Source organism: Nocardioides dongkuii, from assembly GCF_014127485.1.
In the GTDB taxonomy this organism is placed as follows: domain Bacteria; phylum Actinomycetota; class Actinomycetes; order Propionibacteriales; family Nocardioidaceae; genus Nocardioides; species Nocardioides dongkuii.
Genome location: NZ_CP059903.1, coordinates 1,462,127 through 1,518,176, shown reverse-complemented (window position 1 = coordinate 1,518,176; position 56,050 = coordinate 1,462,127). Strand labels below are relative to the sequence as shown.

Here is a 56,050-nt window from a genome sequence, read left to right as displayed (position 1 = left end):
GCTCGACGACCCGGGCGACGTCGACGTAGAGGACCGCCGCGGCGTCCTTCTCGGGCACCACGTCCCGGTAGGACGCCTCGTCGCCGAGGTCGCCGTCCTCGAGCACCCGGTCGCGGTACTCCTCGTGGGGACCGATGGCGACCGCGTCGCCCTCGCTGGTGCTGTCGAGGACGGGCTGGTCGGACCCGACGCCCGCGCGGATCTGGTCGAGCACCTCCTCGATGGCCCCGGTGTCACCGAGGACCTTCAGCGCCACCGGGACGTCGGTGCCGTCCTCGGAGTCCGCGAACGTGTCGGCGTCGAAGTCGCCGCCGATGGACAGGACCGCCGAGTCGCCCGCGAGGGTCTCGGCGTCCTCCGGCAGCGACATCCCGGTCTCCTCCTCGAGCTCCTCGAGCAGGGTCTCGGCGTCCTCGCCGACCGAGGAGGAGGCCGTGGCCATCAGCTCGTCGAACCAGCCCTCGGCGAAGCCGATCCCGACCGCGGCCGCGGTGTCGGCCGGCAGGGTCGCCAGCGCGTCGGCGCCGCCGTCGCCGGCGTAGAAGCTCTCACCGGAGAGGCCGGGGTCGCCCGCGACCTCCACCTCGACCGAGCCGCCGTCGAAGCGGATGGTGACCGCGGCGCCCTCGAAGTTCTCGAGCGCCTCGCTCATCTCGTCGGGCACCTCGGGCTCGAGCTCCTGCTCGAACGGGTCGTCCTCCTCGAAGATGACGTCGCCCCCCGCGCTGGCCGAGGGCTCGACGGGCACGGCGGGCATGGCGGGCATGGAGGACGACTCGGAGTAGGCGTAGGAGTGGCCGGGGAAGAACATGCCGCCGAGGCTGTCGCCGAGGAACGCGCCGGCCTCCGGGGCGGCGTACAGCGTCACGACGCCGGGGTCGCCGGCGGCGTCCACCCACTCGCGGAACGTCTCGTCGTCGGCCAGCGAGCCGTCCTCGGTCTCGGCGACGACGTCGTCGACGGCGCTCTGGGTCTCGGCGAGCACCAGCCAGTCCCCGACGATCTCGAGGCCGGGCATCTCGGACTCCTCGGTCTCGCCGCAGGCGAAGATCTCCTCGATGCCGTCCTCGGCCGCGTCCGCGTCGGTCACCTGGACCACGAACACGGGCTCCGGCATCTCCTCGCCCAGGTCGACGGCGGCCACCGCGGCCCGGTCGCCGAGCCACGAGCCGATGACCTCGTCGTAGTCGATCTCGCAGGGGGCGCTCTCGAGGGCCTCCCCGATCACCCGCTCCTTGATGTCGATCTCGGAGACGTCGCCGGAGAGGTCGAGCTCCTGGTCGATCGCCGGGAACTTGCGCAGCGTGCGCAGCGCGTCGAGCTTCTGCTCGCCGCTCGGGTCCAGGTCGATGCTGGCGTAGCCGATCGTGCCGGCGGGGAGCGCCTCGGCCGGCTGCGGCCCGGTCGAGAGGTACCACCAGGCACCGAACGCCGCGCCGCCGACCGCGCCGAGACCCACGACGGCACCGCCGGCGAGCCACCACTTCCGTCGGCCGCCGCCGGCCGTCGCCCGGTCGTGCGGCGGGATCGGACCGCCGGCCCCGCGCTCGAGCACCTCGGCGCCCGGGGGCTGGCTCGACGGGGGCGGGCTGGAGGGAGGAGGACCCGGAGGGAGGCTGGACACGCGCGGAGCCTATCGCTCGCGGCGCCCGGCGGTCCCGAGAAAGACGACGATCAGTGCGAGCAGCGCCCCGAACGGCAGCGCGGTGAACGGGCTGGCACCGCTGACGTGCAGGTGCCCCTCGAGCTCGGTGCCGTCGCTGGCGGAGCGGGCCAGCTCGCTCGGGTCGGGCGGCCCCAGGGCGGTGCCGACGACGAACATCAGCAGCGCGGCGAGGCAGGAGCCCACGACGACGGCCGCGACGGTGACGAGCTCGTGGCGGGCGAGCAGCAGCGCGCTGACCGCTCCTCCGACCAGGCCGGTCACCAGCGCGACCAGCACGTAGAGCGCGGTGCCGGAGAAGTCGGCGCGCTGGCCCTCGTCGTACGGCGAGGGGAACCACTCCCCCTGCGAGACGACGCCGGTCGGGGCGTCCCAGACGGCGTACCAGACCAACCCGGCCAGGACGCCCAGGACGGCGAAGAGCACGACGATCGCGACGACCTGGCCGGCCGCGGACCTGGCCAGGTCCCTCAGCTGGTCAGGCAACCCGGCCCCAGCAGCTGCTTGAGGTCGGCGAAGAGCGCCGGGCTGGGCGTGACCCGCAGCCGGTCGTCGAGTCGCATCACCTTGGTGGCCTCGCGGGTGAGCAGCCGCAGCCGCACCTCGGTCATGCCGGGGTGGGTCCCGAGGACGTCCTTGAGCTGCTCGACCACCGGACCAGTACACCGGGTGGACGGCAGCGAGATCACCACGGGTCCGCTCGGGCCGTCGGAGATGTCGGGGACCGACACCTCCTGGCCGTGGATCTCGGGCTGGTCCTTGCTCTTGGACAGCCGGCCCTTGACGGTGATGATCGCGTCCTCGACCAGGTAGGTGCTGGCCAGCTGGTAGGCGCTGGGGAACAGCAGCACGTCGATCGCGCCGTCGAGGTCCTCGAGGGTGATCATCGCCCACGCGTCGCCGCGCTTGGTGATCTTGCGCTGCACGGAGGTGACCAGCCCGCTGATGGTGATCGGCGAGCCGTCGGTGCGCTCCTCGTCGAGCATCAGCTGGCCCACGGTGCAGTCGGAGGTGGTGCTCAGCACGTGCTCGAGGCCGAGCAGCGGGTGGTCGGAGACGTAGAGGCCGAGCATGTCGCGCTCGTGGCCGAGCAGCGTCATCTTGTCCCACTCGTCGAGGTCGGGGACGGTCACGGAGATGCCGAAGCCGCCGCCGGCCGACTCGTCGAGGCCCCCGAAGAGGGAGTCCTGGCCGATCGCCTCGTTGCGCTTGATGTCGACATACTGGTCGACCGCGGTCTCGTGGATCGCCACCAGCGCGCGGCGGCAGTGCTTCATCTCGTCGAACGCGCCGGCCTTGACCAGCGACTCGACCACGCGCTTGTTGCAGACCAGCGCCGGGACCTTCTCCATGAAGTCGTTGAAGTCGGCGTAGCGGCCCTTCTCCTCACGCGCGGAGACGATGCCGTCGACCACGTTGACGCCGACGTTGCGCACGGCGGTGAGGCCGAAGCGGACGTCGGTGCCGACCGGGGTGAAGTCGGCCGCCGACTCGTTGACGTCGGGCGGGAGCACCTGGATCTTCATCCGGCGGCACTCGTTGAGGTAGATCGCGGACTTGTCCTTGTCGTCCTTGGTCGAGGTGAGCAGCGCCGCCATGTACTCGGCCGGGTAGTTGGCCTTGAGGTACGCCGTCCAGTAGGACACCAGGCCGTACGCCGCGGAGTGCGCCTTGTTGAAGGCGTAGTCGGAGAACGGCAGCAGGACCTCCCAGAGGGTCTTGACCGCGGCCATGGAGTAGCCGCGCTCCTGCATGCCGGCGGAGAACCCGGCGAACTGCTTGTCCAGCTCCTCCTTCTTCTTCTTGCCCATCGCGCGGCGCAGGATGTCGGCCTGGCCCAGGCTGTAGCCCGCGAGCTTCTGCGCGATGGCCATCACCTGCTCCTGGTAGACGATCAGGCCGTAGGTCTCGCCCAGGATCTCCGAGAGCGGCTCGGCCAGCTCGGGGTGGATCGGCTCCACCGGCTCGCGGCCGGTCTTGCGGCGGGCGTACTTGTTGTGGGAGTCCGCGCCCATCGGACCGGGGCGGTAGAGCGCGCCGACCGCGGAGATGTCCTCGAAGGTGTCGGGGCGCATGCTGCGCAGCAGCGCCCGCATCGGGCCGCCGTCGAGCTGGAAGACGCCGAGGGTGTCGCCGCGCTGGAGCAGCCGGTAGGTCGCCTCGTCGGTGAGCGGCAGCTCCTCGAGGACGACCGTCTCCCCGCGGTTGGCCACGATGTTCTTCACCGCGTCGTCGAGCACGGTGAGGTTGCGCAGGCCGAGGAAGTCCATCTTGATCAGGCCGAGGCCCTCACAGGTGGGGTAGTCGAACTGCGTGATCATCGCGCCGTCGGCGGGCCGCTTGAGCAGCGGGATGATGTCCTCGAGCGGCTCGCTGGACATGATCACGCCGGCCGCGTGCACGCCCCACTGCCGCTTGAGGCCCTCGATGCCGATGGCGGTGTCGACGACCTTCTGCACGTCGTTGTCGCCGTCGTAGAGGGCCCGGAACTCCCCGCCCTCGCCGAAGCGCTTGTGCCCGGGGTCGAAGATGTCCTTGAGCGGGACGTCCTTGCCCATCACCGAGGCCGGCATCGCCTTGGTGATCCGGTCACCCATCGCGAAGGGGTAGCCAAGGATCCGGCTGGAGTCCTTGACCGCCTGCTTGGCCTTGATGGTGCCGTACGTGACGATGTAGGAGACCCGGTCGTCGCCGTACTTGTCGGTGACGTACTTGATGACCTCGCCGCGCCGGCGCTCGTCGAAGTCGATGTCGAAGTCGGGCATCGAGACGCGGTCGGGGTTGAGGAAGCGCTCGAAGATCAGGCCGTGCTCGAGCGGGTCGAGGTCGGTGATCCGCATCGCGTAGGCGACCATCGAGCCCGCGCCGGAGCCACGGCCCGGGCCCACCCGGATGCCGTTGTCCTTGGCCCAGTTGATGAAGTCGGCGACGACGAGGAAGTACCCCGGGAAGCCCATCTGGGTGATCACGCCGATCTCGAACTCGGCCTGCTTGCGCACCTTGTCGGGGATGCCGGCGGGGTAGCGGAAGCGCAGCCCCTTCTCGACCTCCTTGACCAGCCAGGAGTCCTCGTTCTCCCCGGGCGGGCAGGGGAAGCGCGGCATGTAGGTGCCGTTGCCCTCGGTGAACTCGACGTTGCAGCGCTCGGCGACCAGCAGCGTGTTGTCGCAGGCCTCGCGCAGGTCGTACTTGTCGACCCAGAGCGCCCGCATCTCCTGCGGGGACTTGATGTAGTAGCCGTCGCCGCTGAACGCGAACCGCTGGCCCGGGCCGTCGCCGGCCGGGATGTCCATCGTGGAGCCGGAGTTGATGCAGAGCAGGTGCTCCTGGGACTTGGCGTCCTCGCGGTTGACGTAGTGGGAGTCGTTGGTCGCCAGGAGCGGGATCTTCAGGTCCTTGGCGAGCCGCAGCAGCCCGTCGCGGACGCGGTTCTCGATGTCGAGGCCGTGGTCCATCAGCTCGAGGAAGTAGTTCTCCCGGCCGAGGATGTCCTGGAAGTCGCCGGCGGCCTTGCGCGCCGCGTCGTACTGCCCGTAGCGGAGGTGGACCTGCACCTCGCCCGAGGGGCAGCCGGTGGTGCCGATGATGCCCTTGCCGTGCTGGGCGAGCAGCTCGCGGTCCATGCGGGGGTGCTTGAAGAACCCGTCGCGCCAGGCGCCGGTCGAGAGCCGGAACAGGTTGTGCATGCCCTCCGTGGTCTCCGAGAGCAGCGTCATGTGGGTGTAGGCGCCGCGGGCGGAGACGTCGTCGGGGCCGCCGTCGTAGAAGTTGACGCCGCGCTTCTCGAACCGGGAGATGTTCGGCGCGAAGTAGGCCTCGATACCGATGATCGGCTTGACCCCGGCGGCCTTGGACTTCTTGTAGAACTCATAGGCGCCGAACACGTTGCCGTGGTCGGTCATCGCGATCGCGGGCATGCCGAGCTCGGCCGCGCGCTCGGCCATCGCGCCGAGGCGCGCCGCACCGTCGAGCATGGAGTACTCGGTGTGCACGTGGAGGTGGACGAACGAGTCCTGTGAGCCGGTCGACATCGTCGCGGAGCGCTCCTCGGCGTGCTGGAGGTGGGCAGGCAGCATCAGCCACCGACAGGGCCGGCGTCGATCTGGGGGAAGGACGCCAGCCTACGTGACGGCTGACCCCGATCATGGCACCGCGCACCGACAGTCCGCGGCACCGTGAGGCTCCCCACGGGGGACCCGAGGGATCACCCCTCGCGGGCCGCGTCCAGGCTCTCCTCGACGACCACGCGCACGATCCGGGCCAGCCGGTCGGCGCCCAGCGCGGGCGCGCGCAGCGCCATCGCCTCCGCGATCTCCCGCTCGCGCGCGGGGTCCCGGGTCGGCCCGCCCTTGACCGGCTGGATGGCCCGGGTCAGGGCCGCGCGGCGGGCCAGCAAGTCCCCGAGCGCCGCGTCGACCTCGTCGACGAGGCCGCGGAGGAACCGCAGCGGGTCGCGCCCGGGCCAGGCCATCCGGACGTCGGGCGCGTGCTCCTCGTTGGCGGAGCCGTCGGTGTGCTCGAGCTCCACCAGCCCGTGCCGCGCGTAGAACCGGCGCGCGCCGCGGTTGGACTCGAAGACCCAGAGGCAGAAGCCATCGGGACGCAGCCCCTTGGCCAGGTCCAGGAGCGCGGCGCCGACTCCCCCGCCGTACGCGCCGGGGCGGACGTAGAGGTCGTCGAGCCAGTCGTCGGTCAGGACGAGGTAGCCGACCAGCTCCCCGTCGCGCTCGGCGACCCACCCCTCCCCGTTCTCCGCCAGCCGCCGGCCCATCCAGGCGCGGGTCTCCTCGGCGGTGTGCACCGTCGGCGGCAGGCTGCCGAGGTTCGCGGCGCGCGCCGCGAGGTGCAGCTCGGCCATCGCCGCGGCGTCCTCGGGACCGGCGGGACGCAGCAGCAGGTCGGGAGCCTCGCTCGGCTCAGCGTTCGGCCCAGCGTTCGGCCCAGCGTTGGGCTCAGCGTTCGGCTCAGTGGGCATCTCGGATGACCTCGAGCGCGTGCGCGAGGTCGTCGGGGTAGGACGACTCGTACTCGACGTGCTCGCCGGTGTCGGGGTGCTCGAAGCCGAGCCGCACCGCGTGCAGCCACTGCCGCTCGAGCCCCACCCGCTTGGCGAGGGTCGGGTCGGCGCCGTACGTCAGGTCGCCGACGCAGGGGTGCTTGAGCGCGGCCATGTGCACGCGGATCTGGTGGGTGCGCCCGGTCTCCAGGTGCACCTCGAGCAGGCTCGCGAACCGGTGCGCCTCGAGCGTCTCGTAGTGGGTGACGCTGGGCCGCCCGTCGGCCATCACCGCGAACTTGTAGTCGGCCTTGGGGTGGCGGCCGATCGGCGCGTCGACCGTGCCCTCGAGCGGGTCGGGGTGGCCCTGCACGAGCGCGTGGTAGGTCTTCTCCACGGTGCGCTGGCGGAAGGCGTTCTTGAGCAGCGAGTAGGCGCGCTCGGACTTGGTGATCACCATGACGCCGGAGGTGCCGACGTCGAGCCGCTGCACGATGCCCTGGCGCTCGGAGGCGCCGCTGGTGGCGATCCGGAAGCCGGCGCCGGCGAGGTGGCCGACGACCGTCGGGCCGTTCCACCCGGGCGAGGGGTGGACCGCGACGCCGACCGGCTTGTCGATCACCACGATCGCGTCGTCGTCGTGGAGGATCCGGATGCCCTCGACCACCTCGGGGACGACCTCGAGGGGGTCGGCGGTGACGGGGATCGTGACCTCGAGGATCGATCCCGGCAGCACCCGGTCGCTCTTGCCCACGTCGCGGCCGTCGACCTGCACGTGGCCGGTCGCGATCAGGTCGGCGGCGCGGGTGCGGGAGAGCCCGAACATCTGGGCGATGGCGGCGTCGACACGCTCGCCCGCCAGACCGTCGGGGACGGACAGGATGCGGTGGTCGGTCTGGGTCACTGGTCCTCGCTCGTGCGGGTGCCGTCGAGACGGATGCCGCGGAAGGCCTGGACCAGGATCAGCCCGGCGGCGATGTTGATGCAGATGTCGGCGATGTTGAAGACCGGCCAGTTGGGCAGCATCAGGAAGTCGATGACGTGCCCGCGCAGCGGTCCGGGGTCGCGCAGCAGGCGGTCGGTGAGGTTGCCGGCGACGCCGGCGAGCAGCGACCCGAGCGCCACGGCCCAGACGGTGCTGCCGACCCGCCGGACCAGCCAGAGCACGACCACGACGGCGGCGATCGACACGCAGCTCAGCACGACGGTGTACTCCGTGCCGGTGCTGAAGGCCGCACCCGGGTTGCGCGTCAGGTGCAGCACGAGCAGGTCGCCGACCAGCGGCACGTCCTCGGCGCGACCGGAGAGGTGCTCCACGGCCAGGACCTTGGTGACCACGTCGACGGCGTAGGCCGTGATCGCGATCGCGGCGAGCAGCCAGCGCAGACGGACCCGTCCCGCGGCCCGTGGGGCCTGTGCGTCCCCCCGGTCGCCTCGGTCCTCGGCGTCGCTCAGCGACGTTCCTCGCGCTGCTTGCATGGCATGCAGAGTGTCGCACGCGGAAACGCCATCAACCGCATCTTACCGATGGGCTGCTCGCAGGACTCGCACACGCCGTACGTGCCGTCGTCGATGCGCGCCAGGGCCCGGTCGATCTGGGCGAGCTTGTCGCGCTCGATGTTGAGCACCGTCAGCTCGTGGTCGCGCTCGAAGCTCGTCGCGCCCATGTCGGCCTGGTCCTGGCCGGCGCCGTCCCCGGAGTCGCGCATCAGCCCGGAGAGCTCGGTCTCCTGCTCCGCCACGATCCCCGCGCTGTGCCCGCGCTGCTCGTGCAGCTCGCCGAGCACCTCCGCGAGCTCGGCCTTGGCCCAGGCCTCCTCGCCCGCCTTGACCACCAGCGGGCCGGTCTTCTGGGCGGCGGTCTTCTTGACGGCCTTCCTGGCGGTCTTCGCGGCGGTCCTCGGCGTGGGGGCCTTCGCGGCGGCCTTCTTGGCCGGCGCGGCCTTCTTGGCCGGCGCGGCCTTCTTCGCGGGCGCGGCCTTCTTCGCCGGCGCGGCCTGGGCGGCGGCCTTCTTCTCCGGCGTCTTCGTGGCCGGCGTCTTCTTGGCCGGCGTCTTCGTGGCCGGCGTCTTCTTCGCGACCGCCTTCTTGGCCGGCGCCTTCGCCGCGGGCTTCTTCGTGGCGGGCTTCTTCGTGGCGGGCGTCGTCGCGGGCTGCTCGTCCTCGGCCGCGGCACCCGACCGGCGGGAGACGACCTTGCGGGCGACGCTCACCGCCTGACCGGCCAGCGACTTCCTCGTGCTGCGAGCCATGGCTGGCCTCCATCCGGGGCGGGACACGTGGCAGGGCCACAGGTGTGCGAGGACAGTAGCGGGTGGCTCGGACGGCTCCAAGCAGCCACACCGGGGGCGCAGCGGCCCGACAGGCAAGAACGGCCGGCCCCGAGGGGCCGGCCGTCCGTGCTGGTGCGCCCGGAGGCGCGGTGGATCAGTTCTCTTCGTCGCCGAGGATCGAGCGGAGCCGCTTGGGCGCCGGGGTCTCCTCGGTGGGCGCAGAGGTCTCGGCGGAGCCGTTGAGCGCCTCGAGCTGCTGGCTGAAGTAGCTCTTCAGGCGGGAGCGGTACTCGCGCTCGAACGAGCGGAGCGTCTCCACCTCGCTGCTGAGCCGGTCGCGCTCGCGCTCGAGCTCGCCGAACATCTGCTGGCGGCGCTCGGCGGTCTCGGAGTCCAGCATCTGCGCGCGGGTGCGGGCGTCGGCCTCGAGGCGCTCGGCCTTGGTCTTGGCCTCGGCCTCGAGCCGCTCGGCGCGGGTGCGGGCGGAGCCGACGATCTCGTCGGCCTCGTTCTTGGCCTCGTCGACGAGCTCGTCGGCGTTGCGCGTGGCGATCTCGAGCAGCCGGGCCGCAGCGTTGGACGCCTGGGGCACGGTCTCGACGCGGATCGTCTCGGCGGGGGTCACCACCGGGGCGGGCTCGGCGACGCGGGCCGGCTCCGGCTCGGGCTCCGGCTCGGGCTTCCGCTCCACCACCGGCGCCGGCGTCGGCTCGGGGGCCGGCATCGGCGTCCCGGACTGGGCGGAGGCCAGCTTGGCGCGCAGGTCCTCGTTCTCCCTGGTCAGGCGCGCGAGCTCGGCCTCGACCTCGTCGAGGAACTGGTCCACCTCGCCCATGTCGTAACCCTCACGAAGCCGGACGGGAGTAAACCGCTTGTTACTCACGTCCTCAGGCGTCAGTGGCATGCCCTCACCCATTCATTCGTCGAGAAAACGGAACTGTCCATCGAACAATAGCGCCTGTCGTGGGACAGGTGTGACCGGCCGACGACCCTCACGCGGCGAGGCCGCGCAGCACCTGGAGCAGCACGTAGGTGCAGATCATCACGATCAGGAAGCTGAGGTCCAGCGCGAAGCTGCCCAGCCGCAGCGGCGGGATCACCCGGCGCAGCGCCTTGATCGGCGGGTCGGTCGCGGAGTAGACCGCCTCCAGCACCACGAGCAGCGGGCCGCGCGGACGCCAGGACCGCGCGAAGACCTGGACCCAGTCGATGATGAACCGGATCCAGAGCATCGCGAAGAAGACGAGTACGACGACATAGAGGACGGTAGCGACGGCCTGCACCTGCGACTGCGCTCCTGATCGACTCTGAGGGTGGTGGTGTGGTCCGGACGAAAGGCCCGGGTCAGCTCTGGTTGAAGAAACCGCCCTCGGCGATCCGCTGCTTGTCCTCAGCGGTGACCGAGACGTTCGCCGGCGAGAGCAGGAAGACCTTGTTGGTCACCCGTTCGATGGTGCCACGGGTCGCAAACACCAGGCCAGCGGCGAAGTCCACGAGCCGCTTGGCGTCGGAGTCGTCCATCTCGGTGAGGTTCATGATCACCGGGATGCCCTCGCGGAAGTGCTCGCCGACGGTGCGCGCCTCGTTGTAGGTGCTGGGGTGCAAGGTGATGATCCGGGAGAGCTCGGCGACCGAGCCCACGGCGGCGACCGGCGCGGCGGTGGCGCCGGTGCTGGGACGGCGGCGCTCGGCGAGGTCGGCGACCGGCGCCGGACGGGCCTCGCGCGGCTTCGGCTGCCGGACCGGGCGGGTGGCCACGGCCTGGGTCTCCTGGGTGTAGTCGTCGTCGCCGTCGTACTCGCGGTCGTACTCGTCGTACCGGCCGGTGTCCTCGACAAGGCCGAGGTACTCGCCGATCCTGCGCATCGCGCCGCTCATGACTGTCGCCCTTCGAGAATCGGCGTCCCGGTGACGGGACGCGCTCCTGGTGTTCGGGACACTACTGGACCGCAGGCCTCGAACCGAGGACCGCGGAGCCGACGCGCACGTGTGTCGCGCCGGCCTGGACTGCCTGCTCGAGGTCGCCGCTCATGCCTGCGGAGAGCCAGGTCGCAGCGGGGTGCTCGAGGAGCAGGTCGTGGTGGATCGCGGCGAGCCGCGCGAACGCCGGCGCGGGGTCCTCGCCGAGCGGCGCGACGGCCATCAGGCCCCGCAGCCGGAGCCCCTCGGCGTCCGCGACGGCGGCCGCCAGACCGGGCAGCGCGGCGGGCTCCGCACCCGCCCGCCCCTCGCGGCCGGGCGGGTCCAGGCTGACCTGGAGCAGCACGTCGACCTCGCGGCCGCGCTGCTGGGCGCCGCGGGTGAGCGGCGCGACCAGCTTGGTGCGGTCGACCGACTCCACCACGTCGGCGTACGCCGTGACGGCGGCGGCCTTGTTGCTCTGCAGGCCGCCGATGAAGTGCCAGGTGAGGGACAGCTCGGCGCACTCCTGCGCCTTGGCCTCCGCCTCCTGGTGCCGGTTCTCGCCGACGTGCGCGACGCCGAGGTCGGCGAGCAGCCGCACGTCGGAGGCGGGGAAGAACTTGGTGACCACGACCAGCGTGACCCCCTCGGGGTCGCGGTCGACCGCGGCGCACGCCGTGGCGATCCGCGAGCGCACGGCGGCCAGACCGGCGGCGAGCTCCTCGCGCCGGGTCATGCCGCCGTCCTCCACACGACGCCGGCGAGCCGGCCGGCCGCGGCGCCGTCGCGGCGGTGGGAGTGCAGCGCGTCGTCCTCGAGCGTGCAGCGGCCGAGGTCGACGACCTCGACGACGCCGGAGCCGTCGAGCTGGGCGCGGACGCCGGCACCCAGGTCCAGCGCGGGGGTCCCCCGCCGCGTCGTCGACGCGGTGGCCGGCACCACGGCCGCCACCTCGTCCCGCATCCCGGCGGGCACCTCGTAGCAGCGGCCGCACACGTGCGGGCCGATCCAGGCGCGCACCCGGCCCGCGCCCAGCGAGCGCATCCGCGCCAGAGCGGCCGGCACCACCCCGCGGCGTACGCCCTCGCGCCCGGCGTGCACCGCCGCGACGACGCCCTCCTCGGCGACCAGCAGCAGCGGGACGCAGTCGGCGGACCGGGCGAGCAGCGCGACGCCGGCCCGGTCGCTGACCAGCGCGTCGGCGTCGGGCGCCCCGGAAGCCCGGGGGTCGCCGGCGACCACGTGCACGTCGGCGCCGTGCACCTGGTGCATGAGGTACGGCGTCGCGCCGGTCGCCGTGGCGACCTCCTCGAGCGCCGCGGCCCGGACGTCCGCCGGGGCCCGGTCGCCCAGGTCCAGGCGCCGGTCGGTGAAGGCGACCGACACCGTGCCGGTGGTCACCGGCACGGTGTCGCGGAAGGTGAAGGTCACTTGAGGAAGTCGGGGATGTCCAGGTCGTCGTCGTCGAACTGGACCTGGCGGGGGGCCGGCTTCGCGACGACGGGGGCGGGACGCGCGGCCTCGACCGGCGCACTGGCGGGGACCCGCTCGCGCTCGGCCTCGGGACGACGGGGCGCCACGGCCTGGGCCGCGACCCGGGTCTCCTCCTGGGACTGCTGCGGGCGCGACTCACGCCGCAGCACGGTGCCCTCCTCGCGGCGCTTCGGCGTGCCGCCGTCGAAGCCCGCGGCGATGACGGTCACGCGGACCTCGTCGCCCAGGGCGTCGTCGATCGTGGCGCCGAAGATGATGTTGGCCTCGGGGTGCACGGCCTGGGCGACCAGCGCCGCGGCCTCGTTGATCTCGAACAGGCCGAGGTCGGAGCCGCCGGCGATCGAGAGCAGGACGCCGTGGGCGCCGTCGATGCTGGCCTCGAGCAGCGGGCTGGAGACCGCCATCTCGGCGGCGGCGACCGAGCGGTCCTCGCCCCGGGCGGAGCCGATGCCCATCAGCGCCGAGCCGGCGTTGGCCATCACCGACTTCACGTCGGCGAAGTCGAGGTTGATCAGGCCCGGCGTGGTGATCAGGTCGGTGATGCCGGAGACACCCTGGAGCAGCACCTGGTCGGCCTGCTTGAAGGCGTCGAGCACCGAGACGTTGCGGTCGCTGATCGAGAGCAGCCGGTCGTTGGGGATGACGATGAGGGTGTCGACCTCCTCGCGGAGCTGGGCGATGCCCTCCTCGGCGGAGTTGGCGCGACGGCGGCCCTCGAAGGAGAAGGGGCGGGTGACCACGCCGATGGTCAGCGCGCCGAGCGAGCGGGCGATGCGGGCCACGACGGGCGCGCCGCCGGTGCCGGTGCCGCCACCCTCGCCAGCGGTCACGAACACCATGTCCGCGCCCTTGATGACCTCCTCGATCTCGTCCGAGTGGTCCTCGGCGGCCTGGGTGCCGACGTCGGGGTTCGCGCCGGCGCCGAGGCCGCGGGTGAGCTCGCGGCCGATGTCGAGCTTGACGTCGGCGTCGCTCATCAGCAGTGCCTGGGCGTCGGTGTTGATCGCGATGAACTCGACCCCCTTGAGGCCGACCTCGATCATCCGGTTGACGGCGTTGACGCCACCGCCGCCGATGCCCACGACCTTGATGATGGCCAGGTAGTTCTGTGCTGCTGCCACGGTGGCTGCCTCCGTCTGGTGCGTGCGGTCGAGTGCGAAGCGGTCTGGGGCGAGCCTGAACAACCCTGACCCTCAGCCTGAGGGTTAACGTTATGTCAACCTCGTCGTGGCCACGACAGTAGGCAGCGCGCCGCCCCGGACGGCGCAGACACGCCGGGACGCGCGCGGGGATTCAGTCGCGGCTGGTGACCGGGCGGCCCGGCACGCTCACGTCGTACACGCCGGCGTCCTGGCGCAGCAGGCCCTCGAGCACCGCCGCCTTCTGGTCGGACTCCGCCGCGCTCCCCCACACGACGACCCGGTCGTCGCGCAGCACCAGGCGGATCGCGTCGATCGTCTCCACCTCGAGCCGGCGGACCCGCGCGGCGAGGTCGGCGGGCAGCGCGGCGATCACCTTCGCGCCCTCCTCGAGCGACTCCCCCGAGGCGCCCGAGCCAGCCTCGATGAGCGGCAGGTCCCCGGGGACCCGGTCGTACTCGCGGAACAGCACGCCCGTGGCGTCCATCCCGCGCACGCTGCCGGCGATCTCGACGACGGCGACGGGGACCCGCTCCTCGACCCGCACGAGCACGCGGTCGGGCCAGCGACGGGACACGTCGGCGGACCGGACGGCGGCCAGCGCCTCGACCCGGGCCTCGATGGCGCCCAGGTCGGTGGTCGCCAGCGGCTCGCCCTCCTCGACCCCGGCGGCGTCGCGGACCTCGGCCTCGGAGATCGTCTCCACGCCGGCGACGTCGACGCCCTGGACGGAGAGCCAGGAGGAGAACCAGAGCGCCCAGACCACGCCGACGGCGAGCGCGACGACCAGCGCGGCGGCCGCGACGTACCGCCAGACCAGCCAGCGCCGGCGCCACTGCCGGCGCGCGAACCTCCGCCGGGTGCGCTCGACGGAGGGGTCCACGGGTGCGGCGTCAGGCACCGGCGCCGCCGAGCAGGTCGAGCACGGCGGGTCCCACCCGGGTGACGTCGCCCGCCCCGAGGGTGAGCACCAGGTCGCCCGGCCGGGCGCGGGCCGCGAGCTCGCGGGCCGCGGCGTCGAGGCCCTCGACGAGGACCACCCGCTCCGCGGGCAGGGGTACGGCGTCCGCCACCAGCGCGCTGGTGACCTCGGGGTCGGCGGCCTCCCGGGCGAGGTAGACGTCGAGCACGACGACCTCGTCGGCGGCGCCGAGCGCGGCCCCCATCGCGGGGCCGAAGACGCGGGTGCGCGAGACCAGGTGCGGCTGGAAGGCGACGACCAGCCGGCCCTCCCCCGCCAGCGCCCGGCCGGCCTGGAGGTCGCCGGCGATCTCGACGGGGTGGTGGGCGTAGCTGTCGTAGACCCGGACGCCGCCCGCCTCGCCCTTGCGCTCCATCCGGCGCCGGGTGCCGGTGAAGGACCCGATGCCGGCGGCGAGCGCGGCGCGGTCGAGGCCGAGCGCCTCGCCGGCGGCGAGCGCGGCCAGGGCATCGGCGAGGTAGTGGTCGCCCGGCGACCAGAGCTCGGTGCCCCCGAGCGCGTCGGGGCCGACGTCGGCCCCGGGGGTCGCGCCGGTCGAGACCGTGATCACCCGACGGCCGGCCGCCCGCTGCCGCTCGGCGAGCGCGCGGGCCCCGGGGTCGTCAATGCAGCAGACCAGGAAGCCGGCGGGGTCCACCCGGTCGGCGAACGCGTCGAAGGCGGCGCGGTAGGCCTCCTCGGTGCCCCACTGGTCGAGGTGGTCGGCGTCGACGTTGGTCACGACCGCGGCGTACGGCTCGTAGACGAGGAACGCGCCGTCGCTCTCGTCGGCCTCGGCGACGAAGACCTCGCCGGACCCCTCGGCGGCGTTCACGCCGGTCGCGGCGAGCGCGCCGCCGATGGCGTACGTCGGGTCCGCGCCGGCCGCCTGCAGCGCGACGGTGAGCAGCGAGGTGGTGGTGGTCTTGCCGTGGGTGCCCGCGACCGCGACGGTGCGGCGGCCGGCCATCAGCGAGGCGAGCGCCGCCGAGCGCGGCAGCACCGTGCGGCCCGCGGCGGTGGCGGCCCGGAAGTCGGGGTTGTCGTCGGGCACGGCGGTCGAGAAGACGACCGTGTCGACGTCGTCGACGTGCTCGGCGGCGTGGCCCACGGACACCTCCGCGCCGAGCTCCCGCAGCGCCTCGAGCTCGGGCGAGTCGGCGCCGTCGCAGCCGCTGACAACGACGCCGCGGGCGAGCATGATCCGGGCGATGCCGGACAGCCCGGCGCCGCCGATGCCGACGAAGTGGACGCGCCCGAGGTCCTCCGCGGGCCGGATCACGTCGGGGACGGGAATCCTCACCCTCGACCTCCGGCAGCGGCCTCGACGACGATCCGGGCCAGCTTCTCGTCGGCGTCGCGCGGGATCAGCCCGGCCGCGGCGGCGCTCATCGCGGCGAGCCGCGCGGGGTCGGCGAGCAGGTCGGGCACGGTCGCCGCGACCCACTCGGAGGTGAGCGCGGCGTCGGAGACCAGCAGCGCACCGCCGGCGTCGACGACGGGGCGGGCGTTGAGCTCCTGCTCGCCGTTGCCGTGCGGCAGCGGCACGAACACCGTCGGGACCCCGACGGCGGCGGCCTCGGTGACGCTGTTGGCGCCGGCCCGGCAGATCATCAGGTCGGCCGCGGCCAGCGCGAAGTCCATCCGGTCGACGAACCGCTCCACGACGTACGGCGTGCCGGTGGGCACGGGGGTCGCCTCGCCGTTCGGGCCCACGACGTGCAGCACCTGCACCCCGGCCGCACCGAGCGCCCCGGCGGCGCCGGACACGGCCCGGTTGAGGTTGCGGGCGCCCTGGGAGCCCCCGGTGACGACCAGCGTCGGGAGGTCGGGGTCGAGGGCGAAGAACTCGCGTGCCTCGACGCGGGTCGCGGCCCGGTCGAGGGTGGAGATCATCTGCCGGATCGGCAGGCCGACGTACTCCGCCCGCGGGAGCCGGGTGTCGGGGAAGCTCACCGCGACCCGCGCGGCGACCCGGGCGCCGAGGCGGTTGCCCAGGCCGGGGAGCGCGTTCTGCTCGTGGACCACCACGGGGACGCCCCGGCGGCGGGCGGCGAGGTAGGCCGGCACCGACACGTAGCCGCCGTAGCCGACGACGACGTCGGGACGCACCCGGTCGAGGACCGCGAGCGTCTCGCGGACCGCCGCGCGGAGCCGTCCGGGCACCCGGAGCAGGTCGGCGCCGGGCTTGCGCGGGAGCGGGACCGGCGGGACCAGCTCGAGGGGGTAGCCGGCCGCGGGGACGACGGTGTTCTCGAGGCCGCGGGGCGTGCCGAGACAGGTGATCTCGACGTCGGGGTCGAGCCGGCGCAGGGCGTCGGCGGTGGCGAGCAGGGGCGAGGTGTGGCCGGCGGTACCGCCGCCGGCGAGGAGGACGCGCATCGGGAGGAACCTTACGGAAGCCGGCCCGCGGACAGACCGGCGGAGCGCCCGCGCCGCCGTTGCGCGAGGGCCCGGGCGGCGGCCGGCTCGCGGCGGGCGAACCCGACCAGCAGCCCGAGGGCCACCAGCGAGGGCAGCAGCGCCGAGCCGCCGTAGGAGACCAGCGGCAGCGGGATGCCGATGACGGGCAGCAGCGCCAGCACCATGCCGACGTTGATGATCATCTGGCCCAGCAGCCACACGACGATGCCGAAGGAGGCGTAGCGGACGAACGGGTCGGCGGTCTCCCGGCCCACGCGCAGCGCGGCGTAGGCGATGGTGAGGAAGAGCACGACGATCAGCAGCGTGCCGACCAGCCCGAGCTCCTCGCCCAGCACGGCGAAGATGTAGTCGGTGTGCGCCTCGGGGAGGTCGCCCCACTTCTGCCGGCTGGCGCCGATGCCCTGGCCGAACCAGCCGCCCGAGGACAGCGCGTAGAGGCCGTGGGCCGACTGCCAGCCGGTGTCGTGGTAGTCGCGGAACGGGTCGGTGAACCCGGCGATCCGGCCCATCCGCTCCCGGTCGGTGGCCGCGAAGGCGAGCACGACCGTGCTCACCAGCATCAGGCAGATCGTGAAGAACCGTCCGGGCGCGCCGACCACGAACAGCATCCCGACCATGATCGCGACCAGGACGAGCGCGGTGCCGAGGTCGCGACCGAAGACCACCAGGCCGGTCGCGAGCAGCATGCCCGGGACCACCGGCACGATGATCTGGTGGAGGCTGCCCAGGCGGCGCTCCTTGTTGGCGTAGATGTGCGCGGCCCAGATGACCAGCGCGAGCTTGGCGACCTCGGACGGCTGGATGACCAGCGGGCCCACGCCGAGCCAGTTCTGGTTGCCGTTGCGCTCCACGCCGAAGAGGGCGGTGAGCAGCAGCAGCACCAGGGAGAGCGAGAACGCCGGGTAGGTCAGCCGCCGCACCCACCGCAGCGGCAGCCGGCTGGCCAGCCACGCGCACGGCAGCCCGATCACCACCCACATCAGCTGGCGCTTGACCACGGCGTAGGAGTCGCCGTCGTGGGTGCGGTAGGAGTAGATGCTCGACGCGCTCAGCACCATGATCAGGCCGATGGTCAGCAGCAGCGCGGAGGCGCCGAGCAGCAGGTAGTAGGCGGTGAGCGGCCGGTCCAGCGCGTGCCGCGCCGCCGCCAGCCACCGGAAGCGCGGCGGCGTGGTCTGCTGCTCGGGGGCCTCGACGGTGGCGGTCACCGGGCCCTCCCTCGTGTCGTTCAGCCGATCCTGGCGCGCACGGCCGCGGCGAAGGCGTCGCCCCGCGCGGCGTAGCTGGCGAACAGGTCCATGGACGCGCATCCCGGAGCGAGCAGCACCGTGTCGCCGGGTCGGGCCAACCGAGCCGCCGCGTCCACGACGCGCTCCATGGGGGCCTGTTCGCCCCCAGTCTCACCGCCGCCCACGTCGATCACCGGCACATCCGGAGCGTGTCGCGAAAGCGCCGCGGCGACGACGTCCCGGTCGCGGCCGAGGAGCACCACCCCGCGCAGCCGGTCGCGGACGGCCTCGACGAGCGTGTCGAAGCGGGCGCCCTTCGCGAGCCCGCCGGCGACCCAGACCACGTCGTCGTAGGCCTGCAGCGAGGACTGGGCGGCGTGCGGGTTGGTGGCCTTGGAGTCGTCGACCCAGGTGATGCCGTCGTGGGTGGCGACCACGGCGATCCGGTGGCCGTCGGGGCGGAAGGCGCGCAGGCCGTCGCGGACGGCGGCCGGGGCGATCCCGTGCGCGCGGGCCAGCGCGGCCGCGGCGAGGGCGTTCTGCACGTTGTGGGGCGCCGGGCTGCTGAGGTCGGAGACCGAGCAGAGCTCGGCGGCGCTGGTGGCCCGCTCCTCGACGAAGGCCCGGTCGACGAGCAGGTCCTCGACCACGCCGAGCATCCCGATCGTGGGCATGCCGAGGGTGAACCCGACCGCCCGCGCGCCCTCGACCACGTCGGCCTCGCGCACGAGCGCCTCGGTGGCGGGGTCGGCGACGTTGTAGACACAGGCGCCCTGCACCCGCTCGTAGATCCGGCCCTTGTCGGCGGCGTACGCCGTCATCGGGTCGGGGCCGAGGCCGTCGTACCAGTCGAGGTGGTCCTCGGCGAGGTTGAGCACCGCGGCCGACTCGGCGCTCATCGAGTCGGTGTAGTGCAGCTGGAAGCTGGAGAGCTCGACGGCCAGCACGTCGTACGGCGTGGGGTCCATGACCGCCTCGACGATCGGGAGGCCGACGTTGCCGACCGCGGCGCTGCGCAGGCCGGCGGCACGCAGGATGCCGTCGAGCATCTGCACCGTGGTGGTCTTGCCGTTGGTGCCGGTGACGCACAGCCACGGGGTGCCGTGGTCGGGGTCGCGCAGCCGCCAGGCGAGCTCGACCTCGCCCCAGACGGGGACGCCGCGGGCCCGGGCCTGGGCGAGCAGCGGGGCGGAGGGGCGCCACCCCGGGGAGGTGACGAGCACGTCGACGTCGTCGGGGAGCGTCGCCGTGGCGCCCTCCCCCAGCCGGATGCTCGCGCCGAGCACCTCGAGCAGCTCGGCGCGCTCCTCCTTGCCGTCGGCGGACTCGTCGAGCGCCGTGACCGAGGCGCCGAGATGGGTGAGGTTGTCGGCGGCGGCGAAGCCGGACACGCCGAAGCCCGCGACGACCGCGCGGACCCCCTCCCACGAGTCGTGGCGACCGAGCGGGGTCGGGTCCGTCACGTTCCGGACACCCACTCGGCGTAGAAGATCCCGAGGCCGGCGGCGACGCAGAGGCCGGTGATGATCCAGAACCGGATCACGACCGTGACCTGCTCCCAGCCGAGCATCTCGAAGTGGTGGTGGATCGGCGCGATCCGGAAGATCCGCCGCCCGGTCCCAGTGAACTTCTTGGTCGCCTTGAACCAGGTGACCTGGAGCATGACCGAGACGGTCTCGATGACGAAGAGGCCGCCGAGGATGACCAGCAGCAGCTCGGTGCGGCTGAGGATCGCGAAGCCCGCGAGCGCGCCGCCGAGGGCCAGCGACCCGGTGTCGCCCATGAAGATCTGGGCCGGCGAGGCGTTCCACCACAGGAACCCGAAGCAGGCCCCGGTGATCGCGGCCGCGATCACCGCCAGGTCGAGGGGGTCGCGCACCTCGTAGCACTTGCCGTAGGTGATGTCGGACTGCCCGCACCACTGGTTGTTCTGCCAGATGTTGACCAGCATGTAGGCGCCGAAGACCATCACGCTGGCGCCGGTGGCGAGCCCGTCGAGGCCGTCGGCGAGGTTGACCGCGTTGCTGGTCGCCGTCACCACCAGCCAGATCAGCAGCAGGACCACCACCACGGGCAGCGTCCAGCGCTCGAAGTCGCGGATGAAGGAGATGTGGCGCGACGCGGGGGTCTGGCCGCGGTCGTCCTCGAACGCCGGCGAGAGCGCGAGGACGCCGAAGGTGACCGCGATGACGGTCTGGCCGACCATCTTGGCCTTGCTGCGCAGCCCGAGGTTGCGCTGCTTGTAGATCTTGATGAAGTCGTCGAGGAAGCCGACCAGGCCCATGCCCACGAAGAGGAAGAGCAGCAGCAGCGCCGACGCCGTCGGCATCGTGCCGGTGAGCAGCTTCGCGCCGGCGTACCCGAGGACGGTGGCCAGGATGATGACCACGCCGCCCATCGTCGGCGTGCCGCGCTTGGTGTGGTGGGTGGTCGGGCCGTCGTCGCGGATCTCCTGGCCGTAGCCCCACTCGGTGAAGCGCCGGATGGCGACGCGGGTGCCGAGCAGCGAGATCAGCAGGGCCAGTCCCCCGCCGACCAGGATCGCTCTCATCGGTCCCTCTCGTCCGTGCGTCGGTGCTCCCCGACCTCGGTATTCTTCCCCATCGACCCGAGCAGCTCGCGCACGACCTGCCGGTCGTCGAAGGGGTGTACGACACCCTGCGTCTCCTGGCCGGTCTCGTGGCCCTTGCCGGCCACCAGGACGATGTCGCCGTCCCGGGCCCGGTCCAGCGCCGCCGCGACGGCCGCGCGGCGGTCGCCGACCTCCAGGACCTCCGCGGCGTCCCCGCCGGCGGCCTCCGCCGCTCCCGCGAGCAGCTCGGCGCGGATCGCGGCGGGGTCCTCGGTGCGGGGGTTGTCGTCGGTGACCACGAGCACGTCGGCGAGCCGGGCGGCGATCTCGCCCATGATCCGGCGCTTGCCGGGGTCGCGGTCCCCGCCGGCGCCGAGCACGACCAGCAGCCGCCCGGTGGTGAGCGGGCGGAGCGTGCGCAGCGCGGCCTCGACGGCGTCCGGCTTGTGCGCGTAGTCGACGACGACCTCGAAGTCCTGCCCCGCGTCGACCCGCTCCAGCCGCCCGGGCACCCCGGGCATCCGGGCCAGGCCCGCGGCCACGGTCGCGGGGCCGTAGCCCGCCTCGGCGGCGGCGGCCAGGGCGGCGAGGGCGTTGGCGACGTTGAAGTCGCCGGGCAGCGGCACCGAGGCGGCGACGCGGACGCCGTCCGGCCCGGCCAGCGTGAACCGGGACCCGCCCGGCTCGAGGACGACGTCCTCGGCCCGCCAGTCGGCGTCGGCGCCGGTCGCGGAGAACGTGCGCACCGGCAGGTCCCCGCGGGCGCGGACCTCCTCGACGAGGCGGCGGCCGTGCTCGTCGTCGGCGTTGACCAGCGCCCGACGCGCGCGATCCGGCGTGAACAGCGACGCCTTGGCGGCGTAGTACTCCTCGACAGTGTCGTGGAAGTCGAGGTGGTCGCGGCCGAGGTTGAGGAAGACCGCCACGTCGAAGACCACGCCGTCGACCCGCCCCAGCACCAGCGCGTGGCTGGAGACCTCCATGGCGCAGCCGTCGACCCCACGCTCGCGCATCACCGCGAACAGGCCGTGCAGGTCGGGCGCCTCGGGCGTGGTGAGCGCGGTCTCGAGGTCGACGCCGTCGACGCGGGTGCCGACGGTGCCGATCACCGCCGCCCGGCTCCCGGACGCCTGGAGCCCGCCCTCGAGCAGCCGCGTCGTGGTGGTCTTGCCCTGGGTGCCGGTGACGCCGATCATCCGCAGCGCGCGCGCCGGCTCGCCGTACACGCGGGCCGCGACGCGTCCCAGCACCTCGCGGGGCCGCTCCACCACCAGGACCGGCACGCCGTCCGGGAGCCGGCCGGCGCCGGCGGCGTCGGTCAGCACCGCGACCGCGCCGGCGTCCAGGGCCGCGGCGGCGTACTCCGCGCCGTGGGCGCGGGCGCCCGGCAGGGCGGCGTACAGGTCGCCGGGGCGGACGCGCTGGGAGCTCAGGGTCACCCCGGTGACCACGGCGCCGGGGTCGGGCGACGGGATGCCCAGCAGTGCCGCGAGGTCCGCGGTGGGGGTGCGCGGCGGGTGCTGCGGACGGAGCGTGAGGGGGTCGGTCATGTCCGGGCGAGGGTATCCGGCGCGGGTGCCGGCCCGATCACCACTCGACCGGGAGCTGCGAGGGCCGGGTGCCGGTCGGCGCCACGGCGTACCGGCGCAGGGCGTAGCCCATGATCTTGGAGAACGCCGGCCCCGTGACCGAGCCGCCACCGCCGCCGTTCCCGGGGTTCTGGACCACGACGTAGACGGTGAACCTCGGGTCGTCCGCGGGGGCGAAGCCGGCGAAGGAGACCGTGAAGGTGCCGTCGTAGCACTGGCACTCCTCCCCCACCCGCTGGGCGGTGCCGGTCTTGCCGGCGACCCGGTAGCCCGGCACGGCGGCGCCGGGGGCGACCCCGGCCTCGGGGTCGACGACCCGCTCCATCATCCGCGCGGTCTGGCGCGCGGCCTCGGTGCTGATCACCCGCCGCTCGGTCGCGGTGTCGGTGCCGACGACGGTGCCGTCGGCGGTCTCGGCGGACCCCCGGACGACGTGGGGGTCGACCCGGACGCCCTCGTTGGCGATCGTGTTGACCGCGGCCGCCATCTGCACGGCGTTGACGGAGAGCGACTGGCCGAAGGAGATGCGGTCCTCGGTCTGGCTGGTCCACAGGCTCTCGCTGGGCAGGATGCCCGGCGTCTCGCCCAGGACGCCGATGCCGGTGCGCCGGCCCAGCCCGAAGTCCTCGAGGTAGGAGCGCAGCTCGCCGGGCTCGAACAGGTCGCTGGCGAGCACCGTGCCGATGTTGGAGGACTTCGCCAGCACGCCGGCGAGGGTGAGCCGGATGGTGCCGTGGTCGAACCAGTCGCCGATGGACCGGTCCTGCCGGTCCAGGCGCGGCGGGATCGTGAGCCGGGTGCGCGGGGTGACCTTGCCGGCGTCGAGCAGAGCGCCGAAGGTGAGCACCTTCTCCACCGAGCCGGGCTCGTAGACGTCGCTCATCGCCCGCGACACCCGGTCCTCCCGGTCGGCGTCCCCGGGGTGGTTGGCGTCGAACGTCGGGTGGTCGGCGACGGTGAGCAGCTCGCCGGTGCGGGTGTCCATCACCACGGCGAAGCCCGACTCGGCGCGCGAGTCCTCGACGGTCTGCCGCAGCACCCGCTGGGTGTACCACTGCAGGTCGCGGTCGATGGTCGTGGTGAGGTCGCGGCCGTCGACCGCCGGGACCTTCGTGCTGTCGCCGAGGGGGATCTTGCTGCCCGCCCCGGTCTGGTAGCTGGCCTCGCCGTCGGTGCCGGCGAGCAGGTCGTCGAAGGCGAGCTCGAGGCCTGCGAGCGGCTGGTCGCCCTCCACCGGGTGCGGCGTGCCGAGGAAGCCGACCAGGTTGGCGGCCACGTCGCCGGCGGGGTAGTCGCGCATCGGGTCGCGGTAGGTCGTCAGGCCGTCGAACCCGGCCTCCTTCGCGGCGTCCACGACCGCGGCCGCCTGCGCGGCCGGCACCTGGCGCGCGACGTACTCGTAGCGGCTGCCCTCCTCGCGCAGGCGCGGCAGCAGCGTGAAGTAGTCGACCGGGAGCCGGTTGGCGAGGAACTTCGCGAGCTCGGGGGCACGCTCGGCGGTCAGGGCGGGGTCGGCGACGACCATGGCGCCCTCCACCGAGCCGGCGAGCGGCTGGCCGTTGCGGTCGAGGATCTCGCCGCGCTCGGCGGGGAGATCGACCTCCTCCATCCCCTCGGCGGCCGCCATCGCGGCGTACGACTGCGGGTCGAAGCCCTGGAGCTGGACCAGCCGGCCACCGAAGACCGAGAGGACCATCGCGATCAGCAGGAAGCCGATGCGCAGCCGGGTCTGCGGCGACCCGCGCAGGCTGCCGCGGGCACGGGCCGGCGGGCGGTTTCGGCTCACGGGGGTTCTCCGGTCGGTCAGCGGGTGCGGGTGGAGCTCGGGTTGTGGTGCTGCTGTGACTGCTGTGACGCGTGGGGCTTGCGGGACTTTCTATCGCCGTCCGCGCCCCGGTCCCCGGAGGTGGAGCCCGTGTCGGCGTCGGAATCGGGGAGCCGGCCCTCCGGCGGGTCCTCGACCTGCACGGGCCGCGCCACGAGCGGGCCCGGCAGCGGCTCCGGCCGCGGCCGGATCCGCTCCCCGTCGGGGGCGGCGGGCGCCGGGACGCCGGTGACGGAGCCGTCGGGGTGCAGGTACGCCGCGGACGGCGGGGTGACCATGCCCTGGTCGCGGGCGAGCTCGGCGAGGTGCTGGGGCTCGCGGAGCTGCTCGAGCTCGGCGGTGAGCTGCTGCTCGCGGGCGGCGAGGTGCACCGCCCGGTCCTCCAGCGTGCTCGCGGTGAACGAGGCCTGCTGCATCGAGGTGTTGAACATCAGGAGCCCGATCACGCCGCCGAGCAGGATCGCGCTCACCAGGATCACGAACGGCACCCGCGCGGCGCGGACCGCCCGGGTGCGCGGGACGACGGAGAGCCGCGCCCGCTCGACGGCGGCGCCGGCGATCCGGGGGACGCGGGACCTGAGCTGGGCGGCGGGACTGCTCATGACACGGCTCCGGAGGAAGAGGGACGGACTCGTTCGACGGCCCGTAGCCGCACGGAGGCGGCCCGGGGGTTGTGCGCTGTCTCGGTGGGGTCGGCCTTCTCGGCGCCCCGGGTGACCAGCCGCAGGGCCGGCTCGCTGCCCTCGGGCACGAACGGCAGGTCGAGGGGCACCTCGCTGCGGGTGACCGCGGTGAAGGCCTGCTTGACCAGGCGGTCCTCGAGGGAGTGGTAGGCCTCCACGACGACCCGGCCGCCGACGGCGATCGCGTCGATGGCCGCGGGCAGCGCCCGGCGCAGCACGGCCAGCTCGTCGTTGACCTCCATGCGCAGCGCCTGGAAGGTCCGCTTGGCGGGGTGTCCCCCGGTACGTCGCGCGGGCGCCGGGATCTCGGCGTACAGCAGCTCGACCAGGCGGCCCGAGGTCGTGAACGGCTCGCGCTCGCGCTCCCGGACGATCGCGCCGGCGATCTTGCGGGCGAACTTCTCCTCGCCGTAGTCCCGCAGCACGCGGGTCAGGTCGGCGGCGGAGTAGGTGTTGAGCACGTCGGCGGCGGTGGGGCCGGTGGTGCCGTCCATCCGCATGTCGAGCGGCGCGTCCTCGGCGTACGCGAAGCCGCGCTCGCGCACGTCGAGCTGCATGGAGGAGACGCCGAGGTCGAAGAGGACCGCGTCGACCGCGGCCAGGCCCTGCTCGGCGAGCACGTCGGGGAGCTCGTCGTACACCGCGTGGACGCCGGTGAACCGGTCGCCGTACGCCGCCAGCCGCTCGCCGGCCAGGGCCAGCGCGTCGGGATCGCGGTCGACGCCGATGACGCGGGCGGTCGGGATCCGCTCGAGCACCGCCTCGGTGTGGCCGCCGAGGCCGAGGGTGCAGTCGACCAGCACGGCGCCGTCGTGGCGCAGGGCAGGCTCGAGGAGCGCGACGACCCGGTCCAGGAGGACGGGGACGTGCCGGGGATTGGTCATCAGGTCCCCGCCGGCCTCAGTGCCCGAGCCGGGCGAGCAGGAGGAGGGAGACCGCGACCGCGGCCGAGGTCGCCGCGGAGAACGCCATGACGGTGAGGGCGTCGCGGGCCTGCTCGCGCACGCGTCGCCGCTCCTGCGGGCCGGGCGCCGGCCCGTCCAGAGGTGTGCTGCTCATCTCGACCCCGTCCTGATACGGATCCGCAGGGCCAGGCCCCTGCCCGCTCTCCCGGGGAAGTCGCCGTCTGGAACCGGGGAAGTGGTCCCAGCTGGCGGAGGGAGAGCGGGCGCGAGACCTCGCCCTGCGCGTCCGTGGTGCTGCTGTGTCCGTCTGTGGTTGCTGCCTGGTCGTGGTGCTGGGTGGGGCTAGGTGGGGCTGGGCTCCTCGTCGAGGTCCGCGAACTTCTGCTGCGCGCCGGCCGAGTAGTCCTGCCAGCGACGCGGGTCCCAGATCTCGACCCGGTCCATCACGCCGATCACGACGACGTCCTTGTCGAGCCCGGCGTACTCCCGCAGCTGCGCGGGGATGCCGATCCGACCCTGCTTGTCCAGCGAGCCCTCGTCGGCGCCCGCGAAGAGGACACGTGCGTACTCGCGTGCGCTCCTCACGGTCATCGGCGTGCTGCGGGCCCGGGCGGCCTCCTCCATGAAGACGTCCGTGGGCCAGACGACCAGGCAGTTCTCCTGACCTTGCGTCACCACGAGCCCTTCTGCGAGTCGGTCCCTGAACTTCGCCGGGAGGAAGAGGCGGCCCTTCTCGTCGAGCTTCGGCGTGTACGTGCCCATGAAGAACATCGGGCACCTCCTCGCCGGCCACTTCCCCCACTTCGCTCCACATTACGCCACTTTCCCCCACCGTCAACCACCTGGGGCGTGTCGACGCCCCACCAACGGGGGTCGAAGCCCCCCGGATGTTGCGCGGACGCCCTACCGTGGGTGGCTGAGGTGGGACGAGCCCGGGGAAGGACCGCACGTGAGCACGACGACTGCTGGAGGTGCCGACCTCGAGACCCTGGCCCGGGTCGTCGAGCGCGTCCGGGGCAACATCGAGAAGGTCATCGAGGGCAAGCCGGACGTCGTGAGCTCCGCGCTCGTCGTCCTCCTCGCCGAGGGGCACCTGTTGATCGAGGACGTCCCCGGCGTCGGCAAGACGATGCTCGCCAAGGCGCTGGCCCGCAGCATCGACTCCTCGGTGCGCCGGATCCAGTTCACCCCCGACCTGCTGCCCTCCGACGTCACCGGCGTCTCGGTCTTCAACCAGGACACCCGGGAGTTCGAGTTCCGGCCCGGCGGCGTCTTCGCCAACATCGTGGTCGGCGACGAGATCAACCGGGCCTCCCCCAAGACCCAGTCCGCGCTGCTGGAGTGCATGGAGGAGCGCCAGGTCACCGTCGACGGCACGACGTACCACCTGGAGACGCCGTTCATGGTGATCGCGACGCAGAACCCGGTCGAGATGGAGGGCACCTACGCCCTCCCGGAGGCCCAGCGCGACCGCTTCATGGCCCGGGTCTCCGTGGGCTACCCGGTCGAGGCCGCGGAGATCGCGATGATCGGCAGCCACGCCGGCGCGAACCCGCTCGACGACCTCGAGGCGGTCACCGACGCCGCGGAGATCCGCAAGCTCGCGAGCATCGTCGCGCAGGTGCACGTCGCCCACGCGGTCCAGCGGTACGTCGTCGCGCTCACCGCCGCGACCCGGCGCACCGACGACCTCACGCTGGGCGCCTCGCCACGCGCCACGCTCCACCTCGTGCGGGCGTCGAAGGCGCTCGCCGCGATGCAGGGCCGCGACTACGTCCTGCCCGACGACGTGCGCGCGCTGGCCACGACGGTGCTGGCCCACCGCCTGCTCCCCAGCGTCGAGGCCGCGATGAGCGGCCGGACCACCACCTCCGTGCTGGAGGGGATCGTGGCCGCCGTGCCGGTCCCCGACGCCACCTCCGGCCAGGGCTAGCGTGCGCGAGGCGCTCGCCGGCCTGACCGTCCGCGGACGGGCGTTCGTCGCCGCCGGTCTCACCGCCGTCGTCTGCGCCGTCGTGCTCGGCCAGCCCGCGCTCACCCGGGTCGGCGTCCTGGTCCTCGCGCTGCCGCTCGTCACGGCGTACGTCATCGGGCGCAGCCGCTACAAGCTCGCCCTGGTCCGCACCGTGGCCCCGCAGCTGGTCGCCGCCGGCCAGCCCGCGCGGGTCAACCTGACCCTCACCAACGAGGGCCGCACGCCGAACGGGGTGCTGCTCCTGGAGGACCACGTCCCCTACGTCCTCGGCACCCGCCCCCGGTTCGTGCTGGAGGGGATCGGCCACGGCTGGAAGCGCCACGTCAGCTACCAGGTGCGCTCCGACGTCCGCGGCCGCTACGAGATCGGTCCGATGTCGGTGCGGGTCAGCGACCCGTTCGGGCTCGTCGAGCTCGGCCGCGCGTTCCGGACCACCGTGCCGCTGATCGTGACGCCGCGCACCGTCCCGCTGCCCGGCATCCCGCTGGGCGGCGCCTGGAACGGCTCGGGCGACAACCGTCCCAAGGCGTTCGCCGCGGGCTCCGCGGAGGACGTGACGGTCCGGGAGTACCGCCGCGGGGACGACCTGCGCCGCGTGCACTGGCGCAGCTCCGCGCGGGTGGGCGAGCTGATGGTCCGGCGCGAGGAGCAGCCCTGGCAGTCGCGCGCCACGCTCTTCCTCGACAACCGGCTCCGCGCGCACCGCGGCCAGGGGATCGCCTCGTCGCTGGAGGCCGCGGTGTCCGCCGCGGCCTCGATCGCCGTGCACCTGACCCGGCGCGGCTTCACCGTCCGGCTGGTCACCGCGGCCGGCGAGGACCGGAGCGCCGCCTGGCACCTGCGCGACGCGGACCTCAACGGCGCGGCCCTGCTCGAGGCGCTCGCGGTCCTCGCCCCCGTCCAGGCACCCCGGCTCGACACCGGGTGGCTCAGCGAGCAGGCGCACGGCGGCCTGACCGTCGCGGTCCTCGGCGCGGTCGAGGCGTTCGACGCGCCGGTCCTGCGGCGCATGCAGCACCACACCGACGCGGCGCTGGCCGTCGCCCTCGACGTGGACGCCTGGACCGGCCCCGGGACCGGCGGCGCCTCCCCCGTGCTCGCCCAGATGGGGTGGCGCTCGGTGCCGCTCCGGCCCCGGGACCGGCTCGAGTCGGTCTGGCAGGAGCTGGCCCGCACCAGCACCCGGGCGCCCCAGCGGGCGGGCACCCGATGAGCCGGGCACGCGGCAGCCTGTCGGCCGCCCTGCTCCTGGCGGCGGTGGCCGCGGCCACGACCTGGGTCTCGATGCTGACCTGGCGCGGGTTCGCCCTCGACTCCGCCGGCTACCTCCGTCCCCTGCTCCTGCTCGCCGTGGTCGTGGCCGGCACCGGCGCGCTCGCCCGGTGGTGGCGCCTGCCCGGCGTCGTCGTCGTGGGCCTGCAGCTCGTGCTCGGCACCCTGGTGGCGACCTGGTCGCTGACCGGCAGCCCGCTGCCCGTCGGCCCCGGGTACGCCGACCTGGTGGCCGCCTTCCGCGACGCCGCGCAGAGCGCCAACCGCTACGCCCCGCCGGTCCCCGCCCGTGCCGCTCCCATCGACCCGCTGCTCGTGGCCGGCGGGTTGGCCTGCCTGGTGCTCGTCGACCTGCTCGCCTGCACGATCCGGCGGGTGCCCCTCGCCGGGCTGCCGCTGCTGGCCGTCTTCACCGTCCCGGTGAGCATGCTGGAGACCGGCATCCCGTGGTGGGTCTTCGCGCTGACCGCCGCCGGCTTCCTCACCCTGCTGTTCCTGCACGAGAACGAGCAGGTCGCCCGCTGGGGCCGGCCGCTCGGCGAGGACGCCCTGCTCACCGACCCGAGCACCTTCGAGGTCCGCACCGGCAGCGCACGCTCCAGCGCCGGCGCCATCGGCGGCGTCGCGACCGCCCTCGCGATCGTCGTCCCACTCGCCATCCCGACCCTCGACATCCAGCTGGTCGACCTCGGCCCGGGGACGGGCTCGGACGACGAGATCACCCTGCGCAACCCGATGACCGACATGCGCCGCGACCTCAAGCGCGACGACGACGTACCGCTGCTCACGGTGACCACCGACGACCCCGACCCGCGCTACCTGCGGATCTCGGTGCTGAACAGGTTCTCCGAGGAGGAGTGGACCTCCGGGGACCGCGACATCCCCACCGACCAGCGCCCGGACGGCCCGATGCCGGCGCTGGAGGGCGTCGACGACTCGGTGGCGCGCGAGGAGCACGACTACCGGGTCGAGATCACCGACGCCTTCGACTCCACCTGGCTGCCGACCCAGGCGCCGGTGAGCGAGATCGACGCCGACGGCGACTGGCGCTACGACGAGGCCACCATGGACTTCATCGCAGGCGACGAGGACCTCGACACCGCAGGCCTGGAGTACGACATGACCGCGGTCGAGCTCGACCGCCGGCCGGCGGCGATGCTGGCCGCCCCGTCGTCGATCGGGGCGGTCGCCCAGGAGTTCGTCGAGCTGCCCGCCGACCTGCCCCCCGCCGTCCGCCAGCTCGCCTCGGCGGTCACCGAGAACGCCCCGTCGCGCTACGAGAAGGCGGTCGTCCTCCAGGACTGGTTCCGCGAGGACGGCGGCTTCGAGTACAACCTCGACGTCAGCCTCGGCAACGGGGGCGACGACCTGCTCGCCTTCCTCACCGAGGGACCCGACGGCCGCGAGGGGTACTGCGAGCAGTTCGCCTCGGCGATGGCGGTGATGGCCCGCTCGCTGGGCATCCCGGCGCGGGTCGCGGTCGGCTTCCTGACACCCGACCCGGTCGGTCCCGACACCTACGAGTACAGCTCCTTCGACCTGCACAGCTGGCCCGAGCTGTTCATCCCCGGCGCCGGCTGGACACCGTTCGAGCCGACCCCGCCGGACCGTGCGGCGAGCGCACCGTCCTACACCGACTTCGAGGTCGGGAGCGGCGAGGACCCGGGCATCTCCACCGCGTCCGCCGAGCCCTCGAACGACGCCGCGCCGCGACCCGACGCGAGCAAGGTCCCCACCGCGGAGCCCACCGAGACGGCCGCCGAGCAGGAGGGCGACCAGGCGGGCGGCGTCCCGTGGCCGGCCGTCGCCGGCGGCGTCGGCGGGGCCGCGTTGCTGGTCCTGCTGGTGGCGGTCCCCCGGCTGGTCCGCCGCTCCCGGGGCGAGCGTCGCCTCGACGGCGGCCCGGAGGAGGTCTGGGCCGAGCTCCGCGACACCGCCACCGACCTCGGCGTCACCTGGCCCGACCGGCGCTCGCCGCGGGAGACCCGCGAGCGGCTGGTGGGTCACCTCGGGACGCCCTCGCCCGAGCCCGCCGAGCGTCCCGCCACCGGCGCCCACGTGGCCCCCGGCGCCGTCCGGGCCCTGGACCGGATCGTGGCCGCCCTCGAGCAGCAGCGCTACGCGCGCGCCGCCGCCGACCCGGGCTCGCTGCGGCAGGAGGCGGAGACGTGCGTCGCGGCCCTGCAGGCGGGGGCGACGCCGCGGGCCCGTCGTCGGGCTGAGTGGTGGCCGCGCTCGCTGTTCCGCCGGTCGGCGGGGACCTCACGCCCGACCGGGGGTCGCACCGAGGCCGTGCACGGCGGGGTCGTCGACCACGTCGGCTGAGCCGGCGCTCAGAAGCCGCCGTTCTCCTCGCGGCGTCGGCGCCAGCGCTCCTCGATGCGCTCCATGAAGGAGCCGGAGGTCGAGCGGCCGGCACGGGCCTGGCGGCCACGGCGCGGGCGGCGGCCTCCGTCGATGACGGTGAACCCGTGGGAGGGGTGCCCCGCGGTGCGGGAGGCGTCCGCGGCGGCCGCGGCCTGCTGACCGCGGATGGCGTTGAGCGCGATGGTGGCCGAGCCCAGCATCACGACGAAGCCCGCGATGCCGACCACCCAGAGGTTCGTGATCGCCCCGGCCATCAGGACGCAGACCCCGAGGACGAAGACCGCACCGGCGGCGATGGCGCGGCGGCGGGCGGTACGACGCAGCGACGTGCCGCGCAGGGTGGAGGCGAACTTGGGATCCTCCTCGACGAGGGCGCGCTCCATCTGCTCCAGCAGTCGAAGCTCCTCTTCCGAGAGTGGCACCGGTTCCTCCAACTGATTCGAGGTCGCCAGCCGGGCTCCCCTGCCAGGCGTGTGTTCAATCTTAGGCAGGGCCCCGTGAACACGGTAGGCATGATTGAGATTTTGCTCCCACTCGCGCGGTGCCCGCCCAGGTCACCGCGCAAACGATCGGCGCGCACGCTGATCCTGGCACAGCAGGCTGGCGGGTCCGACGACGGCCGGTCCGAACCGGTCGAGCGCCCGGTCGACGGCCCGGTCGGCGTCGGCCCAGCCGTGGTCCGGCTCCCCGAGGACGTGCTGGTGGTGCACGCCGTCGCGCGGCACCAACCCCTCGACGCGGACCCCGACGAGCCGCAGCCGCTCGCGCGACACGCCCACGGCGTCGAAGAGCCCGACCGCGGTGCGGTAGACCTCCTGGGTCACGTCGGTCGGCTCCGGCAGGGTGCGCGACCGGGTGATCGTGCGGAAGTCGGCGTACCGGACCGTGATGGCGACCGTGCGGCCGACCTTGTCAGCGGCGCGCATCCGGTGGGTGACCCGGGCCGCGAGCCGGAGCAGCTGGCGCAGCACGACGCCGCGGTCGGCGCTGTCGCGCCCGAACGTCTCCTGGGCCCCCATCGAGCGGTCGGGCTCCCCCACCCCGAACCCCGCGGCGTTGCGGGCCACCACCTCCCGACGGTCGGCGCCCGAGGCCAGCACCCGCAGCTGGGCGCCGAGGCCCGGCCCGAGGTGGTGCTGGAGCACCGCGAGCGGAGTGCGGACCACGTCGCCCACGGTCTCGAGGCCGAGCCCCCGCAGCGTGGCGCGGGTGCTGGCACCCACGCCGTACAGCTCCCCGACGTCGAGGGGCTCGAGGTAGGCGGCGACCCGGTCGGGCGGCAGCACCAGGACCCCGTCGGGCTTGGCGCGCCGGCTGGCGAGCTTGGCCACCGACAGCGACGCCGCGATGCCGACCGAGCAGGTGATCCCCTGCTCGTCGTGGATGCGGGAGCGCAGCTGCTCGGCGATCGCCGTCGGCGGGCCGAGCCGGCGCACGGAGCCCCGGACGTCGAGGAATGCCTCGTCGAGGGAGACCACCTCGACCTGGGGCGTCACCCGGCGGAAGGTCTCCATCACCGCCCGCGAGACCGTCGAGAACGCCGCGAAGTCCGGCGCCAGGGTGACCGCCCGGGGGCAGAGCCGGCGCGCCTCGGAGCCGGGCATGCCCGAGCGGACGCCGTGCCCGCGCGCGAGGTAGTTGGCCGAGAGCACCACGCCCCGGTGGCCGCCGCCGACGATCACCGGCACGTCCTGGAGGTCGGGCCGGTCCCGGGTGGCGACCGAGGCGTAGAACGCGTCCATGTCAACGTGCAGGATCGGGGTGCTGGCGGCTGATCCCGTCGGCCCCGGCGTCACGGGGCGGACCGGTCAGCGGGTGGCGAGGACGTGCAGCTGGGTCGCCAGCGGGAGGTACTCGGGGCGCTCGGCCACGGCGTGCTCGAGCTCGACCAGCGCCGCCGTGGCGCCCGGCTCGAGGTCGAGCAGCGACCCGGGGACCAGGTCGGCGAAGACGCGGACCCCGTGGACCCGGGTCGTCTCCAGGCCGGCGGCAGCCAGGAGGTCGGCGAGCTCGTCGCGCGTGTAGCGGCGCCCGGCCCGCCCGGTGGGCGAGGTGTCGTCGAGGAGGGCGAGAGCCTGCTGGAAGTGGCCCGCCACCGCCCGGGCCACCACGGCGGCGTGCCGCTGGGCGACGACCAGGCTGAGCGTGCCGCCCGGTCGCAGCACCTCGCCCAGCGTCGCGAGGGCGGCGGCGGGGTCGTCGACGACCTCGAGGACGCCGTGGCAGAGGACGACGTCGGCGGCGTCCGGGCCCGCGACATCGAGCAGCGTGGAGAGCTCGCCCTGCTGCCCGGCGACCTCGACCCCCTGCTCGCGGGCCCGGCGGCCCAGCGCGGCCAGGGCGTCGGGGCTGGGGTCGACGACGGTGACCCGGTGCCCGAGCTCGGCGACCCGCACGGCGAGGCCGCCGGTGCCACCACCGATGTCGAGGACGTCGAGAGCGCCCGCGGACCCGCCGTCCAGGACGGGGCGCAGCGACTCCCAGACGACGGCCGTGCGCGCCGCGCCGCGGCGCTCGCTGGGTCGGTCGGTCGCTGGCATGCGGACCAGCCTAGGGGGTCACGGAGCCACGTCGGCGGCACGGTCGGCGGCTCCCGTCAGCCCGCGCGCGTCGCCGGCGCGTCGACGCTCGCGTGCGGGACCAGGCCGAGGGCGCGCTCGACGACGGCGAGGAAGCGGTCGGCGTCCCGCACCAGGTCGTCGGCCTCGCGCGGGGTCACCGCACGGGTGGAGCCGGCCTCGGCGGCCGCCCGCTTCGTGGCGCCGGCAGCGAAGAACGCCGCCCACTCCGCGAGCTCGGGAGCCACCTCGGTGAGCAGCACCCAGGCGTTCTTCTGCGGACGGCGGCGGGCCGGCGCCGGGCGGGCCCGCGCGGCCAGCAGCGCCGCGGCCGAGCGCAGGGCCGCCACGTGGGCGCAGGCGTAGCGGGTTGGCGCGTCGGGGGCCACCATCGCCTCGCTCAGCGACTCCGCCGCGCGGGCGAGGTAGGAGTGGGTCGTCGCGGGCAGCGCGTAGGGGTGGGGCGCTGCCGGGGCAGGTGCAGGGTGGGTCATCGCGTCTCCTCGTGCCACCGACCCCCAGGCCCGGCGGGAGCGGGGGTCGAGGTCGCTCCCGCCGGACGGTTCGAACGTGTGTTCGAACTGGTGCCTACGTTACACCCGGGTGCCGACAGGACGTCAAGAGATCAGCGGGACGCGTCGGCGGGCGCGGGCGCGTCCACGCCGTGGAGGTACGCCGTGGTGTCGCGGTGGAGGAGGAACCACAGGTAGACCACCTCGAGGACGAGCGAGGCGACCGAGAAGACGACGAACACGGTCGGCGGGCCCGTTTGGATGCCCGCCACGGTGCCGATCGCGGTGAACCCGATCAGGACCACGAGCGATATCCGCGCCCACTCGTGCCCGGCCCGGAAGAACACGTCGAGCACCCACGCCAGGCCGGCCATGGTGGCGAAGAGGACCAGGGCCACCGGCACGAAGGCCGGGATCTGGACCGAGCTCGCCTCGACGGCCTCGAGGCCCCCGGCGCGGTAGGTCCGGCGGACCGACGCGTTGCCCTCCGCCCAGGAGCGCACCAGCTCGTCCTCGAGGAAGACGGTGAGGACGGCGGCCACGCCGCCGAGGACGACCAGCGCCGTCAGTACCTGGGTCGCGCGGGTGACCGAGGTCGGCTGCTGCCGGGGCATGGGTGTCCTTTCGACGGGGCCTCACCGACCCGCTGGGCTGGCTAGGGTCGCAGTATGGCGTCCGAGCACCCCGCGATCACACGCTTCCGAGACGAGCACGCACGACGCGGGGGCGCCGGTGCGGTCGTCATTCTGCCGGACTCGGTCCACACGGCCGCACTCGCCGCCGACGCGCTCGGCTGCGAGGTCGGCGCGATCGCCAACAGCCTGCTCTTCGACGCCGACGGCTCCCCCGTGCTGATCCTCACCTCCGGGGCGCACCGGGTCGACACCGCGAAGGCCGCCGCGGCGGTCGGCGTCGGGTCGCTGCGGCGCGCGACGCCGGAGTTCGTGCGCGAGCACACCGGGCAGGTGATCGGCGGGGTCTCCCCCATCGGCCACCCGGCGCCGGTGCCGACGTACCTCGACCCGTGGCTGCGCCGGCACGAGGTCGTCTGGGCGGCCGCCGGACACCCGGCCGCGGTGTTCTCGACCACGGTCGAGGAGCTGCTCGCGATGACCGGCGCGGTCGAGATCGACGTGGCCTGACCACCTCGGGGTCCTCGTGCTCGCCCCGGAGGCCTAGGGTCCAGCCATGGCGCGGGTGGTGGTCGTGGGCGGCGGGTTCGGCGGGATGGCGAGCGCCGCGCGGCTGGCCAAGCTGGGTCACGGGGTGACCCTGGTCGAGCGGTCGGCATCGCTGGGCGGCGCGCTCTCGAGCGTCGAGGCCGACGGGTTCACCTGGGACGCGGGCCCGACGTCCACGCTGCTGCCGGCGGTGCTGCGCGACCTGTTCCGCAAGTCCGGCCGCCCGCTGGAGCGCGAGCTGGAGCTGGTGGCGCTCGACGTCGTGCGGGTGCACCAGTTCGAGGACCGGAGCCGGGTGCGGCTGCCGGGCGGCACCCGAGGCGCGCAGCTCGCGGCGATCGAGGAGCTCGGGCCGGGACTGGGCCAGCGCTGGGTCGACCACGTCGCGTCGTACACCGAGGACTGGGAGGTGCTGCGGCGGCACTACCTCGAGGTCCCGTGGACGCCGGACGCGCTGCCGCGCAAGGTCGCCGCACGCCTCGACAGCCGCGAGAGCCTGCACACCCGGCTGCGCCGGACGTTCAAGGACGAGCGGCTGCGCCACCTCGCCGGCCACCCGTTCGTCGCGGCCGGGCACGACCTGCGCAACGTGCCGGCGTGGGCCGGGCTGCACGCCTACCTCGAGCAGCGGTTCGACGCCTGGACCGTCCCGGGCGGGATGGCCCGGCTCGGGACCGTCCTCGGCGACCGCCTGGCGACCCGCAAGGTGGAGGTGCTCACCTCGACGACGGTGCACGACCTCGTCGTCCGCGGCGGCCGCGTGGTGGCCGTCAGCACCTCCGAGGGCACCCTGGACGCCGACGTCGTGGTCTGCGCCATCGACCCGCGCCTGCTGCCCGCGCTCGCGCCGTACGTCGCCCGCACGATGCCCGCGCTCCCGCCGGTGGTCAGCCACGTCGGCGTCGAGGGCGAGCTCCCCGACCTGCCCCCCGAGATCGTCCTGCACGGCGACCCGATGCTCGTCGTGCGCACCGGCGGCACCGCGCCGGCCGGGTGCACGGCCGTGACCGTGCACGGGCGCGGGCGGCTCGCCGAGGACATCCTGCGGGCGCTGGCCCGGCACGGCGTCGACCTGCGCTCCCAGCTGGTCACCCGCGTCGACCGCAGCCCGCGCGACCTGGTCGAGGGCTGGCACGGCTCGCCGCTGGGCGTCCTGTGGCAGGGCCGCTCCACCGTGCGCCGGCGGCTCGGGCCGCGGACCCCGATCGAGGGCGTGTACGCCGCGGGCGCGCACGCCACCCCCGGCGCCGGGCTGCCGTTCGTGGGGCTGTCGGCCGCGCTCGTCGCGCAGGAGGTCGGGCCGGCTGCCCGGTGACGACCCGGTGACTACGCGCTGACGTTGAGCGCGGCGAAGATCTCCAGCGTCGCCTTCGACCGGTTCAGCGTGTAGAAGTGCAGGCCCGGCGCACCGCCGGCGAGGAGCTCCTCGCAGAGCTCGGCGGCGACGCGGATGCCCTCGGCCCGCAGCGCCACGGGGTCGCCGTCGTGGGCCGAGATCCGCTCGACGACCTCGGCGGGGACGTCGGCGCCGATCAGCTCGCCCTGGCGACGGATCGCGTTGAGGTTCAGGATCGGCATGATGCCGGGCAGGATCGGCAGGTCGACGCCGCGGTCGCGCACCCGCTCGACGAGCCCGAAGTAGTCGGTGGCGCGGAAGAACATCTGGGTGACCGCGAACTCCGCCCCCGCGCGGGCCTTCGCGACCAGCACGTCGGCGTCGTGGTCGAGGGACTCGGCGGTCGGGTGGCCCTCCGGGAAGGCCGCGACGCCGATCCGGAAGTCCCCGCGCTGACGCACCAGCTCCACCAGCTCGCTGGCGTAGGTCAGCCCGCCCTCGGTCGGCGTCCACGGCGCCCGCGGGCCGTCGCTGGGGTCGCCGCGCAGCGCCATCACGTGGTTGACGCCGGCCGCTGCGTAGGTGTCGAGGATGCCGTCGATCTCCGCCCGCGTGTGCCCGACGCAGGTCAGGTGCGCGACCGGGAGCATCGAGGTCTCGTGGGCGATCCGGCTGGTGACCCGCACGGTGGTGTCGCGGGTCGCGCCGCCGGCGCCGTACGTCACGGAGACGAACGACGGGCGGTAGGGCTCCAGGTCGCTGATCGCCCGCCAGAGCTGCTCCTCACCGGCCGCGTCCTTGGGCGGGAAGAACTCGAACGAGAACGACCGCTCCCCCTCCGCGATCAGGTCGGCCATGCTGCGGCCGCGGTCGGGTCGGTCGGGTGCCATGGCTCGAAGTCTAGGATCGGACCCCGCTCCGGCACCGAATCGTCCGGCCCTCGGGAGGCCCTCTACGCTCAGTGGGGTGACGCTCAGCGGATGGGACGGCGCCGGATTCGGAGCCCGGGTGCAGGCCGCCCTCGACGACTTCCTCGACGAGCAGGCCGCGGGCCTGGCCCCGCTCGGGGACGACGCGGAGCGGCTGCTGGCCGAGGCGCGCGGGGTGGTCACCGGCGGCAAGCGGTTCCGCGCGGCGTTCTGCTGGTGGGGGCACCTCGCGGTCGCCCCGCCCGCCGACGAGGCCGCCCTGGTCCGGGCCTGCGCGGCGCTGGAGCTCCTGCACGCCAGCGCCCTCGTCCACGACGACCTGATGGACGCCTCCGACACCCGGCGGGGCCGTCCGGCCAGCCACCGCGGCTTCGAGGGCGCCCACCGCGGCGCGCGCTGGCGTGGCGACCCCGAGCAGTACGGCGCGGCTGCGGCGATCCTGCTCGGCGACCTGCTGCTCAGCTGGTCCGACGAGCTGCTGCGGCGCTGCGGGCTGCCGCTCGCCCAGGTCGCGCCCGCGCTGGAGGTCTTCGACCGCTGCCGCTCGGAGGTGATCGCGGGCCAGTTCCTCGACGTCTCCGTGCAGGCCCGTGGCCGGGCCGACGTCGACACCGCGATGACCGTGCTGCGCTACAAGTCCGCGAAGTACTCCGTCGAGCGGCCGCTCCACGTCGGGGCTGCGCTCGCCGGGGCGGACGCAGCCACGCTCGCGGCGCTGACCGCGTTCGGGCTGCCGCTCGGCGAGGCGTTCCAGCTCCGCGACGACCTGCTGGGCGTCTTCGGCGACCCGGCGACGACCGGGAAGCCCGCCGGCGACGACCTGGTCGAGGGCAAGCGCACCGTCCTGGTCGCGCTGGCGCTCGACGGCGCCTCGCCCGAGGACGCCGCGCTCCTCGACCGCTCGCTGGGCACCCCCCTGGACGAGGCCCGGGTCGCCGAGCTCCGGCGGGTGATCGCCGACTCCGGTGCGCATGCCCAGGTCGAGGCGGTCATCGAGCAACTGGCGGAGACCGCCGTGGCCGCGCTGCGGCGCGGGCCGTTCGACCCGGACGCCGTGCAGGTGCTCGAGGAGCTCGCCTCGGCGGCTACCCAGCGCGTGGTGTGAGCGGAGCCGCTACAGCGCCATCGCCTGCGCGCGGCGCTTGACCTCCGAGCCGCGGTTCTCGCGGAGGGCGTCGATCGGGCGGCCCGGGTAGTTGTCGTCGGTGAAGAGGAACGCGATGCACTCGCGGTCGTCGTACTTGCCGTCGTGGAGGATCGTCAGCAGGCCGGGCAGCCCCTTGACCACCAGGCCGTCCTGGATGAAGGCGGCCGGGACCTGCTGACCCGCGCCGGGCCGCGGGACGGCGGCGGCCAGCTCGTGGTCGCGGATCATCGTCTTGACCTTGGCGACCGTGACCCCCAGCTGCTGGGCGGCGGCCGCCCAGTCGAGCCACTCCGGGACCAGGGCGTCGAGGTCGGCGTCGGCGAGTCGGTCGGTCATGCCCCGAGTTTCCCACGCGGGCCGCCGTGCGCCACGCCGGGGACGCACGAACCGGGCGCGGACGGGCCACGACCGTAGGATTGGGGCTCCGGATCCTTCCCCATCCGGTCGCAGGAGGGTCGCTGTGGCGTCGAACGGGCACACCCGTGCGCCCATCGGCGCGCCCGGAGGTGCCGCGGCCGACCCCCTGACCGGCCGCCTCCTCGACGGCCGCTACCGGGTCGGGGCGCGGGTCGCCCGCGGCGGCATGGCCAGTGTCTACGAGGCCACCGACATCCGGCTCGACCGCACCGTCGCCGTCAAGGTGATGCACCCCGGTCTCGGTGACGACGAGGAGTTCGCGGCCCGGTTCGTGCGCGAGGCCCGCGCCGCGGCCCGGCTCTCCCACCCGAACGTCGTCTCCGTCCACGACCAGGGCAACGACGACGGCGTGGTCTTCCTGGCGATGGAGCTCGTCGAGGGCCACACCCTGCGGGACACCATCTCCAAGGAGAGCCCGATGTCGCCGATGCGGGCGCTCGCCCTCATCGAGCCGGTGCTCTCCGCCCTCGCCGCCGCCCACCGCGCCGGGCTGATCCACCGCGACGTCAAGCCCGAGAACGTGCTCATCGCCGACGACGGCCGGGTCAAGGTCGCCGACTTCGGGCTCGCCAAGGCGGTCAGCGCCGAGACCCAGCACACCGCGACCGGTGGCGTGCTGATCGGCACCGTCTCCTACCTCGCGCCCGAGCTCGTCGTCGACGGCCGGGCCGACGCCCGCGCCGACGTGTACGCCGCCGGCGTCGTCCTCTACGAGCTGCTCACCGGGCGCAAGCCGCACGAGGGCGAGTCACCGATCCAGGTCGCCTACAAGCACGTCCACGCGGACGTGCCGCCGCCCTCTGCGACCGTCCCCGGGCTCCCGCCGTACGTCGACGCGCTGGTCGCCCGGGCCACGGCCCGGGACCGCGAGCAACGACCCGCGGACGCCGCGGTGCTGCTGCACCACGTGCACCGGGTCGCGCAGGCGCTGGCCGACGGCGTGCGCGACGACGAGGACCTGACCGCCGACCTGCTGCCACGGTCCCCCGTGGCGGACGGGCCCGAGCCCACCGCCCGCCTGCTCCTCGGGCGGCCGGGCGACACCTCCCCCGAGATCTGGGACGCCGAGCAGCTCGGGCGCGTGCTCGACCCGCCCGCGCCGCCGGCGCCGTCCACAGCCCTGGCCCCGGGCTCGGCTCCGCCGCCCCGGTCGCCGGAGCCGGCCGCGCCCCGTCGTCCCCACCGCTCTCGCCGCGGCCTCGTGCTGCTGCTCGTCGCCCTGCTGCTCGCCGGCGGGATCGGCGCCGGCGCCTGGTGGTTCGGCTCGGGCCGCTACACCGCGGTGCCGGGCGTGGTCAGCCTCCGCGAGGCGGCCGCCGTCGACAAGCTCGAGGCCGCCGGCCTCGAGGCCGAGGTCGGCGACCCGGCGTACTCCGAGACGGTGCCGGCGGGCGTGGTGATCGCGACCGACCCCGGCGCCGGCGCGCAGGTGCTCGACGGCGACACCGTGACGATCACGGTCTCCCTGGGCAAGGAGCGGTACACGCTGCCGAAGCTGGCCGGGCTCACCGAGGACCAGGCCAAGGCGGAGCTCGCCGACCTGAACCTGTCGTACGGCACCTCCACCCCCCGGTACTCCGAGAAGGTGCCCGAGGGCGTCGTCCTGTCCAGCAAGCCCGACGTCGGGAAGGTGCTCAGCCGCGGGGCGAACGTCGACCTCGTGGTCAGCCAGGGCCGCCGGCCGCGGCCGGTGGGCGACTGGGTCGGCAAGCCCTACGACCGGGCCGCGGAGAAGCTCGAGGCGCGCGGGCTGGTGCCGACGGTGACCGACGAGCAGTACTCCGACGCCGTCCCCCAGGGCGACGTCATCGGGCAGGACCCCGTCGGCGGCACCCTCTTCCGCGGCGACAGCGTGTCGTTCACGGTCTCCCTCGGCCCCGAGCTGGTGGAGATGCCGAACGTCCGCGCCGCCGGCGTCGAGGCGGCCCGCGACCAGCTCGAGGACCTCGGCTTCGAGGTGGAGACCCGCGAGTCCGACGCCCACCTCGGCCTCGGCTACGTCTTCTCCAGCGACCCCGGGGCCGGCGAGATGGTCCCGAAGGGCAGCACCGTCACCCTCACGATCATCTAGGGGGTCGGCACGGCCTCCGGAGCCGGCGTCGGCTGGACGGACGGCTCCGGGTTCGTCGGCTTCGTCGGCGCCGGTGGCTCCAGGGCCGGGGACTGCTCGACGGGTGCGGAGGGCAGGGGTGCGGAGGGCAAAGGCGCGGGCTGAGGCACGGGTGCCGGGACGGCCGCCGCGACCGGGACCGGCTCGCAGCCGACCACGGTGTCCTTGCCGTTGCCGCCCACGCACACGTCGACGTCCTCCTGGCCGTCGAGGTAGTCCTTGGCGTTGCCGCCGTCGAGGTGGTCGTTGCCGGGACCGCCGAGCAGGATGTCCTTGGCGTTGGCGCCGAACAGCCGGTCGTTCCCCCCGCCGCCGACGAGGCAGTCGCCGCTGTTGCCGGCGTGGAGGGTGTCGTCACCGCCGAGCCCCAGGATGACCTGGGCGCGGGTGCCGCCGAACAGCACGTCGTCTCCCCGGGTGCCGTAGACGACGCCGACGTAGGAGCCGGTGCAGGCAGCCGGCACCTCGGGAGCCCAGGCCACGATGGTGTTGGTCTGCATCGGGGCCCGGGAGGTGAACAGGGCCTGGGTCCCGCTCGGTTGCACCACGATCGCCGCAGCAGCGGAGGCGACCAGCACTCCCGCTGCCGCGAGACAAGCCAGACGCCCCGGCGGGCCCGGCCGGACGAATCCGGTCGAGCCCGCGACACCGTGGCCGGTGTTTCCAGACATCATCACGACGCCCTTCGGGTGGGGGTTGGTGGGATCAGCTCCAGGTCTTGGGCCAGAGAACGGCCGCGTGACCGGAGTTGGTGCCGCTGGGCACGGTGGTGGACATGTCGCGCTCCGCGAAGGTCCCGCCGTTGTTCGCGGCCTGGACAGCGTGAGCCGTGACGTCCATCGTCACGTTGCTGCCCTGGAAGGCGTTCGGGGCGGACAGCGGCAGCTTCGAGCGGATCTCGATGTTGGTGTCGTCGCCGTCCTTCCAGATGAGGTTGTCGGCAGCGCCGGAGTAACCGCGCGGGATGGAGACGATGTTCTTCTTCTCCGCCACGCAGGTGATGAGGCCGGCGCCGTCAGCCGAGCACGTCGTCGCGGCCTGCAGCGCAGTGTCAGTGATCAGCGTGTTGAAGGTGGGTCCGTTGAAGTTGTAGGGGGTGACAGTCATGTCGAAAGAACCCGAGCCGGGAACGCCGTTGTACATCGGCTGAGTCCCCGTCTCGATGCAGCTGGCGAGCTGCGCGTCCGTGAGGTCGGCGGTGTTGGCGATACCGGGAACCGCACATGCCTTCTGGGCGACCGACGTGACGAGCAGGTCGATCCCGACGAAGGAGTCGTTGCCGGCGTACTCCAGACCGAACTTGCTGATCGCCGAGGGGTCGCCAGGCATGAGGCCCGCGAGGGTCAGCTCTTCCGAGACGTCGTCGTTCTCGGTCAGCGAGTTGGAGCCCGCGGTGATGGTGTTCTCCTGCGGACCAACCTCGGAGCTGAACAGCGCCGACGTGCCGCCGAACGTGAGTGCGGCGAGCGCCCCCACGGCACTGACGCCACCGACGAGGACGCCTGCGCGGCGCTTGTTGAACTTCATGGTGTTTCCCTTCGATTGTTGATGCTGAATGCTGTGAAGAACTCAGGCCGACTCGAGCGTCTTGGGCTCGTCGGCGTCGACGTCGACGTCGACCTCGCTGTCGAGGTCGTCGTCCCCGGCCGCCCGCCACCACCTGGCGAGGACCGGGAAGAAGAGGAAGACGCCGAGCAGGAGGACCAGGACCGTGATCCCCTTCGGGGTCTGCACGGAGTCGAGGACGTACCCGGCGTTCGGGACGTGGAAGGAGTAGGCGCCGACGACCTGCTCCGGCATGACGGGCGAGTCGTCGATCATGTTGTTCGCGTCGCCCTGGGTGCGGTAGCTGACGTTCCCCGTCTCGGGGCTGCCCTTCACCCGGACGATGCGGTGCGTGACGAAGGCGTTCTCGTCCTGGGCGGCCCGGAAGGTGATCACGTCACCGACCTCGAGCCGGTCCTCCTCGCCCGTCACCGACTTCTCGATGAGGACGTCGCCCGCCTCGAACGCCGGCGTCATCGAGTCACTGAGGACCGTCATCACCGGACGGTCAGCGATGCGGGTCACGCCGTTGTCCTCGGTGCGGGCGAACAGCACGAGGACGACGAGCAGGACTCCGACGACGGCGAACGTCGTGGCCAGGACCGTGGTCGTGACGCGGATGAGCGCAGCGATCTTCACGTGCTCTCCTCCCCCCAGGAGCTCGAATGCGAGTGCGGAATCAATCTGGGGGGCCGACGACCTGTGGCTCATCAGCAAATTCGTTGAAAGGTCGATCTGCGGGTCCCGCTCGCACCTGCGGGCCAGTTGTCAATGACCACTTCGCGTCATGGCGAGCTGGTCGGCCCGATCCCATACTGCGGAGCGGACCTGTCGGTCCTGGGGGATGCAGTACCAGCGGGGGGGCCGTTGTCGAGCACCATGTTCCATCCACGTCGTCGCGCGTTCGCGCGTCATCCGGCGCTGTCGCGAGTCCAGAGCGTCGCGATCGGGGTCGCGGTCGCCGTGCTCACGCTGCTCGCGGAGACCGGCCGGCTGGCGACGCACCAGTTCGTCACCACCTTCGAGGTCATCGCCCTCGGGCTGTTCGTGTCCGCCGGCGCCCTGCGGACCGCGCGCTGGCGGGTCCACCGCGACCGCGCCGGAGCGGTGGTCGGATCCGCCCTCGTCGTGCTGGGCGTGGGTCTGCTGTCCCAGCTGCAGCCGGGGCCTGCCCGCGCCGAGCTGACCGGCGCAGCCCCCGAGGAGATCAGGACAGCACTGCTGACCGCCGCGGTGGTCGCCCTCCTGGCGCACGCGTTGCTGCTGTCGTCCCGGGCGCGTCCCCGCCCCGTGGTGACCATCGTGGCCGCGACCTCGCTCGTCACCCTGGGCTCGTCGGCCCTCGTGGCCATGAGCGGGCTCCTTCCCGACGCGCTGCGGTACGGCGGGTCGGGGGCTGCCTGCGTCCGGGCCGGGACGGCAGTGGCCTGGGCGTTGCTGGCGCTGCTGGCCGTACGGCGCCGCGGCGCCTGCGCGTGGGCGGGCCGCACGATCCTGCCGCTCGCCGGCATGAGTGCCGCCGCCGCGCTGTACGCCGTGGCGCTGCTCCCGTCGTCGGCGGGCGACGGCCTCGCGGTGGCCGCCGCACTCGTCACGGCAGCCGTCGCGTGCACCGCCATGCACCACGCGCTCGCCGACGTCGAGGTCGCTGCCGGAGCCGACCAGGCGGTCCTGGAGCGGGAGCTCCTGGCCGCGACGGCCGCGGTCGCGAAGCGGGACGCGTGGCGCGAGGACCTCGGGCACGACGCCACCAACGCCCTCGCGGGACTCCGTTCGGCCCTCGGCACCCTCGAGCGCTACGCCGCCCACCTCGACGCGGCGACCATCAGCACCCTGCAACAGGCAGCCCTGGCCGAGGTGAACCACGTCGAGCGGCTGCTCGAGCGCCGCGAGGCCGACCCTCGCGTCGAGCTCGACGTGGCCGCCGCGGTGCGGGACGTCGTGGCGACCCGGCGCGCGACGGGATCACGCGTCCGGTTCGCCCGGCTGGACGGCACCGCCCTGGGTCGTCCCGGCGACCTCGCCACCGTGCTGCACAACCTGCTGATCAACGCGGCCCGGCACGGTCCGGGCGCCCGGACCGTCGTGGACGTGGAGCGCCTCCCGGGCCTGGTCGAGATCCACGTCGTCGACGACGGCCCCGGCATGCCGGACGGCCTCGCCGCTCGGGTCTTCGAGCGAGGGGTCCACGGAGGTCACCGCCTCAGCACGGGCCTCGGCCTCTTCATCGCGCGCCAGCTGATGCGTGAGCAGGGCGGTGACCTCGAGCTGCGCGGTCACGCGGCGGGCTGCCACTTCGTCCTGACGCTCCCCTCCGCCGAGGCCGTCCGGGAGCTGCAGCCGGCCGACCCGGTCGTCGGGGCCCACGGCCTCCTCGGCACGGCGCGATGACTGCTCGCCCGGTGCGGGTGACCCTGGTGGACGACCACCGCCTCCTGAGCGACAGCCTGGTCGCCGCGCTGACCGCCGAGGGGTTCGCGGTACGTGCCGTCGAGCCGTCCCCGGGCCCCGATCTCGTGCACGAGATCGCCGCGACGACCCCGGACCTGGTCCTCCTCGACCTCGACCTCGGCGACTCGATCGACGGCACCGTCCTGGTCCGCCCCCTGCGCGCCGCGGGGGCCCGGGTCCTCGTGATGACGGCGTCGACGGACGCCCTGCGTCATGGTGCGGTGCTCGAGCAGGGCGCCGTCGGCGTGCTCCAGAAGTCCCGGCCCTTCGACGAGCTCCTCACCGGCATCACGGCAGCGGCGTGCGGCGAGGACCTGCTCTCCCCCGAGGACCGTCGTGGGCTGATCCGGCGATGGCGTGCCGCTGCCGTGGAGGAGCGCGACGTCGCGGCCGGATTCGCCCGCCTCTCCACGCGGGAGGCGAGCGTGCTCGAAGCGCTCCAGGAAGGCCGGTCCGTGCGGGAGATCGCCGTCGGATGGCACGTCAGCGAGGCCACGGTGCGCAGCCAGGTCCATGCGATCCTGACCAAGCTGGGCGTGACGTCCCAGCTCCAGGCGGTGGCACTGGCGAGGCGCGGCGGGTGGGTCCCCCCGGCCTGACCACCTGGCCTGGTCACCCAGATTCCGTGCTGGGCAGCCCGGCGGCATAGCGTCTGTGCGTGCCTCGTCCCGCTCAGCCCGCGCCTGCCCTCCGCAACCCCGTCGGCACCCATGTCCTGGTCGGCAAGGGGCTGGTGGCCGGCGCGCTCGCGTCGGCCGAGGAGCTCGGCTGCGAGACGTTCCAGGTCTTCGTCGGCAACCCGCGCGGCTGGGCGCTCTCGCCGGGCAAGCCAGCCGAGGACGCGGCCTTCCGCGCGGCGACGGCCGAGCGCGGGCTGCGGGTCTTCATCCACGCGCCGTACCTGGTCAACCTGGGGTCGCCGACCGCCTCGACGTATGAGCGCTCGGTCGCCACCGTCGCCCACAACCTGCGCCGCGCCGCCGAGATCGGCGCGGAGGGCGTGGTCGTGCACACCGGGTCGTTCGTCGAGCCGTCCGCCGAGGAGGGCGAGGCGAGGTACGCCGCGGCGATGCGCCAGGTCCGCGACGGGCTGCTGCCGCTGCTCGACGCGGTCGCCGGCGAGTCGGCGCCGTGGCTGCTGCTCGAGCCCACGGCGGGCCAGGGCCGGTCGCTGTGCGCCGGCGTCGAGGACCTCACGGCGTACCTCGACGCCCTGGATCACCACCCCAAGGCCGGGATCTGCCTCGACACCTGCCACGTGTTCGCCGCGGGCGCGCCCCTCGACGAGCCCGGCGGCGCCACCGCGACCCTGGACCGGGTCGTCGAGATCGGCGGTCCGGGGCGGCTGCGGCTGGTGCACGCCAACGACTCGATGGACGTCCGCGGCGCGTTCAAGGACCGGCACCAGAAGCTCGGCGAGGGGCACATCGGGCTCGGCGCGTTCGAGGAGCTGCTCGCGCACCCTGCGACGGACGGGGTCCCGTTCGTGCTCGAGACGCCGGGGTCGCGCGACCACGGTGACGCGGGCATCGGGCTGCTGAAGGCGATGAGGGTGTCATGAGCACGGCGCCGGTCGACCGGCGTACCTCCCTGCTGGCGACGCTGGTGCTGCTCGCCATGACCGCCAGCTGGGGATCGACGTTCTTCCTGATCAAGGACCTCCTGGAGCGGGTGCCCACGCTCGACTTCCTCGCCGTGCGGTTCACGATCGCGGGCGTGGTGATGGTCGCCGTGGCGCCGCGCGCCCTCCTCCGGCTCTCCGCGGAGGCCCGGCGCCGGGCGGTCGTGCTCGGCGGGGTGTACGGCGTCGCGCAGATCCTGCAGACCGCGGGCCTCGCGCACACCCCCGCCAGCGTCTCCGGGTTCATCACCGGCATGTACGTCGTGTGCACGCCGCTGCTGGCCGCGGTGCTGCTGCGCACCCGGATCACGCCCCTCGCCTGGGGCGCCGTGGCGCTCGCGACGGCGGGCCTCGGCGTCCTCACGCTGGACGGGTTCTCGGTCGGGTACGGCGAGGCGATCACGCTGGTGGCCGCGGTGCTCTACGCGCTGCACATCGTCGGGCTCGGCGCGTGGTCGAACGCCCAGGAGGCGCTGGGCATGTCGATCATGCAGCTCCTGGTGATCGCGGTGGTCTGCCTGGTCGCCACCGCGCCCGACGGCATCGTGCTGCCGGACCAGGGTCGCGACTGGCTCTCGATCGTCTACATGGCGCTGATCGCCGGGGCCCTGGCGCTGATCGGGCAGACCTGGGCGCAGGCGCACCTCCCGCCCACCCGCTGCGCGATCGTGATGAGCATGGAGCCGGTGTTCGCGGCGTTCTTCGCAGTGCTCCTGGGCGGGGAGTCGGTCACCGCCCGGATGGCGATCGGCGGGGTGCTCGTGCTCACCGCGATGCTCGTCGTCGAGGTCGCCCCGCGCCGCAAGGTCGAGGGCGAGGTCCAGCACCTGGCGGTCTGAGCGGCGCGGCTAGTCGAAGGCGAGCACCATCTGCGTGGTCGCGCGCTCGCGACGGGCCAGGGCGAGGATCGCGGCCGGCGCCTCGTCGACCGGCACGACGTCGGTGACCAGGACCCGGCGCAGGTCCTCGCCACGGCTGCGGAGCAGCCGGGCGGTCTCCGCGGCCAGCCGCTGCCGGTCCCACGAGGGGGCCAGACCGCGCGGCACCCGGGCGATCTGGGCACACCGGATCGTCAGGCCGTTGTGGTGGAACTCCTCCCCGAGACGGAGGTCCGCCGCCCCGCCCTGGTAGAACGCCAGGTCGATCACCGTGCCCTGCGGGCGCAGCGCGCGCAGCGCCTCGTGGAGCACCGCGCTCTGGCCGCGGCACTGCAGGACCAGGTCGGCGCCGCGGTCGCCGGGGCCGTGCCGCCACCGGCCCTTGGCCCAGCGCCACAGCTCGGTCGCGCTCGTGTCGACGGTCTCCAGGCCCAGCCGCCCGGCCACCTCGAGCCGCCGTGGGTCGGGGTCGGCCACCACGACCTCGGCGGCGCCGTGCTCCTGGGCGAGCAGGGCGGAGAGCAGTGCGACCACCCCGGCCCCGGTGACGACCACCCGCCGGTCGCGGACCCCGTCGCCGAGCGCGACGTCCTCGCCGGGAGCCAGCTCGGCCGCGGCGTGGAGCAGGCCGTTGGCGCAGATCGGCCCCATCTGCGCGAGGTAGATCCCGAGCACCGGGTCGACGTCCTCCGGCACCGGCACGAGCACGTCGGCCGGGCCGAGCACGTGCTCGGAGCGGTGGCCGTACGCCGCGCCGACGAGCGAGCCCACGGCGACGTCGTCGCGGCGGGTCTCGACCACCTCGCCGACCTCCATGTAGCCCATGGCGCGCACCGGGAAGCTGCGCGAGGCTCGCCCCGGGACGAAGACGCCGAGGTCGGGGTCGCGGTAGGACGTGAAGCCGGGGTCGGTGCCCTTCACGTAGGCCAGCTCGGTGCCGGCGGACAGCCCGCTCCAGCGGGTGACCACCCGGACGCCGCCGTCCTCGACCTCGGGCAGCTCGAGCTCGAAGAACGCCGGCTCGAAGGGGGCGCGGACCCCCAGCGAGCGGCAGGTGCGGGCGGCGGTCACGACGCGGGCCGCTCGGCGGCGCAGGCGAGCGCGTGGGTGCGCAGCGCCTCGGCGTACGGGCTGCGGACGTCGTCGCCCCTCCCGGCGACCGCGTCGAGGAACGCCCGGTCCTCGGCGGCGATCGGGTCCTGGAGGCTCCGCTCGGAGACCGACCCGGCCGCGGTGGTGACGGTCAGCCGGTGGTCGACGATGGCGGCCTCGGTGAGCTCGAGCGCGTAGCCCTCCCCCACCAGGTGCAGGCCGACGCGGTGGCGCGAGGGCAGCACCCGCGCCGACGACACGCCGCCGACCGCCCCGGAGCGGAAGCGGAGCGAGACCGTGGAGGCCAGCGGCACGTGCTCGTCGTCCTCGGCGGGCACGTGGGCGGCGACCACCTCGCTCACCTCGCCGACCAGCAGCCGGGCCAGGTCGAGCACGTGGGTGGTCTGCTCGACCAGCTGTCCGCCCGACCGGTCCCGGTCGACCCACCACGGCACCGGCGGGGTCCCGTCGAGCCAGAAGCCGCTGACCAGGACCGGCGGCCGGTCCGCGACGAGCTCGCGGGCCCGGTCGACCAGGTCGAGGTAGCGCCAGTGGTAGCCGACCGCCGTCGTCAGCCCGGCGTCCTCGATCAGCAGCGCGAGGCGCTCCGCGGTGGCGAGGTCGTGGGCCAGGGGCTTCTCGACGAAGAACGGGAGGCCGCGCCGTACGGCCGTCTCCTCCAGCACGCCGTGCGCGAAGGGCGGGACGCAGAACCAGACCGCGTCGAGGTCCTCGGTGTCCATCAGCGTCTGGCCGTCGGCGTAGGACCGGGCGTCGTGCTCGGCGGCCACCGCCACGGCCCGGGGCGCCACGGCGTCGGCCACCGCCACGATGTCGACGTCGTCGAACGCCGACAGCGCGGCCAGGTGCTTGCCGGCGATGAACCCGGTGCCGACGCACCCCACCCGCAGCCGCTGGGTCACGGCAGCACCGCAGCGTTCGCGAGCACCTCGTCGTACACGGCAGCCGTGTTCTGCGCCATCCTCGTCGCCGTGAAGCGGGTCAGGTAGCGGCGCTGCCCGGACGCTCCCATCCGTCGGCGCAGGAGCGGGTCGCTCAGCACGTCGTCCAGGGCCTCGGCGAGCGCCGGTGGCCGTCCCGGCGGCACCAGGAGTCCGGTCACGCCGTCCTCGACCGCCTCGGAGGTGCCGATCACCCGGGTGCCGACGACCGGCAGCCCGGCCTCCATCGCCTCGAGCGCGGCGAGGGGCATGCCCTCGTGCCGCGAGGGCAGCACGAACACGTCGGCGGCGTCGAGCAGCTCGCGTGCGTCGGTGCGGTGGCCGACGAAACGCACGGCGTGCTCGACCCCGAGGCGCTCGGCCTGGGCCTGCAGCGTGGCTCGGAGGTGACCGTCCCCGATCAGGAGCACGGCCAGGTCGGGGAACCGCCGGACCAGCGCCGGCACCGCGTCGACCAGGTCGCGCTGGCCCTTCATCACCGTGAGCCGGCCGACGGTCAGCACGACCGGCTGCTCCGGACGGAGCCCGAGCTCTCGGCGCGCCGCGTCGCGGCCGGGCGACCAGGCGCGGGGTTGGACGCCGTTCGGGACGGTGGTGATCCGGTCGGCGGGGACGCCGATCTTCTCGTACGTCGCGCTCTGGCGGCGCGACACCATGATCACCCGGTCCACGGGCTCGAGCGCGGTGAGCGCCAGGGCCCGCTTGCGGCGGTTGTGCACGAGCCAGGGCAGGTGCAGCGTCTGCACGACGGCCGGCACGCGCATCGCCCTCGCCGTCCGGGCGGCGTCCCAGTTCTCCCGACCCGTGCCGACGTGCAGGTGGAAGACCTCGGTGGGGTGACGCCGCAGGTCGTCGGCGATGGCCGCCGCGAACCCGGGATCCCGGGGGTGCGGCAGGCGGGCGAGCCGCGCCCCGCGGCGCTCCATCGGGGCGAACATGCGCTCCGCCTTGTCGTTGGCCCAGTACATGAGGGTCACCCGGCGGCCCTCGCGCAGGTACTCCTCGGCCAGGCACACCATGTGCGCGCCCATCCCCGAGGGATCCGCGGAGGGTGTGTACAGGTCGACCGACGGCAGACCGCCGGACCCGGCGCTGCTGGCTCCGTCGCCGTCGCCGTCGAGCGGGTCCACCCGCACAGGCGAGTCCCAGGTCGTCACTCCGAGAGCGCTCTCGTCCACGAACTTGGTCACGCACACCTCCTCCTCCGCGCCGCACACGGGTGCGGGGCGGTACCCGGAGGATCGCGTCCCATGCGACGCGGGAGCGTCGGGGCGCCCAGCTAGCTGGCCCCGAGCGGTGTCCATCAGAGTACGGGCGGTAGCCAGCCACGGCTGCTTCCTCGGGATCGACTGCGCCTGAGGGCGCGGTCTCAGACGGCGAGGACGAGCTCGAGGAGTCGTTGCTCTCGGGTCGTGAGGGTGTGGATCTGCATCGCGGGTCGGGGTAGGTCGGGTGCGGTCGAGGTGACCCGGTGCCCGGTGGGGGTGGTGGTGGTGACCCGATGTCGACTGGATTCTGCGTCGAATGGATCGGGTGGGTCGGTGGTGGCGGTCCAGCCGGGGGCTTGCTTGGTGTGGTTGCACTGCTCGCACAGCCCCTGACCGTTGACCTCGGTGGTGGGACCACCGGCGGCCCAGTCCTCGACGTGGTCGTGGTGGCGGACGGGGGCGTCGCACCAGGGGGTGCGGCAGGACTGGTCCCGCAGGTCCAGGAACAACCTGAGCCCGGCGGGGAAGGTCCGGGCGACCGACTCCAGGGCGGTCAACTGGCCGGTGGTGGGTGAGACGTAGAGCTTGCGCAGCGTGGCGAGGGCCTGCTCGGCCGCGCTCGCGGTGAGCTCGCGGGCCAGCGCGGCCGGGATCGGTCCATGGCCCCCAGCCAGGCGGGGTCGGTGCCCCGGCGATCAGGGTCTGGTCGGAGAGGTCATGTTGACCGCGACCGGCACCGCCTCGGCGGTGTCCTGGCCGGTGACCCGGACCACCAGGGTGTCGGCCATGATCTGTCCCGGGTGCGGGGGTCACCCTGGCGCGGAGCCGGTCGGCGTGGCGCCCAGGCACGCCCAGACCGCGATCCCCTGCGCGGCTGGGAGCAGTGCGGTGACCTGCGACATCGTCTCCGGCACTGGGCGGACGCTGACCCGGCGCTCGGAGACCTCGCGGCGGGCCCGGTCGACCACGGCGCGGGGGTCCAGGGTGTAGCCGATCTTCTTGGCCTCCGCGACCAATCGCCGGTCCCCCCACCCCTCGGCGGTGGCCGGGTCGGCGAACAGGCGGGTGTCCACGGCGGCGCGGTCCTCGCGGGACAGGCAGGCGGTCTCCCGCGCCACCAGGGTGGCCCGCCACTCGGAGAGCACCCCGGCCTCCATCGCGGCCAGCGCGTGCGGCATCTCGTGGACCAGGACCTTCGCGAGCCCGAGGTGGGTGCCGCCGCGGTGCGGGGACTCCCGCCGGGCCAGCGCGACCTGGCCGGCCACCCCACGGCCCCGCTGGTCGGCCGGGACTCCGCGGTGGGTCTGCTCCTCGCACTGGGAGACGTCCAGGTCCACGCTCAGCCGGGCCTGGGCGGCGCACAGTTGCGCCTTGAGGTCCTCACAAGCCCGGATCCGATCCACCCGCTCGCGTCGCTCAACCCGGGCTCGACCAGCCCGGCCGCCCAGGACGCCACCCGGTCCGCGCCGGGCACACCGGTGCCGTCGGCGAGCGGTGCGGGGGTCGGGGACATGTCCCGATTCTATCGAACGTCTGTTCGAACAGCAATAGGTTGTCCCCAACCAACTGGTCAGACTTTCGCGTGCCGGCTGTCCGTCGTGTCCCATGCGCTGGCACGGAACTCCTTGAACCTGGTGAGCGCATCGCGCCCGGCGTGCTTGCTGACCGGATCGCCGTCGAGCTGGGCCAGCCACGTCACGAGACGGCGCCCGGAGACGAACTCGATGCCGTCAACCACGGCGCCCTCCGGGACCTCGTGCTGCGCAGCGCCCCAGAGGACGACCACGGGACGGACGACGAGGGGGTTCGTGCGTGCCCGGTGCCGCGACCCTCGGGTGCTCGCCAGCACCGACTTGCTCACCCCCTCGGCACGGATCTTGGCGCGCCGTGCGTCGCGCGCCATGTCCACGGTCTGCTGTGGATCGGTGCTGGTACGCCACTTGGAGTCGATGGTGACGAGGCCGCCGCGCCGCGTGACGACGAGATGGTCGAGGTCCCCGGCCTTGAGGTTGATGCTGTCCACCCAGCCCCAGATGAGGCCCTTGCGCTTCGCCCGACGCAGCTCGTCCCGGGTGTTCTCCTCGCCCCAGGCGCCGCGCAGGTGCTGGAGCGCATGGCGGTCCTGGGCGATGAACGCGACGTACAGCATCTGGACGCAGGCGGCGACCACGCCGGCGTGGACGGCGCCGAGCAGGTACCACCGGAACGGTGTCATCTGACCAGTCGTCAGCAGCACCGTGGCCAGACCCAGCCCGCCGAGGAGCCCCAGACACACAACGGAGAGGAACACCGCGTTCCGCGTGATCCAGGCTCTCCGTCGCTGCCGGAGGACGCGGCGCGAGTACGGGCGGAACTTCGTCACGCCTCACCGTTCGGCCGGCCGACGTCGCACTTGATGAAGATCCGAGGATCGCCGACTCGGCGCCCCCCCCCCCCCCCCCCCCCCCCCCCCCAACCGGAACACAAGCGCCGACTCGGCGTACCCCTCCGCGACAGCACGATCCGCAGGCCGGATAACCCTCGCCGCACGCGAGCGGGTGGCCTAGCGTCACGGACATGGTCGTGGTCATGTCCCCCGACGCCACCGACGAGGACATCGCGAACGTCGTCGCCCGCGTCGAGGGCGTGGGCGGGGAGGCCTTCGTCTCCCAGGGCGTCGTCCGCACGATCATCGGGCTGGTGGGCGACATCGACTCCTTCCACCACCTCAACCTGCGGACCCTGCGCGGCGTGGCCGACGTGCACCGCATCTCCGACCCGTACAAGCTCGTCAGCCGCCAGCACCACCCGGTCCGCTCGACGGTGTGGGTGGGCCCGGCGGGCCACCGGGTGCCGATCGGCCCCGACACCTTCACGCTCCTGGCCGGCCCGTGCGCGGTGGAGACCGCGGAGCAGACGCTCGAGTCGGCCCGGATGGCGCGGTCGGCCGGCGCGACCATCCTGCGCGGCGGCGTGTTCACGTCGCGCACCTCGCCGTACGCCTTCCAGGGGCTGGGCCTGGCCGGGCTGGAGATCCTCGTCAGCGTCGGGAAGGCGACCGGGATGCCGATCGTGACGGAGGTCGTGGACCCCCGCGACGTCGCGGTCGTCGCGGAGCACGCCGACATGCTGCAGGTCAGCACCCGCGACATGACCAGCGTCGGGCTGCTCCAGGGCGTCGGCGACGCCGGCAAGCCGGTGCTGCTCGAGCGCGGCACGACCGCGACGATCGAGGAGTGGCTGATGGCGGCCGAGTACGTCGCCCAGCGTGGCAACCTCGACGTGGTCCTGTGCGAGCGCGGCGTCCGGACCTTCGAGACCGCGACCCGCACCACCCTCGACCTCTCGGCGGTGCCGGTGGTGCAGGCGACCAGCCACCTGCCGGTCATCGTCGACCCCTCGCACGCCACCGGGCGCAAGGACCTGGTCGTCCCGCTGTCCCGCGCTGCGATCGCGGTCGGCGCGGATGGCATCATCGTCGACGTGCACCCCGACCCCGAGACCGCGCTCTGCGACGGCGCGCAGGCCCTCCCCGGCACCGAGCTGCGCGAGCTGGCCCAGGCCGTGCGCCGGCTGCCGCCGATGCTGGGCCGGGCCGACGCGAGCACCCTGGTCCGCAGCTCCTGATGAACGACGAGAACCCGGACGACTGGCGCACCGGCACCGCCGAGCGCCCCGCCGTACGCCCGCCGCCCCCGCCGCCCCCGCCGCCGTTCCCGCCGGCGCCGTCGTCCGCGCGGTTCCCGCTGTACGCCGACGAGGCTGTGCCCCCGCCCGCACCGACTCCGGCACCCACCCCTGCCGCCACCCCGCCCGCGCACCGGCACCGGCGGGGCGGGCGCCCGGGCCTGGTGGTCGCGCTCGCGACCGGCGCGGTGCTGCTCGCGGTCGCGCTCGGCGGCGGCGTCCTGCTGCTGGCGGACGACGACGGCGACGACGACGAGGGCAGCGAGCGGCGGACCCCGCCCTCGACCTCGTCGGCGCAGGAGCTGCAGCGGACCGAGCAGCCCACGGCACCCGCGACGCCCGCGCGGCCGGAGAAGCCCCAGAAGCCGGCGAAGACCAAGGAGCCGAGGCAGCAGCCCGAGGACGTCGCCCCGCTCGCGAGCGCCGACGTGCCGGCGACCGCACCGGAGAGCACCGACCTGGACGGCGGCACGACCCGCTACACCGCGGACCGGATGCTCGACGGCGACCCCACCACCGCCTGGCGGATGCCGGGCGACGGCACCGGCAGCGAGATCACCTTCACGCTCCCCGAGCCGACCCGGCTGCGGTCGGTCGGCCTGGTCAACGGCTACGCCAAGACCGCGACGGGCGCGGGTGACGGGGTGCTCGACTGGTACTCCGGGAACCGCCGCGTGCTGGCCGTCGAGTGGGTGCTCGACGACGGCACCACCGTGCCGCAGGAGCTGGCGGAGGGCCGGGCGCTGCAGACCGTGCGGGTCGGCGGGGCCACGACCTCGACGGTGGTGCTCCGCCTGCTGGAGGTGAGCACCCCCGGGACCGGTCCGGCGCGGCGCGACTTCACCGCCGTCAGCGAGGTCACCCTGGTCGGGACCCCGGCTCAGGTCGGCTGACGCTCCGGCACCCGGGCCAGGGCGGCGCCCAGCGCGTCGAGCGCGACCGGCTTGCTGAGGTAGTCGTCCAGGCCCGCGTCGAGGAACCGCTCGCGGTCCCCGCCGAGCGCGTTGGCGGTGAGCGCGACGAGCCAGGGCCGCCGTCCCGGCCCGGCGCCGCCGTCGGCGGCGCGGATCAGGCGGGCCGCGGTCAGCCCGTCCATCAGCGGCATCTCGATGTCCATGAGCACGACGTCGTACGCCGTGGCGCGGGTCGCGTCGACGGCCTGGTGCCC

54 protein-coding genes and 1 pseudogene (2 of these 55 cut by a window edge) are annotated in these 56,050 nt (G+C 73.9%); 13 read left to right on the top strand and 42 right to left on the bottom strand.

Annotated features, from left to right (window positions below; genetic code table 11):
• The 25 genes and pseudogenes from H4O22_RS07390 to mraZ all read right to left on the bottom strand — a co-directional run.
• Positions 1 to 1,624: the 5' portion of a hypothetical protein gene (locus H4O22_RS07390; protein ID WP_182526368.1), read on the bottom strand. The gene continues 128 nt to the left of window position 1, outside the view; the window shows 1,624 of its 1,752 coding nt (coding positions 1-1,624); it begins with the start codon at positions 1,622 to 1,624; its stop codon lies beyond the left edge, outside the window.
• Between the two features lie 9 nt (positions 1,625 to 1,633).
• A complete protein-coding gene (locus tag H4O22_RS07385) occupies positions 1,634 to 2,149 on the bottom strand; it encodes a hypothetical protein (protein ID WP_182526367.1) in 516 nt (171 codons plus the stop codon).
• Positions 2,134 to 5,694: a DNA polymerase III subunit alpha gene (gene dnaE, locus H4O22_RS07380; RefSeq protein WP_182527012.1), complete on the bottom strand. Its 3,561-nt coding sequence runs from the start codon at positions 5,692 to 5,694 to the stop codon at positions 2,134 to 2,136. Before dnaE ends, H4O22_RS07385 begins: the two co-directional genes overlap by 16 nt.
• Before the next feature lie 173 nt (positions 5,695 to 5,867).
• The gene (locus tag H4O22_RS07375; RefSeq protein WP_182526366.1) at positions 5,868 to 6,638 is read right to left on the bottom strand and encodes a GNAT family N-acetyltransferase; all 771 of its coding nucleotides are present in this window, start codon (positions 6,636 to 6,638) and stop codon (positions 5,868 to 5,870) included.
• Complete coding sequence (locus H4O22_RS07370) at positions 6,628 to 7,563, bottom strand: RluA family pseudouridine synthase (protein WP_182526365.1); 936 nt, start codon at positions 7,561 to 7,563, stop codon at positions 6,628 to 6,630. The genes H4O22_RS07375 and H4O22_RS07370 overlap by 11 nt, the downstream gene beginning before the upstream one ends.
• The gene (gene lspA / locus H4O22_RS07365) at positions 7,560 to 8,138 is read right to left on the bottom strand and encodes a signal peptidase II (RefSeq protein WP_182526364.1); all 579 of its coding nucleotides are present in this window, start codon (positions 8,136 to 8,138) and stop codon (positions 7,560 to 7,562) included. The genes H4O22_RS07370 and lspA overlap by 4 nt, the downstream gene beginning before the upstream one ends.
• The gene (locus tag H4O22_RS07360; protein ID WP_182526363.1) at positions 8,111 to 8,911 is read right to left on the bottom strand and encodes a TraR/DksA family transcriptional regulator; all 801 of its coding nucleotides are present in this window, start codon (positions 8,909 to 8,911) and stop codon (positions 8,111 to 8,113) included. Before H4O22_RS07360 ends, lspA begins: the two co-directional genes overlap by 28 nt.
• 769 nt (positions 8,912 to 9,680) lie before the next feature.
• A pseudogene (locus H4O22_RS20865) lies at positions 9,681 to 9,836 on the bottom strand (DivIVA domain-containing protein); the annotation flags it as partial.
• An 88-nt stretch (positions 9,837 to 9,924) separates the two neighbouring features.
• Entirely contained in the window at positions 9,925 to 10,215 is a 291-nt protein-coding gene (locus H4O22_RS07350; protein ID WP_182526361.1) for a YggT family protein, read from the bottom strand.
• A 61-nt stretch (positions 10,216 to 10,276) separates the two neighbouring features.
• Positions 10,277 to 10,810 (bottom strand): cell division protein SepF, encoded by a 534-nt coding sequence (locus tag H4O22_RS07345; protein WP_182526360.1) that lies wholly within the window; start codon positions 10,808 to 10,810, stop codon positions 10,277 to 10,279.
• A gap of 61 nt (positions 10,811 to 10,871) precedes the next feature.
• Positions 10,872 to 11,570: a YggS family pyridoxal phosphate-dependent enzyme gene (locus H4O22_RS07340; protein WP_182526359.1), complete on the bottom strand. Its 699-nt coding sequence runs from the start codon at positions 11,568 to 11,570 to the stop codon at positions 10,872 to 10,874.
• The gene (locus tag H4O22_RS07335; protein WP_406603325.1) at positions 11,567 to 12,106 is read right to left on the bottom strand and encodes a purine nucleoside phosphorylase YfiH/LACC1 family protein; all 540 of its coding nucleotides are present in this window, start codon (positions 12,104 to 12,106) and stop codon (positions 11,567 to 11,569) included. The genes H4O22_RS07340 and H4O22_RS07335 overlap by 4 nt, the downstream gene beginning before the upstream one ends.
• Positions 12,107 to 12,261: 155 nt before the next feature.
• Positions 12,262 to 13,449 carry a cell division protein FtsZ gene (gene ftsZ / locus H4O22_RS07330; RefSeq protein ID WP_182526357.1) on the bottom strand — a complete coding sequence of 396 codons (1,188 nt, stop codon included), beginning with the start codon at positions 13,447 to 13,449 and terminating at the stop codon, positions 12,262 to 12,264.
• Positions 13,450 to 13,621: 172 nt separating this feature from the next.
• On the bottom strand, positions 13,622 to 14,350 hold the full coding sequence (locus tag H4O22_RS07325; protein WP_244963147.1) for a cell division protein FtsQ/DivIB: 729 nt from the start codon (positions 14,348 to 14,350) through the stop codon (positions 13,622 to 13,624).
• Between the two features lie 10 nt (positions 14,351 to 14,360).
• On the bottom strand, positions 14,361 to 15,731 hold the full coding sequence (murC, locus tag H4O22_RS07320) for a UDP-N-acetylmuramate--L-alanine ligase (RefSeq protein ID WP_182526355.1): 1,371 nt from the start codon (positions 15,729 to 15,731) through the stop codon (positions 14,361 to 14,363).
• Complete coding sequence (murG, locus tag H4O22_RS07315; RefSeq protein ID WP_182526354.1) at positions 15,728 to 16,810, bottom strand: undecaprenyldiphospho-muramoylpentapeptide beta-N-acetylglucosaminyltransferase; 1,083 nt, start codon at positions 16,808 to 16,810, stop codon at positions 15,728 to 15,730. Before murG ends, murC begins: the two co-directional genes overlap by 4 nt.
• 11 nt (positions 16,811 to 16,821) lie before the next feature.
• Positions 16,822 to 18,060: a putative lipid II flippase FtsW gene (gene ftsW, locus H4O22_RS07310; protein ID WP_244963146.1), complete on the bottom strand. Its 1,239-nt coding sequence runs from the start codon at positions 18,058 to 18,060 to the stop codon at positions 16,822 to 16,824.
• A 20-nt stretch (positions 18,061 to 18,080) separates the two neighbouring features.
• Positions 18,081 to 19,544, bottom strand: a complete 1,464-nt coding sequence (gene murD / locus H4O22_RS07305; RefSeq protein WP_182526352.1) for a UDP-N-acetylmuramoyl-L-alanine--D-glutamate ligase — start codon at positions 19,542 to 19,544, stop codon at positions 18,081 to 18,083.
• The gene (gene mraY, locus H4O22_RS07300; protein ID WP_182526351.1) at positions 19,541 to 20,632 is read right to left on the bottom strand and encodes a phospho-N-acetylmuramoyl-pentapeptide-transferase; all 1,092 of its coding nucleotides are present in this window, start codon (positions 20,630 to 20,632) and stop codon (positions 19,541 to 19,543) included. The genes murD and mraY overlap by 4 nt, the downstream gene beginning before the upstream one ends.
• Positions 20,629 to 22,203: a UDP-N-acetylmuramoyl-L-alanyl-D-glutamate--2,6-diaminopimelate ligase gene (locus H4O22_RS07295; protein ID WP_182526350.1), complete on the bottom strand. Its 1,575-nt coding sequence runs from the start codon at positions 22,201 to 22,203 to the stop codon at positions 20,629 to 20,631. Before H4O22_RS07295 ends, mraY begins: the two co-directional genes overlap by 4 nt.
• A gap of 37 nt (positions 22,204 to 22,240) precedes the next feature.
• Positions 22,241 to 24,028 carry a peptidoglycan D,D-transpeptidase FtsI family protein gene (locus H4O22_RS07290; RefSeq protein WP_244963145.1) on the bottom strand — a complete coding sequence of 596 codons (1,788 nt, stop codon included), beginning with the start codon at positions 24,026 to 24,028 and terminating at the stop codon, positions 22,241 to 22,243.
• 17 nt (positions 24,029 to 24,045) lie between these two features.
• Complete coding sequence (gene ftsL, locus H4O22_RS07285) at positions 24,046 to 24,669, bottom strand: cell division protein FtsL (RefSeq protein WP_182526349.1); 624 nt, start codon at positions 24,667 to 24,669, stop codon at positions 24,046 to 24,048.
• A complete protein-coding gene (gene rsmH, locus H4O22_RS07280) occupies positions 24,666 to 25,634 on the bottom strand; it encodes a 16S rRNA (cytosine(1402)-N(4))-methyltransferase RsmH (RefSeq protein ID WP_182526348.1) in 969 nt (322 codons plus the stop codon). The genes ftsL and rsmH overlap by 4 nt, the downstream gene beginning before the upstream one ends.
• Positions 25,635 to 25,650: 16 nt before the next feature.
• On the bottom strand, positions 25,651 to 25,809 hold the full coding sequence (locus H4O22_RS07275; RefSeq protein ID WP_182526347.1) for a hypothetical protein: 159 nt from the start codon (positions 25,807 to 25,809) through the stop codon (positions 25,651 to 25,653).
• A gap of 188 nt (positions 25,810 to 25,997) precedes the next feature.
• Positions 25,998 to 26,426: a division/cell wall cluster transcriptional repressor MraZ gene (gene mraZ / locus H4O22_RS07270; protein ID WP_182526346.1), complete on the bottom strand. Its 429-nt coding sequence runs from the start codon at positions 26,424 to 26,426 to the stop codon at positions 25,998 to 26,000.
• A 178-nt stretch (positions 26,427 to 26,604) separates the two neighbouring features.
• Here mraZ and H4O22_RS07265 point away from each other — a divergent pair, with 178 nt between their 5' ends.
• Genes H4O22_RS07265 through H4O22_RS07255 form a run of 3 tightly spaced genes read left to right on the top strand, consistent with a single transcriptional unit; the run spans position 26,605 to position 31,227 of the window.
• Complete coding sequence (locus tag H4O22_RS07265; RefSeq protein WP_182526345.1) at positions 26,605 to 27,588, top strand: AAA family ATPase; 984 nt, start codon at positions 26,605 to 26,607, stop codon at positions 27,586 to 27,588.
• A gap of 1 nt (position 27,589) precedes the next feature.
• Positions 27,590 to 28,843, top strand: a complete 1,254-nt coding sequence (locus tag H4O22_RS07260; protein ID WP_182526344.1) for a DUF58 domain-containing protein — start codon at positions 27,590 to 27,592, stop codon at positions 28,841 to 28,843.
• Positions 28,840 to 31,227 (top strand): transglutaminase TgpA family protein, encoded by a 2,388-nt coding sequence (locus H4O22_RS07255; protein WP_182526343.1) that lies wholly within the window; start codon positions 28,840 to 28,842, stop codon positions 31,225 to 31,227. The genes H4O22_RS07260 and H4O22_RS07255 overlap by 4 nt, the downstream gene beginning before the upstream one ends.
• A gap of 8 nt (positions 31,228 to 31,235) precedes the next feature.
• Here the strand turns inward: H4O22_RS07255 and H4O22_RS07250 are convergent, their stop codons facing one another.
• From H4O22_RS07250 to H4O22_RS07230, 5 genes are all read right to left on the bottom strand, one after another.
• The gene (locus H4O22_RS07250) at positions 31,236 to 31,691 is read right to left on the bottom strand and encodes a DUF3040 domain-containing protein (RefSeq protein WP_182526342.1); all 456 of its coding nucleotides are present in this window, start codon (positions 31,689 to 31,691) and stop codon (positions 31,236 to 31,238) included.
• Positions 31,692 to 31,823: 132 nt separating this feature from the next.
• Positions 31,824 to 33,065, bottom strand: a complete 1,242-nt coding sequence (gene dinB, locus H4O22_RS07245) for a DNA polymerase IV (RefSeq protein ID WP_280530188.1) — start codon at positions 33,063 to 33,065, stop codon at positions 31,824 to 31,826.
• Positions 33,066 to 33,077: 12 nt separating this feature from the next.
• Positions 33,078 to 33,809, bottom strand: coding sequence for a class I SAM-dependent methyltransferase (locus tag H4O22_RS07240; protein WP_182526340.1), 732 nt, complete (start codon positions 33,807 to 33,809; stop codon positions 33,078 to 33,080).
• Between the two features lie 56 nt (positions 33,810 to 33,865).
• Positions 33,866 to 34,321, bottom strand: coding sequence for an SAV_6107 family HEPN domain-containing protein (locus tag H4O22_RS07235; protein ID WP_182526339.1), 456 nt, complete (start codon positions 34,319 to 34,321; stop codon positions 33,866 to 33,868).
• Positions 34,322 to 34,452: 131 nt separating this feature from the next.
• Positions 34,453 to 34,953, bottom strand: coding sequence for a hypothetical protein (locus tag H4O22_RS07230; protein ID WP_182526338.1), 501 nt, complete (start codon positions 34,951 to 34,953; stop codon positions 34,453 to 34,455).
• Between the two features lie 54 nt (positions 34,954 to 35,007).
• On the opposite strand from H4O22_RS07230, the gene H4O22_RS07225 reads away from it, so the two are divergent.
• Together H4O22_RS07225 and H4O22_RS07220 are read left to right on the top strand one after the other, a co-directional pair.
• On the top strand, positions 35,008 to 35,481 hold the full coding sequence (locus tag H4O22_RS07225) for a YbaK/EbsC family protein (protein WP_182526337.1): 474 nt from the start codon (positions 35,008 to 35,010) through the stop codon (positions 35,479 to 35,481).
• A gap of 46 nt (positions 35,482 to 35,527) precedes the next feature.
• Complete coding sequence (locus tag H4O22_RS07220; protein WP_182526336.1) at positions 35,528 to 36,835, top strand: phytoene desaturase family protein; 1,308 nt, start codon at positions 35,528 to 35,530, stop codon at positions 36,833 to 36,835.
• A gap of 11 nt (positions 36,836 to 36,846) precedes the next feature.
• Here H4O22_RS07220 and metF read toward each other — a convergent pair whose 3' ends face one another.
• On the bottom strand, positions 36,847 to 37,746 hold the full coding sequence (metF, locus tag H4O22_RS07215) for a methylenetetrahydrofolate reductase [NAD(P)H] (protein ID WP_182526335.1): 900 nt from the start codon (positions 37,744 to 37,746) through the stop codon (positions 36,847 to 36,849).
• Between the two features lie 76 nt (positions 37,747 to 37,822).
• Between metF and H4O22_RS07210 the strand changes: the two genes are divergently transcribed.
• Positions 37,823 to 38,890, top strand: coding sequence for a polyprenyl synthetase family protein (locus H4O22_RS07210; RefSeq protein ID WP_244963144.1), 1,068 nt, complete (start codon positions 37,823 to 37,825; stop codon positions 38,888 to 38,890).
• A gap of 9 nt (positions 38,891 to 38,899) precedes the next feature.
• Here H4O22_RS07210 and H4O22_RS07205 read toward each other — a convergent pair whose 3' ends face one another.
• Positions 38,900 to 39,268 (bottom strand): Rv2175c family DNA-binding protein, encoded by a 369-nt coding sequence (locus H4O22_RS07205; protein WP_182526333.1) that lies wholly within the window; start codon positions 39,266 to 39,268, stop codon positions 38,900 to 38,902.
• Between the two features lie 124 nt (positions 39,269 to 39,392).
• Here H4O22_RS07205 and pknB point away from each other — a divergent pair, with 124 nt between their 5' ends.
• Positions 39,393 to 41,420, top strand: coding sequence for a Stk1 family PASTA domain-containing Ser/Thr kinase (gene pknB / locus H4O22_RS07200; RefSeq protein ID WP_244963143.1), 2,028 nt, complete (start codon positions 39,393 to 39,395; stop codon positions 41,418 to 41,420).
• Here pknB and H4O22_RS07195 read toward each other — a convergent pair.
• The 3 genes from H4O22_RS07195 to H4O22_RS07185 all read right to left on the bottom strand — a co-directional run bounded on the left by H4O22_RS07195 (position 41,417) and on the right by H4O22_RS07185 (position 43,643).
• A complete protein-coding gene (locus tag H4O22_RS07195; protein ID WP_182526331.1) occupies positions 41,417 to 42,037 on the bottom strand; it encodes a calcium-binding protein in 621 nt (206 codons plus the stop codon). The genes pknB and H4O22_RS07195 overlap by 4 nt on opposite strands.
• A 127-nt stretch (positions 42,038 to 42,164) precedes the next feature.
• Complete coding sequence (locus H4O22_RS07190) at positions 42,165 to 42,986, bottom strand: hypothetical protein (protein WP_182526330.1); 822 nt, start codon at positions 42,984 to 42,986, stop codon at positions 42,165 to 42,167.
• 42 nt (positions 42,987 to 43,028) lie between these two features.
• On the bottom strand, positions 43,029 to 43,643 hold the full coding sequence (locus H4O22_RS07185; RefSeq protein ID WP_182526329.1) for a signal peptidase I: 615 nt from the start codon (positions 43,641 to 43,643) through the stop codon (positions 43,029 to 43,031).
• A gap of 240 nt (positions 43,644 to 43,883) precedes the next feature.
• Here H4O22_RS07185 and H4O22_RS07180 point away from each other — a divergent pair, with 240 nt between their 5' ends.
• From H4O22_RS07180 to H4O22_RS07165, 4 genes are read left to right on the top strand one after another with little or no spacing between them, the layout of a single operon-like run.
• Positions 43,884 to 45,395: a sensor histidine kinase gene (locus H4O22_RS07180; protein WP_182526328.1), complete on the top strand. Its 1,512-nt coding sequence runs from the start codon at positions 43,884 to 43,886 to the stop codon at positions 45,393 to 45,395.
• Complete coding sequence (locus H4O22_RS07175) at positions 45,392 to 46,054, top strand: response regulator transcription factor (RefSeq protein WP_182526327.1); 663 nt, start codon at positions 45,392 to 45,394, stop codon at positions 46,052 to 46,054. Before H4O22_RS07180 ends, H4O22_RS07175 begins: the two co-directional genes overlap by 4 nt.
• A 59-nt stretch (positions 46,055 to 46,113) precedes the next feature.
• Positions 46,114 to 47,016, top strand: a complete 903-nt coding sequence (locus H4O22_RS07170) for a deoxyribonuclease IV (protein ID WP_182526326.1) — start codon at positions 46,114 to 46,116, stop codon at positions 47,014 to 47,016.
• Complete coding sequence (locus H4O22_RS07165) at positions 47,013 to 47,915, top strand: DMT family transporter (protein ID WP_182526325.1); 903 nt, start codon at positions 47,013 to 47,015, stop codon at positions 47,913 to 47,915. The genes H4O22_RS07170 and H4O22_RS07165 overlap by 4 nt, the downstream gene beginning before the upstream one ends.
• Before the next feature lie 9 nt (positions 47,916 to 47,924).
• Here H4O22_RS07165 and H4O22_RS07160 read toward each other — a convergent pair whose 3' ends face one another.
• From H4O22_RS07160 to H4O22_RS07140, 6 genes are all read right to left on the bottom strand, one after another.
• Positions 47,925 to 49,025 carry a zinc-dependent alcohol dehydrogenase gene (locus tag H4O22_RS07160; protein WP_220451314.1) on the bottom strand — a complete coding sequence of 367 codons (1,101 nt, stop codon included), beginning with the start codon at positions 49,023 to 49,025 and terminating at the stop codon, positions 47,925 to 47,927.
• Complete coding sequence (locus tag H4O22_RS07155; RefSeq protein WP_220451313.1) at positions 49,022 to 49,969, bottom strand: Gfo/Idh/MocA family protein; 948 nt, start codon at positions 49,967 to 49,969, stop codon at positions 49,022 to 49,024. Before H4O22_RS07155 ends, H4O22_RS07160 begins: the two co-directional genes overlap by 4 nt.
• A complete protein-coding gene (locus H4O22_RS07150; protein WP_182526324.1) occupies positions 49,966 to 51,198 on the bottom strand; it encodes a glycosyltransferase family 4 protein in 1,233 nt (410 codons plus the stop codon). Before H4O22_RS07150 ends, H4O22_RS07155 begins: the two co-directional genes overlap by 4 nt.
• 179 nt (positions 51,199 to 51,377) lie before the next feature.
• Complete coding sequence (locus H4O22_RS20380) at positions 51,378 to 51,773, bottom strand: HNH endonuclease (RefSeq protein WP_220451312.1); 396 nt, start codon at positions 51,771 to 51,773, stop codon at positions 51,378 to 51,380.
• Between the two features lie 252 nt (positions 51,774 to 52,025).
• Positions 52,026 to 52,619: a DUF222 domain-containing protein gene (locus tag H4O22_RS20375; RefSeq protein ID WP_220451311.1), complete on the bottom strand. Its 594-nt coding sequence runs from the start codon at positions 52,617 to 52,619 to the stop codon at positions 52,026 to 52,028.
• A 167-nt stretch (positions 52,620 to 52,786) separates the two neighbouring features.
• Positions 52,787 to 53,578, bottom strand: a complete 792-nt coding sequence (locus tag H4O22_RS07140) for a hypothetical protein (protein WP_182526323.1) — start codon at positions 53,576 to 53,578, stop codon at positions 52,787 to 52,789.
• Between the two features lie 194 nt (positions 53,579 to 53,772).
• On the opposite strand from H4O22_RS07140, the gene aroF reads away from it, so the two are divergent.
• A complete protein-coding gene (aroF, locus tag H4O22_RS07135) occupies positions 53,773 to 54,822 on the top strand; it encodes a 3-deoxy-7-phosphoheptulonate synthase (protein ID WP_182526322.1) in 1,050 nt (349 codons plus the stop codon).
• On the top strand, positions 54,822 to 55,775 hold the full coding sequence (locus H4O22_RS07130; RefSeq protein WP_182526321.1) for an NADase-type glycan-binding domain-containing protein: 954 nt from the start codon (positions 54,822 to 54,824) through the stop codon (positions 55,773 to 55,775). Before aroF ends, H4O22_RS07130 begins: the two co-directional genes overlap by 1 nt.
• On the opposite strand, the gene H4O22_RS07125 is transcribed toward H4O22_RS07130, so the two are convergent.
• Positions 55,763 to 56,050, bottom strand: the end of a protein-coding gene (locus tag H4O22_RS07125; RefSeq protein ID WP_182526320.1) for a PAS domain-containing hybrid sensor histidine kinase/response regulator. 1,368 nt of this gene lie beyond the right edge of the window; 288 of the gene's 1,656 nt are visible here — the last part of the coding sequence; the start codon falls outside the window, past its right edge; its stop codon occupies positions 55,763 to 55,765. The two genes, H4O22_RS07130 and H4O22_RS07125, sit on opposite strands and share 13 nt — an antisense overlap.

Bases quoted from the DNA above. Each gene is read 5' to 3' on its own strand.
- H4O22_RS07205 (WP_182526333.1), bottom strand. From the start codon at position 39,268: ATGACCGACCGACTCGCCGACGCCGACCTCGACGCCCTGGTCCCGGAG.
- aroF (WP_182526322.1), top strand. From the start codon at position 53,773: ATGGTCGTGGTCATGTCCCCCGACGCCACCGACGAGGACATCGCGAAC.
- lspA (WP_182526364.1), bottom strand. From the start codon at position 8,138: ATGCAAGCAGCGCGAGGAACGTCGCTGAGCGACGCCGAGGACCGAGGC.
- H4O22_RS07225 (WP_182526337.1), top strand. From the start codon at position 35,008: ATGGCGTCCGAGCACCCCGCGATCACACGCTTCCGAGACGAGCACGCA.
- H4O22_RS07240 (WP_182526340.1), bottom strand. From the start codon at position 33,809: ATGCCAGCGACCGACCGACCCAGCGAGCGCCGCGGCGCGGCGCGCACG.
- H4O22_RS07255 (WP_182526343.1), top strand. From the start codon at position 28,840: ATGAGCCGGGCACGCGGCAGCCTGTCGGCCGCCCTGCTCCTGGCGGCG.
- H4O22_RS07295 (WP_182526350.1), bottom strand. From the start codon at position 22,203: ATGACCGACCCCCTCACGCTCCGTCCGCAGCACCCGCCGCGCACCCCC.
- H4O22_RS07190 (WP_182526330.1), bottom strand. From the start codon at position 42,986: ATGAAGTTCAACAAGCGCCGCGCAGGCGTCCTCGTCGGTGGCGTCAGT.
- mraY (WP_182526351.1), bottom strand. From the start codon at position 20,632: ATGAGAGCGATCCTGGTCGGCGGGGGACTGGCCCTGCTGATCTCGCTG.
- H4O22_RS07175 (WP_182526327.1), top strand. From the start codon at position 45,392: ATGACTGCTCGCCCGGTGCGGGTGACCCTGGTGGACGACCACCGCCTC.
- H4O22_RS07180 (WP_182526328.1), top strand. From the start codon at position 43,884: ATGTTCCATCCACGTCGTCGCGCGTTCGCGCGTCATCCGGCGCTGTCG.
- H4O22_RS07275 (WP_182526347.1), bottom strand. From the start codon at position 25,809: ATGAGCAGCACACCTCTGGACGGGCCGGCGCCCGGCCCGCAGGAGCGG.
- H4O22_RS07375 (WP_182526366.1), bottom strand. From the start codon at position 6,638: ATGCCCACTGAGCCGAACGCTGAGCCCAACGCTGGGCCGAACGCTGGG.
- ftsL (WP_182526349.1), bottom strand. From the start codon at position 24,669: ATGAGCAGTCCCGCCGCCCAGCTCAGGTCCCGCGTCCCCCGGATCGCC.
- murG (WP_182526354.1), bottom strand. From the start codon at position 16,810: ATGCGCGTCCTCCTCGCCGGCGGCGGTACCGCCGGCCACACCTCGCCC.
- H4O22_RS07130 (WP_182526321.1), top strand. From the start codon at position 54,822: ATGAACGACGAGAACCCGGACGACTGGCGCACCGGCACCGCCGAGCGC.
- H4O22_RS07230 (WP_182526338.1), bottom strand. From the start codon at position 34,953: ATGCCCCGGCAGCAGCCGACCTCGGTCACCCGCGCGACCCAGGTACTG.
- dnaE (WP_182527012.1), bottom strand. From the start codon at position 5,694: ATGTCGACCGGCTCACAGGACTCGTTCGTCCACCTCCACGTGCACACC.
- H4O22_RS07335 (WP_406603325.1), bottom strand. From the start codon at position 12,106: ATGCACCAGGTGCACGGCGCCGACGTGCACGTGGTCGCCGGCGACCCC.
- H4O22_RS07345 (WP_182526360.1), bottom strand. From the start codon at position 10,810: ATGAGCGGCGCGATGCGCAGGATCGGCGAGTACCTCGGCCTTGTCGAG.
- H4O22_RS07235 (WP_182526339.1), bottom strand. From the start codon at position 34,321: ATGACCCACCCTGCACCTGCCCCGGCAGCGCCCCACCCCTACGCGCTG.
- mraZ (WP_182526346.1), bottom strand. From the start codon at position 26,426: ATGTTCTTCATGGGCACGTACACGCCGAAGCTCGACGAGAAGGGCCGC.
- H4O22_RS07165 (WP_182526325.1), top strand. From the start codon at position 47,013: ATGAGCACGGCGCCGGTCGACCGGCGTACCTCCCTGCTGGCGACGCTG.
- rsmH (WP_182526348.1), bottom strand. From the start codon at position 25,634: ATGACCAATCCCCGGCACGTCCCCGTCCTCCTGGACCGGGTCGTCGCG.
- metF (WP_182526335.1), bottom strand. From the start codon at position 37,746: ATGGCACCCGACCGACCCGACCGCGGCCGCAGCATGGCCGACCTGATC.
- H4O22_RS07360 (WP_182526363.1), bottom strand. From the start codon at position 8,911: ATGGCTCGCAGCACGAGGAAGTCGCTGGCCGGTCAGGCGGTGAGCGTC.
- H4O22_RS07340 (WP_182526359.1), bottom strand. From the start codon at position 11,570: ATGACCCGGCGCGAGGAGCTCGCCGCCGGTCTGGCCGCCGTGCGCTCG.
- H4O22_RS07220 (WP_182526336.1), top strand. From the start codon at position 35,528: ATGGCGCGGGTGGTGGTCGTGGGCGGCGGGTTCGGCGGGATGGCGAGC.